The following is a 57,671-nucleotide window of genomic DNA, read 5'->3' as shown; positions in this document are numbered from 1 at the left end:
CGATTGATCCGAACTTCCGTGAGTTCGCGATCGCGGGGTCGCGGTCGGCAGGCAGGTACTCAAGAGTGCACGAACCGACGCTCTACTTGAGTTCATCGGTCGACGGGGTCGAGGTCGCGATGATCGCTCACAGGGACGCCCGGCCGGTGGCGCTGGAGATCGTCGAGCTCGACGTCGAGGCATCTGGCATCGTCGATCTGCGCGATGCGAACGCGCTGCAGGCGGCTGGCGTCGACCTCGCTGACGCGGTCGCTCCCTGGCAAGACATCGCCGACGCCGGAGGAACGCCGTCGTCGTGGGCGGTGCGCGATCGTCTCGTCGAGGTCGGCGCCAACGGCCTGATCGACCCATCGCGCAAGCGCCCGGGGCTCTGGCACTTGGTGCTTTTCCGCTGGAACGCGGTCGACGCGCCGACCATCCGGCTGGGCGGACAACTGGGAGGCGCCGCAGATTAGCGCGGCGCCACGAGGTTCGTCTTGAACCAGATCAGTGTCGCGGCGAGGCAGATCGCGGCCCGGTCGGGCAGGTCCGTGGCCTGCCTTCCCGTCGCGGGGCAGCCGGATGTCGTCGAGCAGGAGGGTCATCATTGTGGTGTCGTTGGTGTTCCCCGTGCGATCAACATCCCCAACGGACGGCCACGGCGGTCGCAGGCTAGGTGCAGTTTGGTCGTCAGTCCGCAGGGGGACCGTCCGATCCCGCAATCAGGCGGCTCGAACATAGGAGCCCGACGGACTAGCTCCGACACTCACAGTGAGGTCGGAAGATCTCAGTTGATGCGACGAGAACCGTCTCCTCGACCACAGGAACGGAGCCGGCCAAAGTTCATGCCGATGCTCGCCAACGCATTTGCGTACCGCGCCGTCGCGCAGGACTGTCTGCGCTCTCTGAGAGCGCTCAGTGCGCGGCGAGCGACGCGGCGCCGATGATGCCCGAGGCGTTGCGGTGCACGGCCGCGACGATGGGGGTGCGCAGGTCGAGCAACGGCAGGAACCTCTCGGGGTGCTTCGAGACGCCGCCGCCGACGACGAACAGATCGGGGCTGAACAGGAACTCGACGTGGCGGTAGAACTCCTGCAGGCGAGCGGACCAGGCCTCCCACGACAGGTTCTCGCGCTCCATCGCGGAGTAGGCCGTCCAGCGCTCGATCGATTCGCCCTCGCGGTTGAGGTGTCCGAGCTCGGTGTTCGGGATGAGCACGCCGTCGTAGAGGAAAGCTGAGCCGATGCCGGTGCCGAGCGTGGTCATGATCGTCAGGCCACGGGCATCCCGTGCCGCGCCGTGGCGCGCCTCTGCAACGCCGGCTGCGTCGGCGTCGTTGACGAAGGTGATGTCGCGCCCCAGCCCCTGCTCGAAGAAGCGTTCGGCCTCGAAGTCCACCCATTCCTTGGCGATGTTCGCCGCGGACAGTGTCTTGCCGTACTTCACGATGGCGGGGAACGCGACGCCGAGCGGCAGGGTCGACTGGGCGACACCGAGCGTGTCCAGCACACCGCGGACGGTCTCGAGAACGTCCTGCGGGCGCGCGCCCTCAGGCGTGGGTACACGGACGCGGTCGGAATCGAGCGTGCCGGTCTGCAGGTTGACGATTCCCGCCTTGATGCCGGTGCCGCCGATGTCTACGCCGATTGCCTGTGCCATGGGGAATAGCCTAGCGATGCGCGGGTCTGCGATTAGGATCGTGACAGGATCCCGAACAAGGAGCTGAGATGTCCGACGGTGACGAGAAGTACTGGTACAACCTCAGAACCGGCGAGGTCGAGTTCGGCATGCAGTCGGCGTCGGTCGACCGAGTGGGCCCCTTCGACACCGCCGACGAAGCCGCGCACGCACCGGAACTCCTGCGTGAGCGCTCGAACGCCTGGGCCGAGGACGACGCCGCCGAGAGCGGCTGGGACGCGACGGGACCGGTGGGCGGGGCGTGAGCGTCGACAAGCAGCGCGACTTCGTTCTGCGCACCATCGAGGAACGCGGCGTCAAGTTCGTACGGTTGTGGTTCACCGACGTGATCGGCACGCTGAAGTCGGTGGCGATCGCACCGGCCGAGGTCGAGGGTGCGTTCGCCGAGGGGATCGGTTTCGACGGCTCCGCGATCGAGGGTCTTACCCGTACCTTCGAGTCCGACCTGCTCGCCCAGCCAGACCCGACCACGTTCCAGACGCTGCCCTGGCGCGGGGACATCGACCCCACCGCGCGGATGTTCTGCGATCTGACCACTCCCGATGGGCGACCAGCGGTGTCGGACCCGCGCAATGTGCTGCGCCGGGCGCTCGCGAAGGCGGCCGACGCGGGCTTCACCTTCTACACCCACCCCGAGATCGAGTTCTATCTGCTGAAGTCGTCGCAGCTGGGGCCGGACGGCCCCATCCCGGCAGACAACGCCGGCTACTTCGACAACGTCCCCGGGGGGACGGCGCACGACTTCCGTCGCAGCGCGGTGCGGATGCTGGAAGACCTGGGCATCTCGGTCGAGTACAGCCATCACGAGGGTGGACCGGGGCAGAACGAGATCGATCTGCGCTACGCCGACGCCCTGACGACCGCCGACAACATCATGACCTTCCGCACTGTGGTCAAGGAGGTGGCGATCGAGCAGGGCGTCTACGCGACGTTCATGCCCAAGCCGCTGAACGATCAGCCCGGTAGCGGCATGCACACGCACCTGTCGCTGTTCGAGGGTGATGCGAACGCGTTCTACGAGCCCGGCGCCGAGTACCAGCTCTCGCTGGTCGGACGCCGGTTCGTCGCCGGTCTGCTGCGGCACGCGAACGAGATCGCCGCGGTCACGAATCAGTTCGTCAACTCGTACAAACGTCTCTGGGGTGGCGCTGAGGCGCCCAGTTTCGTCACGTGGGGGCACGCCAACCGTTCGGCACTCGTGCGGGTGCCGATGTACAAGCCCAACAAGTCGCAGTCCACGCGCGTGGAGTATCGCGGCCTGGACTCGGCGGCAAACCCGTACCTCGCGTTCGCGCTGATGCTTGCGGCGGGGTTGAAGGGCATCGAGAACGAGTATGAGCTGCCGCCCGAGGCGGAGGACAACGTCTGGTCGCTGAGCGATGCCGAACGGCGTGCCCTCGGCTACGAGCCGTTGCCCGCGAGTCTCGACCACGCACTGGAGTACATGCAGGACTCCGAGCTCGTCGCCGAGACGCTCGGTGAGCAGGTGTTCAACTACGTGCTGCTGAACAAGCGCAAGGAGTGGGAGGCGTACCGCGGTCAGGTCACGCCGTTCGAGCTCAAGAGCAACCTCGGGCTGCTCTGAGTGCGGTCATGACGCGTCCTGATGCGTCGGTCTCGCTGTCCGCCCTGGCGAGACTGGGCTTTGTCGAGCTCGCGGCGGCGTCGGCGGAACTCACCGAGCTGTCCGAGCTGACGGGGCTGGAACGCACCGAGCTGGCCGACGGAATGTCCGCGGCCGATCCGGATGCCGCCGTGCACGGTCTGGTGGGGATCGCCCGCCGTGAACCGGATCGGGTGCGTGCAGTGCTGTCCGACTCGGAGGCGCGGACCGCGGCCTGGCGATTGTTCGGTGTTTCACGGGCTCTGGCAGAGTTCTTCGCCCGCCATCCGGAGCACCTCGACGGTAAAGCCCTGCGGCGCAGCGCGTTGCCCACCGCGGATGAGATGCGCGAGCGGATGCTGGCGGCTGTCGACGCCGGCGATGGTTTCGCCGCGGCGGTCGATCCAACGACGGCACTGCGGGTCGAATATCGACGCTGCGTCGCCGAGATCGCAGCGGTCGATGCAGCATCCGAAGATCCGCTGTCGGTGATCGCGGACGTTTCGGCCGCCCTCGCGGATGCTGCCGGCGCGGCGCTCGAGGCCGCCCTCGCCGTCGCACGCACCCTCGTGCTCGACGCCGGTCGTTCCGGCGACCGTGGGGAGATCGCTGCCACACGCCTGGCGGTCATCGGCATGGGCAAGACCGGTGCGCTGGAACTGAACTACTGCAGCGACGTGGATGTGATCTTCGTCGCCGGGACCGCTGACGACTCGGTCATCTCAGAAGGGCGTGCGATCGACATCGCCACGCGGCTGGCGCAGGAAGCGATGCGCGTGCTCTCGGCGTACGGCATCGAACCGCCGCTGTGGGAGGTCGATGCAGCACTGCGTCCGGAGGGCAAGCAGGGGGCGCTGGTGCGCTCGCTGGCCTCGCACCTGGCGTACTACGACCGATGGGCCAAGAGCTGGGAGTTCCAGGCGCTGCTGAAGGCACGGGCGATCGCGGGCGACACCGAGCTGGGGGCCGAGTACATCGCTGCCGTGCAGCCGAAGGTGTGGTCGAGCGCCGAGCGCGAGGACTTCGTCGAGAGCGTGCAGGGCATGCGCGAACGTGTCACCGACAACATCCCGCACGACCAGCTGCCGTATCAGCTCAAGCTCGGCCCGGGCGGTCTGCGCGACATCGAGTTCACGGTGCAGCTGCTGCAGCTCGTACACGGGTTGACCGATGAGACGCTGCGAACCAGGGGCACACTGGAGTCGCTGGATGCCCTGGTCGAGGGCGGGTACATCGGTCGCACGGAGGCGGCGTCGTTCGGTCATGAGTACCGGGTGCTGCGCCTGCTGGAGCACCGCCTGCAGCTGCGAGATCTGACGCGCACGCACCTGCTGCCCGACGACGACGAGGGCATGCGACGGCTGGCGCGAGCGACCGGGCTCGCAGATAGTGCCTCGGGACTGCGCCGGGCGTGGGAAGACCTGCGCCGCGAGGTGCGCGACCAGCACACCCGGTTGTTCTACCGCCCCTTGCTGGCGGCGGTCGCCTCGTTGCCGGCTGAGGAGCGGATGCTGTCCGAGCAGCAGGCCGGAAAGCGCCTGGCGGCCATCGGATTCCGCGACCCCGCCGGGGCGTTGCGCCACATCGCTGCGTTGACCTCCGGCCTCAGCCGCAAGGCCACGATTCAGAAGCATCTGATGCCGGTGATGCTGCGCTGGTTCGCCGAGGGAACCGATCCGGACTACGGTCTGATCGCGTTCCGCAGGATCAGCGAGAGATTGGGCGACACCCACTGGTTCCTGCGCATGCTGCGTGATTCGTCGGGGGCCGCGCAGCGACTCACCCGTGTGCTGTCCAGCTCGCGCTACGTGGGCGAGCTCATGGAGTGGATCCCCGAATCGGTGGCCTGGCTGGATGCACCCGCCGCCCTGCGCCCACGGGGAGGCACTGCTCTTGACGATGAGGCCAGGGCGATCCAGACCCGGCACGCCACGACCAAGGACGCCCTGCGCGCCGTGCGTGCGCTGCGCCGACGTGAGCTGCTGCGCACCGCCATGGGCGCCGTCCTGGAACAGGTCGGCGTCGACGAGATGGCCAGGGCACTCACCGAGATCACCGAGGCGACGATTCAGGCGGCGCTGCGTGCCGTACGACGCGAGGTCGTCCCCGCTGAAGACGACGCGATGGACTTCTCGATCATCGCGATGGGCCGTTTCGGGGGAGCGGAACTGGGGTTCGGCTCGGATGCTGACGTGCTGTTCATATACGACGCGAACGGCATCGACCCGCAACGTGCGCAGCAGCACGCCGCGAAGATCGTCGCCGGGCTGCGCGAGCACCTCACCGACCACCGGCTCCCGCTCGATCTCGACGCCGACCTGCGACCCGAGGGACGCAACGGTCCGATCGTCCGCAGCATCGAGGCGTACACCCAGTACTACCGGCGGTGGTCGCTGTCGTGGGAGGCGCAGGCACTGCTGCGCGCCCGCGGTATCGCGGGCAGCCTCAAGCTGATCGCGAAGTTCACCGAGCTCGCCGACAGCATCCGCTATCCCGAGGCCATCTCGGAACAGGGTGTTCGTGAGATCAAACGGATCAAGGCTCGGGTGGAGGGGGAGCGGCTACCGCAGGGCGCCGACCCGCGTCGGCATCTCAAGCTGGGCCCGGGGACCCTCAGCGACGTCGAATGGATGGTGCAGGTGCTGCAGTTGCAGCACGGCCACCGCGTGCCGGATCTGCGCACCACGTCGACCATGCAGGCGCTGGACGCCGCCGTGCTGGCGGATCTGCTGCCGGTATCGGATGCAGAGCGACTGCGTGAGGCGTGGGTGCTGGCCAGTAGGCTCCGCTCGGCGATGACCCTGCTCACCGGACAGACCAGGGACGTGCTGCCGAGCGAGATCCGCGAGCTCGACGGCGTCGGGCGGCTGCTGGGATATCCTGATCGCGCCGCGACCCTGCTGGACGAGGACTACCTGCGCGTCACGCGCCGGGCGCGGCGCGTCTTCGAGAAGCAGTTCTACGGCTGAACACCGCACGAGGGGGCAGCGCATGACACAGCAGTGGGGCATCGTCTGGAATCCGACGAAGATCGACGGGCACGACCTGCGCGCTGCTGTGGATGCCGCGGCGCCGGCGGAGACCGAGATCCTCTGGTGGCAGACGACCGCCGATGATCCCGGTCGCGAGATGGCATCCGAGGCCGTCGATGCGGGGTGCGACGTCGTGATCGCCGTCGGTGGCGACGGCACGGTGCGCACGATCGCCGAAGTACTTGCCCAGGCGGGCGACGACGCACCGGCTCTCGGGATCGTGCCGCAGGGCACCGGCAACCTGCTCGCCCGCAATCTTGGGGTGCCGCTGGGCAGCGTGCCGAAGGCGCTCGACGTTGTCGCCGCCGGACGCGAGCGTCGCATCGACATGGGGTGGAGCACGACCGACGAAGAGGAGACGGCCACGGGTTTCCTGGTGATGGTGGGTTTCGGGCTCGACGCCCACATGCTCTCAGAGACCGACGATGAGCTGAAAGACAAGGCCGGATGGCTCGCCTACGTCGAGGCGATGGGGCGCGCGGTCGCGGCCGCGCAGACCGTCGACTTCACCATCGCGATCGACGGTGGCGATGAGCAGACGCTTATCGGGCACACGCTGCTCATCGGCAACTGCGGCGCGATTCAGGGCGGCGTCACGCTGCTGCCGGACGCGGAGCCCGATGACGGCCGACTGGACCTCCTGCTGGTGAGCGCCGACAACGTCGCCCAGTGGGCGCAGACCCTGCGCACGGTCGTCTGGGATAACGGCATCCGACGTCTGCTGGGCGGTGGCGAAGATACCGTCAGCACCGACTCCGCCCAGCACCTCACCGGCGAGAGCATCGAGGTCACGCTGCCGGCCCCGGTTGCGTTCGAGATCGACGGGGAGGAAGCCGGCGAGGTGTCGCGTCTGCACGTGCGGGTGCAGTCCGCTGCCCTCCGCGTGCACTGCTGACCCTCTGCAGTCCTTCTGCGCCCTCTGAACGCGAGAAACCACTTCCCGATTGAGAAACACCGTGGTGCGTGGTTTCTCGGACGGGAAGTGGTTTCTCAGCGGGTGAGGTCAGACTCCGTAGTAGAGCTCGAACTCGTACGGGTGCGGACGCTGCGCCATCGGCAGGATCTCGTTGTTGTACTTGTAGTCGATCCAGGTCTCGATGAGGTCCTTGGTGAACACGCCACCCTCAAGCAGGAAGTCGTGATCGTTGCGCAGTGCCTCGAGCGAATCGAGCAGCGAGTTGGGCACCTGCGGGATGTTGGCAGCCTCCTCAGGCGGCAACTCGTACAGGTCCTTGTCGATCGGCTCCATCGGCTCGATGCGGTTCTTGATGCCGTCCAGGCCCGCCATCATCTGCGCGGCGAACGCCAGGTACGGGTTGCTCGACGCGTCGGGAACACGGAACTCGATGCGCTTGGCCTTCGGGTTCGACCCGGTGAGCGGGATGCGCACGGCTGCCGAGCGGTTGCCCGCCGAGTATGCGAGGTTCACCGGTGCCTCGAAGTGCTTGACGAGACGGTGGTAGCTGTTCAGCGTCGGGTTGGTGAACGCGAGCACAGCGTCGGCGTGCTTGAGCAGCCCGCCGATGTACCAGCGTGCGATGTCACTGAGCTGCCCGTAGCCGGCCTCGTCGAAGAACAGCGGCTTTCCGTCGAGCCACAGCGACTGGTGGGTGTGCATGCCCGAGCCGTTGTCGCCGTACAGTGGCTTCGGCATGAACGTGACCGTCTTGCCCCACTCCTCGGCCGTGTTCTTGACGATGTACTTGAACTTCAGCACGTCGTCCGCGGCACGCACCATCGTGTCGAAGCGGTAGTTGATCTCGGCCTGGCCGGCCGTGCCGACCTCGTGGTGCGAGCGCTCCAGGATCAGGCCGGCCGCGCCGAGACGCAGGCACATGTCGTCGCGGATGTCGGCCTGCTTGTCGACGGGGGATACGGGGAAGTACCCGCCCTTGAACGGCGTCTTGTTGCCGAGGTTGCCGCCCTCTTCCTTGCGGCCCGAGTTCCAGGCTGCCTCGTCCGAGTCGACCGAGTAGAAGCTGCGGCCTGCGCTGACCTCGTAGCGCACCTCGTCGAAGATGTAGAACTCGGCTTCGGGGGCGAAGAACGCGGTGTCGGCGATGCCGGTGGATGCCAGGTACTGCTCGGCCTTCTTCGCGACCTGACGCGGGTCCTTCGCGTAGATGTCACCGGTGCGCGGGTTGTAGATGTCGAACACCATGATCAGCGTCTTCTCGGCCCGGAAGGGGTCGAGGTAGGCGGTGGTGACATCGGGGATCAGCTGCATGTCCGACTCGTGGATGCTCGCGAATCCGCGGATCGACGATCCATCGAACAGCTGGCCGTCACGGAAGAAGTCCTCGTCGACGGTTGAGGCGGGGATGTTGAAGTGCTGCTGCACTCCCGGAAGGTCGGTGAATCGGATGTCGAGGAACTTGACGTCGTTCTCCTCGATATAGCGGATGACCTCTGCGGGTTCTGTGAACATTGGCGACTCCTCATCGGGTTTGGTCCCTTGCAACCTTACGCAGATTATGCGGGCGGCGTTTCCCGGTCGTGTCTGTCGTGTTTCGAGCATGTTACGAGCGCTCGGTAGGCTGGAGGGGTGAATGAGTACCCCGGTGAACGACTCGGCCTGCCATCTACGGGGTCGGGCAGCATCGCCCGGCCGGGGCGTCGCATCGGTGCTCTGGCCATCGACTACTTCGCCGCGACGATCATCGCTGTCGGCTTCTTCGGGTACGACCAGTTCGCGCTTCCGGCGGAAGCGGGGCTCACTCAGTTCGCTCCGATGATGGTCTTCGCGGCGCTGCAGGTGCTGTTCATCCCCACAGCGGGCGGAAGCCCCGGGCACCGCATCCTCGGCATGCGCATCGTGCGTCTTGACGGTGCGTGGGTGGGGCTGTGGCGCCCGATTGTGCGCACCGTGCTGCTGGTGCTCGTGATCCCGGCGGTGATCTGGGACGCGGATCAGCGCGGCCTGCACGACAAGCTCGCCGGCACGGTGCTCATCCGGGCGTGACCGCCTAGGAGCGCCCCCGGTTGCGCCGGCGCGTCTCACGCGGAGCGCGTCCGCCGGCGAACGACCGCGCCGGATCGACGACGAAGCCACGGCGCAGCGCCTCGCGCCCGATCAGCATCCGGAAGCCCATCTCATCGCGGTTGGTCAGCGTGACCTCCGCGTCGACGTCGATGCCGACCAGCCGCACCCGGAGTACGACGACGATGCGGTTCTCGGTGTGACCCGACGAACTGCGTACCGCGCGGCGATCGTGCACCGGGCACTCGTGCACGACGGCATCCGCATCGCTCTGCTGCCAGGGATGCACGCTGAACCGCACCCAGGCGGCGTCGTCGCGCGTGAACTCGTGCACGTCGAACGCGTGGAGAGACGAGGTGCGCGCACCGGTGTCGATCTTCGCCTTGATCCACTCGACACCGAGATCCGGCAGCGCAACCCACTCGCGCCAGCCGGTCGTCGTGTTTGAATGAGAAGACCGTTTCACCCCTACATCCTGGCAGGAATTCATCTGTGAAGATCGCCGTACTCTCGCGCGCACCGCACTCGTACTCGACACAGCGCCTGCGGGCGGCCGCTCAGCAGCGCGGTCACAACGTCAAGGTGCTGAACACCCTGCGCTTCGCGATCGATCTCACCGGCGGCGCACCCGATCTGTTCTTCCGTGGCAAGCAGCTCAGTGAGTACGATGCGATCCTGCCGCGTATCGGCAACTCGATCACCTACTTCGGCACCGCCGTCGTGCGCCAGTTCGAGCAGATGGACGTGTACACCCCGAACACCGCCAACGGCATCTCCAGCGCGCGCGACAAGCTGCGGGCGAACCAGATCCTCTCCCGGCACAACATCGCCATGCCGCCGACGGCGTTCGTGCGCAACCGGGCCGATGTGCGACCCGCGATCGAGCGCGTCGGCGGCGCACCTGTCGTGATCAAGCTGCTCGAGGGCACGCAGGGCATCGGTGTGATCCTGGCGCCTCAGGTCAAGGTGGCTGAGGCGATCATCGAGACGCTGCACTCCACCAAGCAGAACGTGCTGATCCAGAAGTTCATCGCCGAGAGTCGCGGGCGCGATATCCGCGCCCTGGTCGTCGGCGACCGAGTCGTGGCGGCCATGCGTCGGGTTGCGGACGGCGACGAGTTCCGCTCGAACGTCCATCGTGGCGGTCGTGTCGAGCCCGTCACGCTCGATCCCGCGTATGAGCAGACGGCCGTGCGCTCTGCGCAGATCATGGGTCTGCGCGTCGCCGGTGTTGACATGCTCGAAAGCGACGACGGCCCCCTGGTCATGGAGGTCAATTCCTCACCCGGCCTGCAGGGCATCGAGGCGGCGACCAACCTCGACGTCGCCGGCGCGATCATCGACTACATCGCGAATCAGGTCGCCTTCCCCGATATCGATGTCCGCCAGCGCCTGAGCGTGTCGACCGGCTATGGCGTCGCAGAACTGCTGATCCACTCCGGTGCCGAGCAGGTCGGCAAGGAACTGGGTGAGCTGCGTCTGTGGGACCGTGACATCACGGTGCTGACGCTGCACCGCGGCGTCAGCGTGATCCCGAACCCACGTGAGCACCAGGTACTCGAAGCGGAGGACCGTCTGCTGTGCTTCGGCAAGCTGGAAGAGATGCGCTCGATGATCCCAGCCAAGAAGCGGCGGCGCCCCCGGGTGCGGCGTCTTCCGAAGGAACCGCTCGGCGAGTGAACGACGACGGCCCCGCGCACATCGCGCGGGGCCGTCGCCGTGAAGTGGGTTGCTGAATGCTCAGCGCGGACGCTGGGCGCGCACGCGGGTGGGGTCGATGCCCTTCGGGATCGGCAGCGAGGTCAGCGACTGCGACACGGACTCGATACGGCGGATCACCGTGGCCATCGTGGCCTTATCGATCGACTTGGGGATCTTCTTGATCCGCTTGGCGAGGTCGGCGATCGCCACCTCGTCCTCGGCATCGCCGTGGCCAACGTACAGAACGGTGATCGGCACGCCGTGGGCGACGCGCTGCGACTTCTGTCGCTCATCGTTGATCAGACGGGTGAGGCGACCACGAGTGCCCTCACCGATGATGACGATGCCGCCGCGGCCGATCACGCGGTAGACGGCTTCCTGCGTCTTCGGGTTGATCCCGACGGGAGTGTCGGATGCCTGCCAGCGCCGCCCGAGGCTCGTGCTGATGACGTGGCCGGTGGCACCGGGCATGCCATCGATCTTCTCGTACATGGCCGTGGTCGACAGCTTGGTCATCAGGATCATGGCGCCCAAGATGCCGAGCATCAGGCCGGTGATGCCCCACAGCACGAGCGAGAGGACCGTTCCGCCGCCGATGAGGAAGCCGAGGATGAGACCGACGAGCACACCGGCGATGAGGATGGCGATCTGCGCCCACGGCAACCAGCCGTACACTTCCCGGGTGAATCGGAACAGTGAGCGGATCTGGGAGAAGAAACCCGGACGCTTCTCGGTCGCGGGAGCACGCTTTGCCATGCGTACCAGCCTACCGAGTGTTCGTGCGGACAGTATCCCTGCACAGGTCATCGATCGAATCGAGTTGTGCACAGCCTGCGGCAAGCAGCATCCGGAGGGAGGCGGATTGCGCTCTGATGGAGCGCATGCACAGCACGGATGACACGGCCGCACTGGTTCCGGGCACGCACCGCTGGGTGCGGCGGCTCGACACCCCGGACGCCGCCGTCGTCGGCGCTCTGGTCGCCGACGGCGATGCGCTGCGGGTCCAGGTTGCTGCCGATCTGGTGCCCGATGCCGTCTGGCTTTCTGCGGGCGCACAGCACGTCGCCGGCGTCGTCGACGTCGTCCGCCGTCGAGATGGACACGATGCGCTGCTGCCCTGGTGCATCGAGACGGTCGACGCGTTGCTCGCCCGCCGAGCGGTCGCCGAGCGCGGTTTGACGCCGGGTGAGACCGTCACGCTGGTCGGGAGTCTGTTGCGCGGCGTCGTCGAAGCCGAGCGTCTTGGCGAGCCGCTCGTCGGACGTTGGTGGCTCACGCAGGACGCCCGCCCCGTGTTCAGCCCGGGCGAAGGCGCGCACTGCGCCGCAGCGAGCGGCGAGATCATCGCACGCGTGCGCGACGCGTGCACCGACCGCGCCGTAGAGCGGACCCTGACCGAGATCCTCTCCGGGATCGAGGACCCCCGTATCGTCGCGCGCAACCTTGATCGCTGGGAGGGTGAGCTTGTCGAGCTGGCCGCGCCGCGTCCGCTGCAGCTCGAGGTGCATCCGCCCGAGCGCGCGAGTGAGATCCCCGTGCACCGTGCGCATCTTCCTGAGGACGCCGGGCACGTGCTCGCACAGCGCACGGCCGGCACGTTCGTGCAACAGCGATGGGAGCAACTGCTCGAGCAGCTGCGCGCCACGCGCACACGATTGCGCCCGCCATCGCCCCGGCAGCAGAGTGGCGGGCGGCGTCGGATGCTGCTGATCGGCGCCGCGGCCGGAGCTGTGGTGCTGCTCGGCGGCCTCTTGTGGCCGACGGGCGGCGATGACACCGCTGCCGTGGAAGGGGGCCCGAGTGTCGCGCAGACGCCTGCGGACGGCGGGTCGGACAAGGAGCCCGGGGCGGGTGGGGCGCTGACACCCGAGCCGGAAGGCACTGCGGAGGGGAGCGTTGACGATGAGGCTCTCGCTCAGGACGAGCAGCAGAGCGCCGATGAGGGCGCTGTCGGGGACGAACCCGTCAAGGCGGGTGGAGGAGAATCTGACACGGCGCCCGGCGGGGACGAGAGCCTCGAGCAGGTCGCGGCCCGCCTGCTCAGCGATGTCGCCGGGTGCGCAGCCGACAACGATTCGGTGTGCGAACGTGCGATCGTCGGTGGTGCCGCCGAACTGGTACTGCAACGGCTGAGCCCGGTCGACCCGGACCGCGCGATCGTTCCCGTCGAGGACTATGGCGACATCGGCGTCGTGCGACTGGCTGCGAGCGGGGAGCACGGCGAGCAGATGCTCGTCATCGTTCGCCAGAACGACCGATGGCTGGTCCGCGACGTGTACGACGTCGCCGACCAGCCATCGGAAGCGGGGTGAGCGGTGGCTCAGACCCCCAGGTTCGCGCTGAAGTCCGCAGCCTCGAGACGCGACTTCATCGCGCCGAGGAAGCGGGCCGCGTCGGCACCATCGATGATGCGGTGATCGTACGAGATCGCCAGGTACACGTACGAGCGCACGGCGATGGCGTCGACACCGTCGACCGTCACGACGCCCGGGCGCTTGAACACGACACCGGTACCCAGGATCGCCGACTGCGGCAGGAACACCAGCGGGGTGTCGAACAGCGCACCGCGGGAGCCGGTGTTCGTCACGGTGAAGGTGCCACCGGCAAGCTCGTCGGGCTTGAGCTTGTTGTCGCGGGTGCGGGCGGCGAGATCGGCGATCTCAGAGGCCAGCTCGGCGATGTTCTTCGTGCCGGCGTCGCGGACGACCGGCGTCAGCAGGCCACGCTCGGTGTCGACCGCGATCGAGACGTTCTCGGTCTCGGGGTACACGATCTTGTCGCCGTCCACCGTCGCGTTGATGATCGGGAAGGCCTGGAGAGCCTCGGCCGCCGCGAGCGTGAAGAACGGCAGGAACGACAGCTTGTCGCCGGTCTTCTGCAGGAACTCGTCCTTCTTCGCCGTGCGGAACGCTGCCAGCGCGGTGACATCCACCTCGACGAACGTGGTCAGCTGGGCGGTCTGCTGCATCGAGGCGACAGCACGCTCGGCGACGACCTTGCGCAGGCGCGACATCGGCTGGGTCGTGCCGCGAAGCGGCGAGACCTCGAGCGGTGCGGGTGCCGGTGCAGCGGATGCTGCCGGAGCCTGCGACTTGGCCTCGGCGGCCTTGAGGACGTCTTCCTTGCGGATGCGTCCGCCGACGCCAGTGCCCGTGACGGTGGCCAGGTCAATACCCTGCTGCGTCGCCAGGCGGCGCACAAGCGGGGTCACGTACAGCGAGTCCGAACCCGAGTCCGCGGCGGGAGCCGCGGGGGCCGCCGGAGCCGCGGGGGCTGCCGGGGCAGGCGTTGCGGGCGCCGGAGCTGCCGCGGGGGCCGGGGCAGGTGCTGCAGGTGCCGGAGCGGCAGCCGGGGCGGGTGCCGGAGCCGCGGCCGGAGCCTCGGCCGGTGCTGCGGGAGCGGCTGCCGCGGGCGCGGCACCCGAACCGATGCGGGCCAGTACGGCGCCGACCTCGATGGTCTCGTCTTCGGCCGCGAGGATCTCCTGCAGCGTACCGGCGACGGGCGACGGGATCTCGGTGTCGACCTTGTCGGTCGAGATCTCCAGCAGCGCCTCATCGACGGCGACGTCGTCGCCGACCTGCTTCAGCCAGCGGGTGACGGTGCCCTCGGTGACGCTCTCGCCCAGTTCGGGAAGCACGACGTCCACGGCGTCGGACGACGCCGCGGCCGGTGCCGGAGCAGCCGGAGCTTCAGCAGCCGGAGCCGGTGCCTCAGGGGCCGGTGCTTCGGCGGCCTGGGCCTCCTCGGCGGGCGCTGCAGCCTCGGGGGCCGCGTCGGCCTGACCGGCGCCGCTACCGTCACCGATGTGTGCGAGGACCGCACCCACCTCGACGGTGTCGTCCTCGGCGACCAGGATCTGCTCGATCACGCCGCTGACCGGAGAGGGAATCTCGGTGTCGACCTTGTCGGTCGAGATCTCGAGCAGGCCCTCATCCGCCTGCACGGTGTCGCCCACCTGCTTCAGCCATCGAGTGACCGTACCCTCGGTGACGCTCTCCCCGAGTGCGGGAAGGACCACGGGTGTGCTCATGACGGAGTCTCCTTCGGAAAAATCTGTGACGCGGTCAAGCTTAGTGACCTCAACGTCGGGATGTGTGGTTCAGAGCGCGTGCAGTGGCTTCCCGGCCAGAGCCAGGAATGCCTCACCGAGCGCTTCGCTCTGAGTCGGGTGCGCATGGATGAGGGGTGCGATGTCTTCGGGGTGCGCCTCCCACGCGACGGCCAACTGGCCCTCGCTGATCAGCTCGCCGACGCGGTCACCGAGCAGGTGCACGCCCAGGACGGGGCCGTCCTTCTGTCGGACGACCTTGACGGTGCCGCCGGTGCCGATGATCTCGCTCTTGCCGTTGCCGGCGAGGTTGTAGTCGTACGCGACGACATCATCCGCGCCGTACTGCGCGATCGCGGCCTCCTCGGTGATCCCCACCGACGCCACCTCGGGGCTGCAGTAGGTCACGCGGGGGATCTGCGACTCGGGCAGCGCGGGCACCTGCATGCCGGCGATGCGCTCGGCGACGGCGATGCCCTGCAGGAAACCCCGATGCGCGAGCTGAAGGCCGGGGACGATGTCTCCAACGGCCCAGACGCCCGGCACGCCGGTGCGCAGCTGGTCGTCTACCGTCACGAATCCGCGGTCGAGCGAGATGCCGGCCTCTTCGAAGCCGAGCCCGGCCGTGGCCGGGCCGCGCCCGACGGCGACCAGCAGGTAGTCGGCCGTGAACGTCTTGCCGTCCTCCAGCGTCACCGTCACCTGATCGTCGGTCTGCTCAGCGCGCTCGAATCGCGTGCCCAGCGAGTACTTGATGCCGCGGCGACGGAAGGCGCGCTCTAGCCCCTTGCTCAGGGCGATGTCCTCGTTGGGCACCAGGTGCGGCAGGGCCTCGATGATGGTCACCTCGGCGCCGAACGAGCGCCAGACGCTCGCGAACTCGACACCGATGACGCCGCCGCCGAGGATCACCACGCTGGCGGGCACCTCGTCGAGAGTCAGCGCCTGCTCGCTGGCGATGATGCGCCCGCCGATCTCGAGGCCCGGCAGTGTGCGGCTGTACGAGCCGGTGGCGAGCACGACGTCGGTGCCGACGTAGCGGTCGTCGCCGACCAGCACCGAACGGTCGGCATCGAGGCGTCCCTCACCCGGGACGACGGTGATGCCGCGTGCCTTGATGAGTCCTTCGAGACCTTTGAACTTCTTGGCCACGATGCCCTCGCGGTAGGCGCGCACACCGGCCGCATCGATCGACTCGAACGTGGCCGTCACACCGACCTTCGCGGCAGAGCGCACATGATCGGCGACCTCGGCTGAGTGCAGCAGAGCCTTGGTGGGGATGCAACCGCGGTGCAGGCAGGTTCCGCCGACCTTCTCCTTCTCGATCAGCGCCACCTTCTTTCCCAACTCGCTTGCGCGCAGGGCCGCGGCGTATCCGCCGCTGCCGCCGCCGAGGATGACGAGGTCGTACTCGTGGACAGTCATCAGGACTCCTTGGCAGATGCCTCGGCGAAGGCGATCAGTGCGCGTACCGCGGCGCCGGTCGGCCCCTTCTCGGTGAAGCCGTAGGCCGAGCCCTTGTGCTCGCCCGAGCCGGCGATGTCGAGGTGCACCCACGGGATGCGCGGGGCGTCCTCGGCGTCGGACACGCGTCCGATGAAGCGCTGCAGGAACAGGCCTGCGAACATCGAGCCACCCGAGCGGTCATTCATGTTCGCGTTGACCATGTCGGCGATCTGCGAGTCGAGCGACTCTTCCATGAACTCCGGCAGGGGCAGCGCCCAGGCCGGCTCACCGACGGCATCCGATGCGGCGAGGTACTCGGCGACCGTGTCGTCGGCGCCCATCACGCCGGTGTGGCGCATGCCCAGGGCGACGATGATCGCCCCCGTGAGGGTGGCGACGTCGATGATCACATCGGGGTTCTCACGGCTTGCGGCGACAAGACCGTCAGCAAGCACCAGGCGGCCTTCGGCGTCGGTGTTCATCACCTCGACGGTCTGGCCGTCCAGCATCCGCAGCACGTCGCCGGGGCGCGTCGCGCGGCCCGAGGGCATGTTGTCGGCGATGCACATCCACGCGGTCACCCGCACCGGCAGCTTCAGCGCCGCGATCGCACGGATGGCCGCGAGCACGCTCGCGGCGCCGGCCATGTCGAACTTCATGCCGACCATGGCTGCTGCCGGCTTGAGCGAGAGGCCACCGGTGTCGAACGTGATTCCCTTGCCGACCAGCGCGATGTGGCGCTCGGCGCCTGCGGGGGAGTAGTCCAGGCGTACCAGGCGCGGCGGGCGGTCCGAGCCGCGGCCGACTCCGAGGATTCCGCCGTAGCCGCCCTCGGCGAGCTGCTCCTCATCGAGCACCTGCACGTCGACCGGCAGGTCGGCGACCGCGTCGATCGCGGACTGCGCCAGCTGCGCGGGGCTCTGCCACTCGGCGGGCGTGTTGACCAGATCCTTGACGAGCGCGACCGACTCGGCCGCGGCGCGGGCCCGGTCCAGAGCGCCATCCGAGAGCTGCGCGGCGTGCAGCACGAGGGTCTCGGCGCGGGCCGGCTTCTTCTCGGAGCGGTAGTCGTCGAAGCGGTAGCCGCCCAGCAGGGCGCCCTCGGCGGCAGCATCCGCGAATGGCTCGATGTCGGACGCGAGTCCGATCGAGACCGTCGCGAAACCGGTCAGGTTGCGCACCGCGGTCGCGACGGCGTCGCGCACGGATGCGGCGTCAGGGGCCTTTCCGGCGCTGACGACCGCGAGCGGAAGCGTCGTGACGGCGGGCAGGTGCACGCGCGTGTAGGCGGATGCGGTGCCCTTGTAACCGATGGCGGAAAGCGTCTCCACGAGTCCCTCGTACCCGGTCAGCGCATCGGTGGTGGCTGCCGGATCGGAGATGACGAGCACTGCGGCATCTGCAGCGCTTCCGGGGAACGGATCGGACGTGTGCGAGATCACGGGAAGCGTCATGCCTCCATCCTAGGGATGCCCGTGGCCCGGTGGTCGAGGCGTGATGCGTGTTCGCTGTCAGCATCCGCATCGCCGACACCCTCGGCGTCCCGCCTCGTAGCATTGAGGCATGCCCTCTTCCGCTGATCTGTACGAGTCGATCGCCGGTGCACCCGATGTGCCGACGGGCCTTCCGCTGGTCATCCTGCTCACCGGATTCACCGATGCCGGTAGTGCTGTGTCCGGGCTGATCGAGCACCTCGATGCGACGGCCGAGCCTCGTCCGGTGATCCGCTTCGACAACGATGAGTTGCTCGACTACCGCGCCCGACGCCCCGTGATCGTGTTCGATCAGGACCACTTGACCGAGTACCGCCCGGCGAAGCTCGAACTCTCGCTCGCGCACGACGCGCTCGGACAGCCGTTCCTGCTGCTATCGGGGTACGAGCCCGATTTCGCGTGGAACGCTTTCACCGAGGCGGTCATCGACTTCGTCGATGCTTTCCAGGTGTCCACGGTGAGCTGGGTGCACTCGATCGCGATGCCCGTGCCGCACACGCGACCGCTGGGAGCGACCGTGAGCGGCAACCGTCACGACCTGATCGCCGCGCATTCTGTCTGGCGTCCGCGTACGCAGGTGCCGGGAACGGCCGGGCACCTGCTGGAGTACCGTCTGATCGAGCACGAGCACCGGGTCGCCGGCTTCGTGCTGCTCGTGCCGCATTACCTGGCCGATACCGAGTACCCCGACACCGTGCTGGCCGCGGCCGACAAGGTGATGATCGGTGCCGGACTCGTGCTGCGCATGGACGACGTGCAGCAGCAGCGCGAGGAGTTCCTCGCGCGTGTGGGGGAGCAGGTCGAGGGCAGCGAGGAGTTGACGCAGATGGTGCACACTCTCGAGGGGCGCTATGACGCGTACATGGCGGGGCGTGAGGATGAGGCTGAGGAATCGTTCAACGAGCGCGACCTGCCCAGCGCCGACGAGCTGGCGGCCGAGCTGGAGCGCTATCTCGCCGATCGCCGACCCGGCGATGACGACAAACGATGAGTCGGATGTCGTCACCGGCGCGCGCCAGCCGTTGGTGTGTGTGATAATGGATAGCCGACCCGTTGTCAATGGCCGTTCTTATGAATCGGCTTGACAAGGGTCTTACTAGTGTCCGAAATGGCTCGGAGCGTGTGCACCGCTCCGTGAAAGGCGAAACGTGACTGCTGCCACGAGCAAGAAGACCCGGACGACCACGAAGAAGCCCGTCGCCGCTGAGGCGGAGACCCCCGAGGTCGACGGGGCCGCCAGCGAATCCGCCGAGGCGCCCAAGCCCGCAACGAAGCGCGCTCCCGCAAAGAAGGCCCCGGCGAAGAAGGCGCCCGCAAAGCGCGCCAAGAAGGCCGACGAGCCCGAGGTCGACGACGAGGCCGCCGAGGTCGACGAGCCCGAAGAGGAGGAGGGCGACAAGAAGCCCGCCTTCACCGAGCCGCTGCCCACCGGCGCGATCGTGATCTCGTCCAAGGACGAGGACGACGCACCCGTCTACTCGACGCAGATCACGGGTGCGACCGCCGACCCGGTCAAGGATTACCTGAAGCAGATCGGAAAGGTCGCGCTGCTGAACGCGGCCGAAGAGGTCGAGCTGGCGATGCGGATCGAGGCCGGTCTGTTCGCCGAAGAGAAGCTGTCGACGATGTCGGCGAAGGAGAAGACCAGTCAGCTGGGCCTTGACCTGCAGTGGGTCGCCCGCGACGGTCAGCGCGCCAAGAGCCACCTGCTCGGCGCCAACCTGCGTCTGGTCGTCTCGCTCGCCAAGCGGTACACAGGTCGAGGCATGCAGTTCCTCGACCTGATCCAGGAGGGAAACCTGGGTCTCATCCGCGCCGTCGAGAAGTTCGACTACACCAAGGGCTTCAAGTTCTCCACCTACGCCACGTGGTGGATCCGCCAGGCGATCACGCGCGCGATGGCCGACCAGGCCCGCACGATCCGCATCCCCGTGCACATGGTCGAGGTCATCAACAAGCTGGCCCGCGTGCAGCGGCAGATGCTGCAGGACCTGGGCCGTGAGCCCACGCCCGAAGAGCTCTCCCGTGAGCTCGACATGACCCCCGAGAAGGTCGTGGAGGTGCAGAAGTACGGTCGCGAGCCGATCTCGCTGCACACCCCGCTCGGTGAGGACGGCGACAGCGAGTTCGGTGACCTGATCGAAGACACCGAGGCCGTCGTCCCGGCCGACGCCGTGGGCTTCACCATGCTGCAGCGCCAGCTCGAGCAGCTGCTCGACTCGCTGTCGGAGCGCGAGGCCGGTGTCATCCGCATGCGTTTCGGTCTCGGTGACGGTCAGCCCAAGACGCTCGACCAGATCGGCGACACGTTCGGCGTGACGCGTGAGCGCATCCGCCAGATCGAGTCGAAGACGATGGCCAAGCTGCGGCACCCGAGCCGCTCGCAGTCGCTGCGGGACTACCTCGAATGAGCTCGGCGGCTCCCCAGGCGCGCTCAGCGGGTCTGCGGTACGTCTTTCCCGTGCTCGCCGGCAAGCTCGCGCGCTTCGCGACCCGGCTGCGCGGGGGTGGCTCCGCCTTCCCGGGTTACCTGACGAACCGGCTGGCTCCGACGCTTCTGCCCACGCTGGCGGATCAGTTCGCGTACGGCGTCGTCTTCGTACTCGGTTCGAACGGTAAGACGACCACCACGCACATGATCAGCGAGGTGTTGCGTGCGCACGGGCTGACCGTGTTCACCAATCCCACCGGGGCGAACCTGCCGCAGGGTGTCACGAGTGCGTTGCTCGCGGATGCCACGCTCACCGGCCGGATCAAGGCCGATGTCGCGGTGCTCGAGATCGACGAGGGCTTCGCGGCCGACCTGGCCGACCGCCTCTCGCCGTCGGTGATCCTGTCGCTGAACGTGCAGGTCGATCAGCTGTACCGCTTCTACGAGACCGAGCGCGTCGCCGACATGATGCTCGACGCCTCCACGCGAGCTTCGGCGCACGTGGTGGTCAACCGTGACGACCCTTATCTGTCGAAGATCGACGTCGACGCCATGCGCGCGCCGGTCACGTTCTTCGGTGTTGCGCCCGAGATCGTCGCCGCATCGGCGCACGGCCTCGCCAACGCCGTCGACACGCGCAGCGGCACGTCGGGCACCCTCGAACGCGATGCGTTCTCGGAGGTGCGCGAGGTATCGGGCCGCGACATCGTCGTACGTGTGGGCGATGCGGATGCCCGCGTCACGCTTCCGGCACGGGGCCTGCACTATGCGGCGGATGCTGCCGCGGCTCTCGCCGTGGCATCTGGGGTTCTGGGCGATCGCTTCGACGGTGACCGCGCGGCGGCCGGCTTTGCCACCATGGCCCCGGCCTATGGGCGTGGAGAGGTCATCCCGCTGCGGCGCGACCCGAATGGCGAGCAGGTCGAGTTCGTGATGTTCAAGAACGGCCCGAGCATTCAGATGAACCTCGACGCGCTTGAGGGCACCCCCGAGCGCGCCCTGATCGCGATCGACGAGGGAACCCCCGACGTCTCGTGGCTCTACGACGTCGATTTCGCCGCCCTGCCTCGCGTGGATGTCGTCACTGGTGACAAGGCGTACCAGTTGGCTCTCGCGCTGGCCTACGCCGGCGTCGAGATCGGCACGGTTGAGCCCGACATGGAGAAGGCGGTCGAGATCATGCGCTCCTTCCCCGAGACCGAGGCCGGCAAGCAGATGTGGTTCGTCAACTACGAACTCATGATGATCGGTCGTCGCCTTCTCGGCCACGGCGATCAGGAGGTGGCGCGCCGATGACGCAGTTCACGATCGCACAGCTCTATCCCGCAGAGCTCGGTATCACGGGCGACCGGGGCAACGTGCGCGCCGTCGAGCGCAGCGCCGCCGCCCGCGGGCTCGACCCGGTCACGGTGCTCGTCGGCCCGGGCGAGAGTCTGCCGGTCGACGTCGACGTCATCGTGATCGGCAACGGTCCGCTCTCCGCACTGCGCGGCGTGCACGCCGACTTCGTCTCGCGTGTCGATGCACTGCGCGACTACGTGGCAGCGGAGGGAGTGCTCTTCGCTGTCGGCGGTTCGGCCGAGCTGCTCGGCTCGGGGATCGACCTCACCGACGGTGGCACACTCGACGTGCTGGGCATCCTGCCGTACCGTGTCGCACGCACCCGCGACCGTCGCGTCGGGTACATCACGGTGCAGACCCCGGGCGTGCGCGTGGTCGGTTTCGAGGATCACGCCTCGGAGTGGATCCTGAGCGACCCCTCGCTCGCGTACGGAACCGTCACCGCGGGTCGTGGCAGCTTCGCGTCCGGCGAGGGTCGCGGCGAGATCGTCCGTCACCGCAACGCATTCGCCGGCAACGTGCAGGGGCCGGTGCTGCCGCTCAACCCCGGTCTGGCCGATGTGCTCGTCAGCGCCGCGGCGGAGCGCCGTGGCTTGGCACTGACGGATCCGCAGTCGGGTCCGCTCGACGATTACGCGCACGAGGCGCGTGCCGCCATCGACCGCTTCATCCACGACAAGGGCTTCAAGACCATCCAGCTCTGACGCGCCACCGGAGGACGACATGGCCAGTAGCAGTGCTCCGCGCGTGATTCTCGATCGCCGAGCCCTGATGCGCAACGCCGGCGAATCCGTGCGCGACGCCGTCATCGACTTGCGCCATGACGCATACGGGCACGGACTCGTCGAGGCCGCCCGCATCGTGATGGATGCCGGTGCCGCGAGTGTGTTGGTGGACGGCGACGACGACATCGCCATGCTGGCGGGGTACGGCATCTCGGCGAGAGCAGAGGGCTCAGCGGACATCGGCCCGCACGAGCTGTTCGGCATCCCTGAGGGCTCAACGGTTGCGACGTCGTCGCCGGTGATGCGGCTGGAAGGGCACGTGCTCTCGACCAAACCGCTGCACGCGGGAGAGGCCGTGTCATACGGCTACACGCATCGGGCGGATCGCGACACCCGCGTGGCGCTCGTCACGGGCGGATATGCGCAGGGCGTGCTTCGCGCGCTCGGCAATCGCGTCTCGGTGCAGATCGGCACGGATGTGCACCCGGTCGTCGGGCGGATCGCCATGGACGTGTGCGTCGTCGACCTCGAAGGCGGAGACGTTCCTGACGGAACACCGGTCACCTTCTTCGGCGGAGACGGCCGGATGCGGGATGCCCTGTCGCACTGGGCTGCGGTGACGGGGCTCACAGCGTTGGAGATCGCCGTCGTGATCGGCCGACACGCACCCAGGGAGTGGAGCGCATGAGCAATCCCGTCCTCGAGATCTCACGCGACCGGTTCCGGCGCAACATCGCGGCGGTGCGCGCACGACTGCAGCCCACCGAGCTGATGCTCGTCATGAAGGACGACGCCTACGGACACGGCCTGGACTGGTCGGTACCCGAGGCGGCGTCGGCGGGCGTGACATGGTTCGGCGGATACGACATCGATACCGCGCTGCGGATCAGGGCGCTCACCGATCGCCACGTCTACGCCTGGGCGACATCCGTGCCCGCTGAGATCGAAGCCGCCATCGTGGCGGGCATCCAGCTGGGAATCGGGTCGGCCGCGTACCTGAGCGACGTCATCGCGGCGGCGCGGCGCACCGGCATCCGCGCCGACGTGCACCTCAAGATCGACACGGGTCTGCACCGCAATGGTTTCCGGCCGGATGAATGGCCGCAGGCCGTGGCCATCGCCCGCGACGCAGAACACGACGGCGCCCTGCGCGTCGTCGGCGTGTGGAGCCACCTGGCAGAGGCGAGCGACGCCGAGGACGACGCAGCGCAGCGCGTGTTCGACGAAGCGGTGCGCCACCTCACCGAGGCGGGCGGTCGACCCGAGGTGCTGCATCTGACGGCGTCGGCCGCGTCGTGGTGGCGCCCTGAGCTGCGCGGATCGCTGAGCCGTATCGGCGCGTTCTGCTACGGCGTCCGCTCCGCCGACGGGCCTGTTCTCGACGGGATCTCACCCATCGCGAGGCTGGTGGCGACGGTCGACGCGGTGACGCCGGATGCCGTCATCGTGGGTGCCGGTGCCTTCCACGGACTGCCGTCGACGTTGCGGGGCACATTCGCGGCGACGTCGGGCGGGCCGCGGCGAATTCTGCGCATCGATGGCGGAAGCATGCACCTCGACCCGTGGGGTGGTGCCGAGGTCGGTCAGCGCGTGGTGGTCTTCGGACCCGGCGACGACGGAGAACAGGATGCTACGGCCCTCGCCGAGCACATCGACACGGTGGGCGAAGAGATCATCACCCGGCTGACGCCGGCCGTGCGTCGGATCATCACGGACTGATCCGTTCCGCCGGGGCGCCGCGTGATGTTCGGCGCCCGCGAGGGGCGCCGAACGGTTCAGGCCTCGATCAGTCGAGCGGTCTCGTCATGCCAGGTCGTGGCGACCGCGCGCAGCTTCTCCTCGTACTTGCGTCCGTGGTGCGCGCAGAACAGCAGCTCGGATCCGTTGACCTCCGCAGCGATGTACGCCTGTGCACCGCACGAGTCGCAACGGTCCGACGCGGTGAGGCGGTACTCGACGGTCTCTCGCTCAGTCGTAGCGTTCATCTCGTTGCCTCCTCGGGTATGGCGGGTAATCGTGCTCAATACAACCACGAGTCGCCTGGGGGAATGCCCGCCGACCGGCGTGTTTCGCTCAGCGCGTACGCCGTGATCGCGCGTGCGGAGTCCGGGGGAGTGTCGCGGTCCGCGGGTGTCGCCGCGCGAAATACAATTGAACATTGTGACCGCCGAGTATTCCGCCCATCATCTTCAGGTACTCGAGGGGCTCGAGGCCGTCCGCAAGCGCCCCGGAATGTACATCGGGTCGAACGGTTCGCCCGGCTTGATGCACTGCCTGTGGGAGATCATCGACAACTCCGTCGACGAGGCCGTCGCCGGCAACGGCGCGCGGATCGACGTGGTGCTGCACGATGACGGCAGCGTCGAGGTGCGTGACCGCGGACGTGGCGTGCCGACCGACATCGAGCCGCGTACGGGACTGACCGGCGTCGAGGTGGTCTACACGAAGCTGCACGCCGGTGGAAAGTTCGGCGGTGGTTCGTACGCCGCCTCGGGAGGTCTGCACGGTGTCGGCGCCTCGGTCGTCAACGCGCTCTCGGAGCGGCTCGACGTCGAGGTCGACCGGGGCGGCAAGACCTACGCGATGTCGTTCCACCGCGGCGAGCCCGGGGTGTTCGCCGACGACGGCGAGCCGCGCCCCGATGCCCCGTTCACGCCGTTCGAGGAGCGCAGCGAACTGCGCGTGATCGGCAAGGCGCCGCGCGGCGTCACCGGCACGCGGGTGCGCTACTGGGCCGATCGGCAGATCTTCACCAAGGACGCCACCTTCCAGCTGGGTGACCTCGAGACTCGAGCGCGTCAGACGGCGTTCCTCGTGCCGGGGCTGGAGATCGTCGTGCGCGACGAACGCCCCACGGCGCGTCCGAGCGGGCAGGCTGCTGACGGCGCTGAGATCGACGCAGGGCCGGTCGAGACGTCGTACCTCTACGAGGGCGGCATCTCGGAGTTCGTCGACTACCTGGCATCCGACGCCCCCGTCACCGATACGTGGCGCATTCAGGGCAGCGGAACCTTCACCGAGACGGTGCCCGTGCTTCAGGCCGATGGGCACATGAAGGCGACCGAGGTCGATCGCGAGTGCCAGGTCGACATCGCACTGCGCTGGGGCACCGGCTACGAGACCACCGTCCGCTCGTTCGTGAACATCATCGCCACGCCCAAGGGCGGCACGCATCAGCAGGGTTTCGAGCAGGAGCTGCTGAAGACCCTGCGCGCGCAGGTCGAGCAGAACGCACGACGGCTCAAGGCGGGCAACGACAAGCTTGAGAAGGACGACGTGCTGGCGGGCCTCACGGCCGTGCTGACGGTCACTGTGCCCGAACCGCAGTTCGAGGGCCAGACGAAAGAGGTGCTCGGCACCCCGGCGGTGCGCGCGATCGTCGCGAAGGTGGTGCGCACAGAGCTCGCGCAGCGCTTCACATCGACCAAGCGCGACGACAAGAACCAGGCGTCGATGTTGCTCGACAAGATCGTCTCCGAGATGAAGGCACGCGTCTCGGCGCGCGCGCACAAAGAGACCCAGCGGCGCAAGACGGCGCTGGAGTCTTCGTCGCTACCCGCCAAGCTGGTCGACTGCCGCTCCAACGATGTCGCCCACAGCGAGCTGTTCATCGTGGAGGGTGATTCGGCGCTCGGCACCGCGCGTCACGCCCGAAACAGCGAGTTCCAGGCACTGCTACCGATCCGGGGCAAGATCCTCAACGTCCAGAAGGCCTCGGTCAGCGACATGCTGAGCAACGCCGAGTGTGCGGCGATCATCACCACGATCGGTGCGGGTTCGGGACGCTCGTTCGACATCGCCGGGGCCCGCTACGGCAAGATCATCCTGATGAGCGACGCGGATGTCGACGGCGCGCACATCCGTACGCTCCTGCTGACGCTCTTCTTCCGCTACATGCGTCCGCTGGTCGAGGCCGGCCGCGTCTACTCGGCCGTGCCGCCGCTGCACCGGGTGATCGTGATGAACCCCGGCTCGAAGCCGAACGAGACGATCTACACGTACTCCGAGGCCGAGCTGCAAGCGCTGCTGACCAAGCTCCGCAAGGCGGGCAAGCGCTGGCAGGACCCGATCCAGCGCTACAAGGGTCTGGGTGAGATGGACGCCGACCAGCTGGCCAACACCACGATGGACCGCGAAGGGCGCCTGTTGCGCCGCGTCACCATCGAGGACGCCGAGTCCGCGGATGCCGCGGTGCGTACCTTCGAACTGCTCATGGGCAGTGAAGTGGCTCCGCGACGCGAGTTCATCATGAGCTCCAGCGACCGTCTCAGCCGGGAAGCCATCGACGCGTGACCTGTGGCGCCGGTGGTACCGGCGCCTCATTCCGCCCGATGCGAGGTGGCGGGTCAGCCGATCGCGGTTCCCACGGCGCTGACGACAGCATCCAACGGCTGTCCGGATCCGTCGCGCTTCGCACCCGACGCGGGCAGCTGGCGCACGGCGCCGTCGGCCCCGATCGCACGGGGCTCGACGCCCACCCAGGCCAGCCGCAGACGATCCTCACCCTTCAAGAAGGCGTGTGCGCGCACACCACCGGTCGCGCGACCCTTGGCGGGGAACTCCGCGAACGCCGAGACCTTCGCACGCCCGGCATCCGCACCGGCGAGGGTGCCCTCGGCGCCCGACACGGTGACGACGACCGCTTCGTCGGGCGAGGAGACGACGCTGAACGAGAGCACTTCGGCGCCGGCACCGAGCTTGACACCGGCCATTCCGCCGGCCGCGGCGCCCTGCGGGCGCACGTTCGCGGCTGAGAAGTGCAACAACTGGGCATCAGAGGTGACGAACACGACCTCGGCGTCGTCGGATGCCGAGGCTGCGCCGACGACCGTGTCCTTCGGCTTGAGGCCGATGACCTCCAGCTCAGGGCGCACCGGCAGCGCCGACGGGACGAAGCGCTTGACCACGCCGTCCTTGGTGCCGAGCGCCACGGGGGTGTCATCATCGAAGCGGATGAGCGCGAGCACGCGCTCAGTGCGATCGGTGAGTCCGAGGTAGTCCGAGATGCGAACGCCTGCGCCGAGCCCCACCGATGTGGCCGGGACGGCAGGGATGTCCACCGGAGTGAACCGGACGACGCGCCCGGTGCTCATGATGGCGCCGATCTCGCTGCGTGTGGTCGTCTCGACGCGGGCGATGATCGCGTCGTGCTTGCTGCGGCGCGCGGGTGTCGTGATCACGGCGCCCGGCTCGAGGTCGACGCGCACCGCGCGTCCGGTGGCGGACAGCAGCACGGTGGTGGGCGCGTCAGCGAACTGCAGCTCGGTGGCGGACTTGCTCGAGCGCGCCTTCGGCGGAGCGGCGTTCAGCAGCAGAGTGCGGCGAGGGGTGCCGAAAGTCTCGGCGACGGCATCCAGCTCGTGCGCGACCTGTGCGCGCACCAGCGCCGGGTCGGCGAGCAGGGTCTCCAGCTCGGCGATCTCGGCAAGAAGCTTGTCGCGCTCAGCTTCGAGTTCGAGCCGCGAGAACTTGGTCAGGCGGCGCAGGCGCAGCTCGAGGATGTACTCGGCCTGCACCTCGTCGAGCTCGAACACCTGCTGCAGGCGGGCGCGCGCCGTCTCGGAGTCCTCGGACGAGCGGATCACCTGGATGACCTCGTCGATGTCGAGGATCGCCAGCAGCAGGCCACGCACCAGATGCAGGCGCTCGTTGCGCCGGGCCAGACGATAGCGGCTGCGCCGGGTGACGACCTCGATGCGGTGCTGCAGGTAGACGCGCAACAGCTCCTTGAGTCCGAGCGTGCGCGGCTGCCCCTCGACCAGGGCGACGTTGTTGATCGAGAACGAGTCCTCGAGCGGCGTGAAGCGGAAGAGCTGCTCCAGGACCGCAGCCGGATCGAAGCCCGTCTTGATGGTGATCACCAGGCGCAGGCCGTGCTTGCGGTCGGTGAGGTCCTGCACGTCGCTGATGCCCTGGAGCTTCTTCGCGTTGACGGCATCCTTGAGCTTCTCGATCACCCGCTCCGGACCCACCTGGTAGGGCAACTCGGTGACGACGATGCCGGTGCGGCGCGGTCCGAGGGATTCGATCGACGTCTTCGCCCGCAGCTTGAACGCACCGCGTCCGTTCTCGTACGCGTCTTTGACGCCGTCGAGCCCCATCAGGATGCCGCCCGACGGGAAGTCCGGTCCCGGCACGAACTCCATCAGGTCGGCCGTGGTGGCGTCCGGGTTATCGAGCAGATGGGTGGCCGCTGCGACGACCTCGATGAGGTTGTGCGGCGCCATGTTCGTGGCCATGCCGACGGCGATGCCGCTGGCGCCGTTGACGAGCAGGTTCGGGAAGGCGGCCGAGAGCACGGCCGGCTGCTGGAACTGCCCGTCGTAGTTGGGCACGAAGTCGACGACGTCCTCGTCGAGGCTCTCGGTCATCGCGAGAGCGGATGCTGCCAGACGCGCTTCGGTGTATCGGGATGCCGCCGGACCGTCATCCAGCGAACCGAAGTTGCCGTGCCCGTCGACGAGCGGCACGCGCAGCGCGAAGGACTGCGCGAGGCGGACCAGTGCGTCGTAGATCGCCGAGTCGCCGTGCGGGTGCAGCTTTCCCATCACCTCGCCGACGACGCGGGCGCTCTTGACATGCCCGCGCTCGGGGCGCAGCCCCATCTCGGCCATCTGGTACAGGATGCGCCGCTGCACGGGCTTCAGGCCATCTCGTGCGTCGGGGAGCGCACGGGAGTAGATCACCGAGTAGGCGTATTCGAGGAACGAGCCCTGCATCTCCTGTGACAGATCGATGTCCTGGATGCGCTCCTGGACGGGCTCGGACGGCGGGGTCTTGGGCATGGGGTTCCTGCTGGTCGCTCGGGGCGGGGCTCGCGGCCATTGCGGCGGCGCGCGTCGGGAGGCCTGTGAAAGACTGGCCCGGATGTCTCTCATGCTACCGTCCGCCCTGGAAACACCGCGAAGCATCACCGGGGTGGCGCCGGGCCTCCTGGCCGCATTGCGCGGAGAGGGTGACGCGCTGCGGCCGGTGCGCTCGGCTGTGCTCGTCGTCGTCGATGGCCTCGGGGCGATCCCGCTGCGGGCCCACGCCGGGCACGCGCGCACGCTCAGCGCGGCAATGACGAAGAAGAGCGTCGGCGGCGCGGTCTTCCCCACCACCACCGCAGCGGCGCTGACCAGTCTGCTCACCGGGGTGGCTCCCGGCGAGCACGGCGTGGTCGGTTACCGCGTGCGGCATCCCGACCGTGACGTGCTCGTCAACCAACTGACCGAGTGGGAGGCGGCGGGTATCGATCCGCTGACCTGGCAGAGTGCGCCGACGGTATTCGAGCGCGCTTCTGCGGCCGGGCATGCGGCATTCGCCGTGGGGCTCGCCGGTCACATGCACAGCGGGTTCTCGCGCGCCACGTTGCGTGGCGGACGTTTCGTGCCCGCCGGCGCGGCGGCCGATCGTGTCGCGCAGGCGTTCGAGCTGGCTGATACGCACGACGGCGCGTTCGTCTACTGCTATCTGCCCGATGTCGACAAGGCCGGGCACAAGTACGGCATCGACTCTGCCGAGTGGGTGGCCGCGCTCGAAGACGTCGACGCCGCTCTCTCGCAGCGCGTGCCGGACGGCGTTGGCGTGCTGGTGACCGCCGACCACGGCATGGTCGATGTGCCGGCACATCGGCACCTGCTGCTCGATGCCGCGGGGGGCTGGCGCGATGGCATCCGCCACATCGGCGGTGAGCCGCGCATGCTGCACGTGTACACCGAACCGGATGCCGATCAGGCCGCTATTCTCGCGCGCTGGCGACGCGACCTGGAGGGCCTTGCCGACGTCGTCAGCAGGGCGGAGGCGATCGACGCGGGGTTGTTCGGACCCCGCGTGACGGATGCTGCGCGTGCACGCATCGGCGATCTACTGGCGATCGCACGCGCGAACTACGCGCTGTACGACGCCGATGCCGAGGACCAGCGCGGTCGAGGCATGATCGGACAGCACGGCGCACTCACGCCGGAGGAGTGGCGTGTGCCGTCGATTCGGCTCGGCGCGTTCGCGAGCTGATTCGCACCCCGGCGGGCGCGGCGTTCTAGTCGTCGGTGCGTGCGCCGAAGACGATCTCATCCCAGCTCGGCATCGCGTTTCGACGCTTGCGTCGACCGCCACCGGCATCACCGCTGTCGCCACGGGGCGCCGGCTTTCCCGACGTCGAGGGCTGCTCGGTGGGAGTCTCATCAGCCGGTTCCGGCTCGTTTTCGGCGCTGTCGAACAGCGCAATCGGCGCGGCTTCATCGCCGTCGTTGTCGTCGAGCAGCGGCGCGGACTCGCGCTGGCCACGGCGGCGCCGAAGCGCCTCGAGCAGATCTGCGGTCTCGGCGCTGGGCTGATGATCCTCGGGGGCACGTCGGGCAGCGGCCGCCTGGGCAGCGGCGCTGGAGTGCTCCGCCTCGACCGAAGCGTCGTCGGTGTGCTCGTCGGGCTTCGGCAGCAGGCGTGGACCGAATGCGCCGGAGTCGAATCGGCTGTCGTCCTTGTACGGCGAGACGCGCTCGTCATCGACCGCGCGCAGGCGCGGGATCAGACCGTCCGGAAGCGATCCCTGTCGAGACAGCTGCACGGCTTCAGCATTCGAGGGCGACAATGTGCTGCGGCGGGGGTCGAACGCCCAACGGGCGTCGTGCGCGACCTCGTTCGCGGTGAACTCGAGTTTGACGGTCCAGCCGGACTCGTCCTTCCAGCTCACCCAGCGCTCGTCGGTCGCAGCGAGGTCGGCGAGCTTGTCGCGCACGGCAGTGCCGAACGTCGGCTGGGCGTCGGGCTCGACATCGCTGCCGATGAGCACGGGCACGGCGAGTGCCTGGCCGACGATGTGCTCGCGCTCGGCGAGCACGGGGCCCTCGAAGCGGGCCACATCCGATTCGCTGACGCCGAGCAGCGCCGCGACCTCTGCGGCGGACAGGCCGGCGCGGATATGCGCCTGGATATCGCGCGGACTCGCCGCGAGACGCGCGGCCGTGGGCTCGGCCTGGCGGGTGGCGCGACGTACTTCACGATGCAGCACGTCGTCGATGGGCAGCGCGAAGCGCTGTCCGGACTCAGTAGCAAGGACGAGGACCCCTGCTTCTGTTCCGACGATGGTGACGTTTTCCATGCCAATGCCCCTCTGGTGGGTAGGGGTTCATCGTGTCATGCGTGCCTGTGCGCACCCGGGAATAGCGCGGGCGCGCCGCGAGTTTGCCCGGGAGAGTGCACGAGCATTTGCGAAACGCTCCGCATTCGTGCAAACTATGGCCGCCGTACACCCGAAACGGCACCTCCCAACCCACCCCTCTTGTACCACGGAAGTGGAGACCCACCGCATGGCAACCGACTACGACGCACCCCGAAAGAGCGAAGACGACTCCGAGTCGATCGAAGCACTCAAGGAGCGTGTGCCGAACACCCAGCCCGGCGCTGGCGATGTCGAGGACTCGGACAACCCCACGGGGTTCGAGCTCCCCGGTGCGGACCTTTCAGATGTGGAGCTCGACGTCGTCGTGCTCCCGGCCCAGCAGGACGAGTTCACCTGCATGAGCTGCTTCCTCGTGAAGCACCGCTCGCAGCTCGACCATGAGGGCCCGGAAGGTCCCATCTGCAAGGAATGCGCCGCCTGAGGCACTTTCCTTCGACCGACCGCGCCCCGGCCTGACTGGCCCAGGGGCGCGTTCTGTTTCCCGGGGTCTGCGGTCCGACCGCTGCCGAGACCGCCGGGCTCAGGCTGCGGCGCGCGCGTCGCGGATCGCCGCCGCGAGGCGGTCGGGAGTGCGCGTCGAGAGAGTCCAGCTGCGCATCGGGTCGGCCGGGTCGGTCACCGGCACCACGATGACGCCATCGATGCCGCCACGCAACAGGTGCCAGCCGTCGCGAGCGATGTCACGGGTGCGACGATCGCGCGCGTCATCGCCGACGAACTCCTCGGGCTCACCCAACCAACGGGCGTCGATGTGCGCCCGCCCGGCGTGCAGAACAGTGCCGACCACCCGGAGCTTCGGCGAGAGCACGATGCTCAGTGAGACCAGGACCAGCGAGACTGCGGCGCCCAGCAGGAGTGCGAACTCTGCACCGACCGGCACGAATACCAGTGACACCATGGGGCCGGCCAGGGCGATCGTCACCAGCATCCACAGGCTCGGCGTCAGCCGTTCGCGGTAGGTCTCGCTCGTGGCACGTTCGGTGTTCTGCATTAGCCTCATGGGGTGACTCATTCCGTTACTGTTCCCATTATCGCCGCGAACGTCCCGGCTTACGCCCACCCGGGGGATGCCGGCGCCGATCTCGTCTCGACCGAGGCCGTGCGGCTCGAACCGGGGGAGCGGGCGCTGGTGCCCACTGGCGTCCGCGTCGCCCTGCCCGAAGGCTACGCGGCCTTCGTCGTGCCGCGCAGCGGACTTGCGGTGAAGCACGGCATCACGGTGGTCAACACTCCGGGCACCGTTGATGCTGGATACCGCGGCGAGATCAAGGTGACCCTGCTGAATACCGACAGCAAGCAGGCGTACGATGTGGCCGTCGGTGATCGGATCGCACAGCTGATCATCATGCCTGTCGTCCAGGCACGGTTCGAACCCGTCGAAGCCCTGCCGGACAGCGTCCGCGGCGACGGAGGTTTCGGATCCACCGGCTATACCCAGGGAAAGAGCGAATGACTGAAGAGATCGAACCCACGCTGAAGTCTGCGCCGGCCGATCGTGCCGAGGCGGGTCCTTTTGACGACTCCGAGGCGAACCCCGTACGCCCGTACATCGACCTCGGCGGCATCAAGGTGCTTCCGCGTGAGGGACTGAACCTGCGTCTCGAGGTCGAGGAGCAGAGCAAGCGCATCGTGGCCGTCGGGCTGGACTACGCGGGATCCACGTTGCAGGTGCAGCCCTTCGCCGCACCGCGCACCCGCGGACTGTGGGATGAGACCCGCGTGCAGCTGCGCGACCAGATCCGCAACCAGGGTGGACGCGTCGAGGAGCGTGAGGGGCCGCTGGGCAAAGAACTGCTCGCCGAGGTTCCGGCGACGGCGGCCGAGGGGGCCGGTATGCGTCTGGCGCGCTTTGTCGGCGTCGACGGACCGCGGTGGTTCCTGCGCGGCGTGATTGGTGGGGACGCGGCATCCGACCCCGCGGCCGCCGAGCAGGCCGAGGATCTCTTCCGATCCATCGTCGTGGTGCGCGGTGGCTCGCCGATGCCGCCGCGTGATCTCATCCCGCTGAAGATGCCGTCGACGCCGGGCGCCGCGTGACCGATCCGGGGCGCGACTCGAGCGATCCGCCGGCATCGAGCCGAGACGCCGAAGAGGCGGCCGCCGGCCTGACGCCTCCGGAGCCGTCCGCGGCCGAGATGATCGGCACGGCGCTGGGCTCGGCCGCGCGCCGCGCGGGCATCGACCCGGATACCGAGCAGACCACCGGCCACATGGTCTGGCAGGTCATCGGCGGCTGGCGCGGCGTCATGGAATCGGTGCTGCCTCTGCTGATCTTCGTCGTGACCTACACCACGACTCAGCAGCTGCTGCTGGCACTCGGACTCTCGGTGGGTATCGCGGCGGTTTTCGCTATCGTGCGCCTCGCGATGAAGTCACCGCCGGTGGCCGCCTTCTCGGGGCTGATCGCCGCCGTGATCGCCGCCGGGCTCCCGCTGTTCACCGGTCGGGCCGAGGACCAGTTCGTCATCGGGTTCATCACCAACATCGTGTATGGTCTGGCGTTCCTGGTGTCTGCGCTCGTGCGCTGGCCGATCATCGGAATCATCGTCGGTTTCCTCGTCGGCGAGGGCGTGGCCTGGCGACAGGACGCCCGCAAGCGCCGCACCTTCGCGTGGCTCTCCGCGGCGTGGGCGGGGCTCTTCCTGTTGCGTCTCGGATTTCAGCTGCCGTTCTATTTCGAAGGGGACGTGGCGACACTCGGCACCGTGAAGCTCATCATGGGGCTGCCGCTGTTCGCCGCGCTGCTTGCGACGACGTGGCTGGTGACACGCCGGCTCTACGTCGATCGCGGCTAGCGGCTATCGGGCTCATGGTCTGCTAGATTTATCTTGATATCAAGATAAAATTCGGGCTTTCGGCGAGGGCTCCTGCGGCGCACACTGGTAAGGCACACCTTGCTAGCCGCGGCGCGTCCTTGGCGAGCAAGATGGAACCGCCTGTCGCTTCCATCAGATTCAGAAGGAGACGTATTCGTGTCCACGGTGAACAGCTTCGGTGCCAAGAGCACCCTGACGGTCGGCAGCACCGACTACGAGATCTTCCGCGTCGACACGGTCGCCGGTCACGAGAGACTCCCGTTCAGCCTGAAGGTTCTGCTCGAGAACCTGCTGCGCACCGAGGACGGCGCGAACGTCACCAAGGCGCAGATCGAGGCGCTCGGATCGTGGGACGCCGCCGCTGAGCCGAACACCGAGATCCAGTTCTCGCCGGCCCGCGTGGTCATGCAGGACTTCACCGGTGTGCCCTGCATCGTCGACCTCGCCACCATGCGTGAGGCCGTCACCGCCCTGGGTGGCGACGCCAACAAGATCAACCCGCTCTCGCCCGCCGAGATGGTCATCGACCACTCGGTCATCGCCGACCTCTTCGGTAGCGAGAACGCCCTCGAGCGCAACGTTGAGATCGAGTACGAGCGCAACGGTGAGCGCTACCAGTTCCTGCGCTGGGGCCAGACGGCCTTCCAGGACTTCAAGGTCGTGCCCCCGGGCACCGGCATCGTCCACCAGGTCAACATCGAGCACCTCGCCAAGGTCATCTACGACCGCACCAACGGCGGCGTTCTGCAGGCCTACCCCGACACCTGCGTCGGCACCGACTCGCACACCACCATGGTCAACGGCCTCGGCGTGCTCGGTTGGGGCGTCGGCGGCATCGAGGCAGAGGCGGCCATGCTCGGCCAGCCCGTGTCGATGCTCATCCCGCGCGTGGTCGGCTTCAAGCTCACGGGCGAGATCCCCGCGGGCGTCACCGCCACCGACGTCGTCCTCACGATCACCGACATGCTGCGCCAGCACGGCGTGGTCGGCAAGTTCGTCGAGTTCTACGGCGCCGGTGTGGCGTCCGTTCCGCTGGCCAACCGCGCCACGATCGGAAACATGTCGCCCGAGTTCGGCTCGACGGCGGCCATCTTCCCGATCGACGACGTCACGCTCGACTACCTGCGCCTGACCGGTCGTACCGACGAGGCCGTCGCGCTCGTCGAGACCTACGCCAAGGAGCAGGGCCTCTGGCACGACGCGGCCAACGAGCCGGTCTACAGCGAGTACATGGAGCTCGACCTCAGCACCGTGGTGCCCTCGATCGCCGGCCCCAAGCGCCCGCAGGACCGCATTCTGCTGTCCGAGGCGAAGGAGCAGTTCGAGAAGGACATCCTGAACTACGCCACGCCGTCGACCAGCGAGGACATCGTCGACCTCGAGTCGAAGCACTCGTTCCCGGCATCCGACCCGGGTCAGGTCCCCGGCGAAGAGGAGCCCACCACGCGTCCGGTGCACATCAACAGCGGTGCACCCGCGCACGCGTCGAAGCCCGTGCCGGTCACGACGCCCGCCGGTGAGCAGTACATCCTCGACAACGGTGCCGTCACCCTGGCCGCGATCACCTCGTGCACCAACACGTCGAACCCCTCGGTGATGATCGCCGCGGGTTTGATCGCCCGCAAGGCGCTGCAGAAGGGCCTCAAGCAGAAGCCCTGGGTCAAGACCACGCTCGGCCCCGGCTCGAAGGTCGTCACCGACTACTACGAGAAGTCGGGCCTGAACAAGGACCTCGAGGGCCTCGGCTTCTACACGGTGGGCTACGGCTGCACGATCTGCATCGGAAACTCCGGTCCGCTGATCGATGAGGTCTCGGCCGCGATCAACGACCACGACCTCGCCGTCACCGCCGTGCTCTCGGGTAACCGCAACTTCGAGGGTCGAATCAGCCCCGACGTGAAGATGAACTACCTGGCCTCGCCGCCGCTCGTCGTGGCCTACGCGCTGGCCGGCTCGATGCACTTCGACTTCGACAACGACGCCCTCGGCCAGGACGCCGACGGCAACGACGTCTTCCTCAAGGACATCTGGCCCGCGCCCGAAGAGGTGCAGGAGATCATCGACTCGTCGATCTCGCGCGACCAGTTCATCAAGCAGTACGCGACCGTCTTCGACGGCGACGAGCGCTGGACGAGCCTGCCCACCCCGACCGGCCCGGTCTTCGAGTGGGACGCCGACTCGACCTACGTGCGCAAGGCGCCGTACTTCGATGGCATGACGATGGAGCTGACCCCGGTCACCGACATCGATGGCGCACGCGTGATGGCGACGCTGGGTGACTCGGTCACGACCGACCACATCTCGCCCGCCGGTGCGATCAAACCGGGAACGCCGGCTGCGCAGTACCTCACCGAGCACGGCGTCGACCGCAAGGACTTCAACTCCTTCGGTTCGCGTCGCGGAAACCACGAGGTGATGATCCGCGGTACGTTCGCGAACATCCGCCTGAAGAACGCCATGGTCAAGGCGGTCAACGACGGCCAGCAGATCGAAGGTGGCTTCACGCGCGACTTCACCCAGGCCGGTGGCCCGCAGGCGTACATCTACGACGCCAGCATGAACTACCAGGCGCAGGGCACCCCGCTCGTCGTGTTCGGTGGCAAGGAGTACGGCTCGGGCTCGTCGCGTGACTGGGCCGCCAAGGGCACCACGCTGCTGGGCGTCAAGGCCGTCATCACCGAGAGCTTCGAGCGCATCCACCGCTCGAACCTGATCGGCATGGGCGTCGTCCCGCTGCAGTTCCCCGCCGGTGAGTCGTGGGAGTCGCTGGGCCTGGACGGTACCGAGATCATCTCGATCAGCGGTCTGACCGAGCTCAACGAGGGCAGGACCCCGAAGACCGTCAAGGTCACGGCCGTTCCGAGCGAGTTCTCGCCCGAGGGCAAGCAGCCGGTCGAGTTCGATGCGGTCGTTCGCATCGACACCCCCGGTGAGGCCGACTACTACCGCAACGGCGGAATCCTGCAGTACGTGCTGCGTTCGCTGGTCTGATCCAGCGTCCACGACGAGGGCTCGGATGCTTCGGCATCCGAGCCCTCCGTCGTCCCGCGATAGACTGGAGCGATGCGCACGCCCACTGGTGTCGCGTGAAATCGAGTCGCGGAGGCGCCTACATGCCGATCCTGCCGGGCATCACCGGTCCTCGGGACCTCGACGGTCTCTCCACCGAAGAACTTGCCGAGCTCGCTGACGAGATCCGGGCATTCCTGGTCGAGAACGTCGCCCGAACGGGCGGTCATCTGGGGCCGAACCTCGGCGTCGTCGAACTGACGATCGCGCTGCACCGCGTGTTCTCGTCGCCCGATGACCCGTTCATCTTCGACACCGGGCACCAGTCGTACGTGCACAAGCTGCTCACCGGGCGGCAGGACTTCTCGCAGCTGCGCTCGCGCGGCGGACTGGCCGGCTACCCGCAGCGCTCCGAGAGCGCCCACGACGTCGTCGAGTCCTCGCACGCCTCCAGCTCGCTCAGCTGGGCCGACGGTATCTCGCGCGCCCTCACCGCGACGGGCCGCGCGGATCGGCACGTCGTGGCCGTCGTCGGCGACGGAGCCCTCACCGGTGGCATGACGTGGGAGGCACTGAACAACATCAGCGACGACAACGATCGCAACCTCGTGATCGTCGTCAATGACAACGGGCGCTCGTATGCGCCCACCATCGGCGGCATGTCGCGGTACCTGAACCGAGTGCGCACCGCCAGCACGTACCGTGATCTGCACAAGCGCTCCGACCGGTTGTTCCGGGCGTTCGGGCCCTTCGGGCGTGCGATGTTCCGCGGTGTGCGCGGTGGTACCCATGGTTTCCTCTCGCGGTTCACCAACAATGCCGCGCTCTACTCGAACCTCGACATCAAGTACCTGGGGCCCGTGAATGGGCACGACATCCCCGCGCTGCTGGAGACGCTGCAGCTGGCCAAGGACTTCGGCGCACCGGTGATCGTGCACGCCATCACCGAGAAGGGGCGCGGCTACCAGCCGGCCCGTGACGACGACGCCGACCAGTTCCACGCGGTCGGGCGGATCGACCCGAAGACGGGCGGATCGCTGTCGTCGTCATCGGGGACGTCCTGGACGTCGGTGTTCGCCGATGCGCTGGTCGACGCGGGCGCACGCGATGACAAGGTGATCGCGATGACCGCGGCGATGCTGCGACCGACGGGACTGGCACGCTTTGCCGAGCGGTTCCCAGACCGGGTGTACGACGTCGGTATCGCCGAACAGCACGCGGTCGCCTCGGCCGCCGGGCTGGCCTTCGGTGGTCTGCACCCAGTGGTCGCCATCTACGCCACATTCATGAACCGGGCGTTCGACCAGGTGCTGATGGATGTCGCCCTGCACCGCGCGGGCGTCACGTTCGTGCTCGACCGGGCCGGAGTGACGGGGCCGGACGGCCCCAGCCACCACGGCGTCTGGGATCTCGCCATGTTGCAGATGGTCCCCGGCATCCGCATCGCCGCACCGCGTGACGGTGAGCGTCTGCGTGAAGCGCTCGACGAGGCTGTCGCCGTCGACGATGCGCCCACGGTCATCCGCTACCCCAAGGGTGACACGCCGCATGAGATCGTCGCGGTGGAGCGCCGCGCGGACGGCACCGATGTGCTCTTCCGCGGCAGCACCGAGGACGTGCTCATCGTCGCCACCGGTGCGTTCGCTGAGCTGGGGCTGAAAGCCGCGCAGAGCCTCGAGACGCACGGAATCGGCGTCACGGTCATCGACCCGCGGTGGGTGATCCCGGTGCAGCAGTCGGTGATCGACCTCTCGGCGCGGCACCGTCTGGTGATCACGCTCGAAGACGGTATCCGCGCTGGAGGTATCGGCACACGCGTGCGGCAGGTGCTGCGCGAGTCCGGCGTCGACACCGCCGTGGATGAGCTGGGGCTCCCCGATGAGTTCATCGACCACGCGACGCGTGACGAGATCCTCGCCGATGCCGGTCTGACGGTCGAGAAGATCACGGCGGACGTCATCGCGCAGATCGGTGGTACGCGTCTTCCCGTGGCGAAGGCCGCCGAGCAGACCGACGCGATCGACGTTCCACTGAGCGATCGTCGCTGAGCGAACCGCGCCGTCAGGCGTCGAGTTCGGCGAGTGTTTCCGAGACGATCCGCTCGACCTCGGGCAGGCAGCGGCGACGGTCGTCGTCGACCAGACCGATCCGGGTGCGCCGATCGAGCACGTCGTCCGCGCTGAGCGCGCCCTCCGCGCGCACCGCGAACACGACGTCCTCGACGCTCACGTTGAGGGCGTCGCCGAACGGACGATCGGATGCCGCGGGCGGGCCGGCGACCAGGCGCAGCGTGGAGGTGCATGACGGGCGGATCTCGCCGCCCAGGCGCGTGCGCACGGCGTGGTCGACGGCATCCTGTGCCATGCGGCGGTAGGTCGTCAGCTTTCCGCCGAGTACAGCGATGGCACCCGAGGGAGTGTCTGTCACAAGATGACGCCGTGAGACATCGGCGGTGGAGCCCGAGCCGCTGTCGATCAACGGGCGCAGTCCCGAGAATGCGCCGCGCACACTGTCGCGTCCGATCGGGGTCGCTAGCACGCGGTTGAGTGTGCGGAGCAGAAAGTCGATCTCATGCTCGGCCGGTTCCGCCACCAGAGGGACTGGCCCGGGGGCGTCCTCATCGGTCAGCCCGACGATCACGCGGCCGTGCTGCTGGGGGAGGGCGAACACGTAGCGGCTGATCGAGCCTTCGTGCGGAATAGTGAGTGCGGCAGTCGGGCCGCCGAGGTCGGCCGCATCCAACACGATGTGGGTGCCGCGGCTCGGGCGCACGGTCAGTGTGTCGTCGAGCGTCCCCGCCCAGACGCCTGTGGCGTTGATCACGCTGCGCGCACGAATCTCGAACCGTTCGGCGGTGAGGGCGTCTTCGGCGGTGATGCCGTCGCGTCGCAGCTGCAACGCGCGCACGCGCGTGAGCACCCGGGCGCCATGGGCGGCCGCTGTCCGTGCAACGGTCGTGACCAGTCGGGCATCGTCGACGAGTTGCCCGTCGAACGAGAGCATGCCGCCGCGCAGGCCGTGATCCTCCAATGCGGGGACGAGGCGGCGTGCGGTGTGAGCCGACACCAGACGCGGACGGGGCAGCACCGAGCGGGGTGTGCGGGCGCGCATTCGCAATAGATCACCGATGCCCATGCCGAACGCGCCTGCCGCCCGCTGCCTGGCGGTGATGTCGGTGCTGAAGGGCAGCAACTGGCCGAGGGGACGGATCAGGTGCGGCGCGATGCGGGTCATCAACAGATGGCGCTCCAGGGCGCTCTCCTTGGCCGTGGCCAGGTCGCCGGTGGCGAGATAGCGCAGGCCGCCGTGCACGAGCTTGGAACTGAAGCGACTGGTGCCGAAAGCGAGATCGTGCGCTTCGATCAGGGTGACGCTCAGACCGCGCGAGGCCGCGTCGAGGGCGACGCCGTTGCCGGTGATCCCGCCGCCCACGACGACGACGTCGACGGTCGTCTCGGCGACCTCGGTCAATTCGCGGCGGCGTCGCGCGGCGTTCAGATCGGCGGTGCGGGTGGCGGCTGATGTCATGGGCGCAGGTATCCGTCCAGCGCCGCGCGCAGCTCGTGCTGCCAGGCCGCCTCGTCGATGAGCTCGGCGACGGTGCCGTGCGAGAGCACGGCGGATTGGGCGATCAGCAACAGCATCACAGCCATGTCATCGGGGGAGTCGCCACGTACGTCGTCGCCGTGCTGTGCGCCGCCGATGGCTGCGGCCAGCCATCGCAGGATCCTGCGCTGACTCTGGCCGACGCGCTGCAGCGTGTAGCGCGTGAACGATTCGGGTTCGTCGGCGAGCAGTCGCGCGTACACCGCGTCGGCGCGGAACCGACTGATGAACGTCAGGACGCTGTCGACGAGTTCGGCGCGCGAGCGCACGGGATGGGGAAGATCGTCGAGGATGCCGATCACGCGTCGCAGCAGTGCCGAGCGCACCACGTCGTCGGCGTCGTCCCAGTTGCGGTAGATCGTCGGTCTGCTGAGACCGGCGCGCCGGCTGAGCTCGGCGATGGTCAGGCCGTGCACACCGCGGCGCTGCAGGAGGGCATCCGCGGCATCGAGGATGCGGGTCTGCGTCGCATCCCATTCCGGTGACGAAAGCGCGGCGGATCCGCCCGTTGGTTGACGTTCTTCCATGATCTGTCACACTGTAACGCATGGACGATGTGAAGCCCAGGGAGACCGGACCCGCTCCGAGCGACGCACCTCTGATGCGCTGGAACGGCTGGGGCGATCCCGCCAAGGCGAAAGACCTCTCTTTCGCGGTGCGCAGCCTGATCCCTTTTCTGTTGGGGCGCATTCACCGGCCCGAGCCCGCCGCGACCCTGGCCGAGGTTCGGCTACCCCCATCCGCGCTCGAGCACGATGACCTTGCAGCGCTGCGCGATGTCGTCGGGGCCGAGCACGTCGACACGAGCGCCGAGGCGCGCATCCGGCACGCGGGCGGGCGCTCGACGCCGGACCTGCTGCGTCGTCGCGCGCACGATCAGAATGCCCCGGATGCTGTCGTGCAACCCGCGGATCATGCCGAGGTCAGCGCTGTGCTGACTGTCGCCGTCGAACGCGGCATCGCCGTCATTCCGTACGGCGGCGGTACGAGTGTCGTCGGCGCCCTCGACCCCGAGCGCGGAGCGCAGCGCGCCGCTATCAGCCTCGACCTGCGCCGACTGAGCGGACTGCTGCGGTTCGACGAGGTCAGCAGCGAAGCGGTGCTTGCTGCCGGAACCACCGGGCCCGTCGCCGAAGAGCTGCTGGCCGCCGTGGGGTGCGAACTCGGGCACTTCCCGCAGAGCTTCCGGTACGCGACGATCGGCGGATTCGCGGCGGCCCGGTCGTCGGGCCAGAACTCCGCCGGCAACGGCCGCTTCGACACCATGGTCACCGGACTTCGCGTCGCCACCCCGACCGGCGACATCGAGTTGGGGCGTTCGCCGGGCTCGGCGGCCGGCCCCGACCTCATCCGGGTGTTCCTCGGCTCCGAGGGGATCTTCGGGGTCATCACCGAGGTGCGCGTGCGCGTGCATCCGATCCCGCGCGACCGCGTGTTCGAATCGTGGACGTTCCCCGACTTCGCGTCCGGGGCCGACGCGCTGCGGCGCGTCGCCCAGGGCGGGGGCGGCCCGACGGTGATCCGGCTGTCGGATGAGGCCGAGACCGCCGTCAGCCTCGCCCAGGTCGGCAAGATCGGCCGCGCCTTGGCCAAGGGCGCGAGCGCCGTGACCGTGTACGAGGGCGACGACATCGCTGCCCGGCGTGCGCGGGCGAGCGAGCTGATGCGCGCCGCCGGCGGAACCTCCTCCGGAGAGGGCGCGGCCGAGGACTGGCTGCAGACGCGCTTCGACGGCCCGTACCTGCGTGACTCGCTACTCGATGCCGGCGTGTTCTGCGAGACGCTCGAGACCGCGACGACCTGGTCGAACCTGGCCGGCCTGCGACAGGCTGTCGAGGACGCCCTGCGGCAGGGATTCTCGGATGCCGGTGCCAAGAGCTACGTCATGTGCCACATCTCGCACATCTACCCCACGGGCGCGTCGCTGTACTTCACCGTGCTGGCCGGGGTGCGCGGCGACCAGCTCGCGGTCTGGGACGGCATCAAGGCGAACGTCAACGACGCGATCATCTCGGCCGGCGGGACCATCAGTCACCACCATGCCGTCGGTCGCGATCACGCCCCCTGGCTGGCCGAGGAGATCGGCGAGACCGGCATCCGCATCCTGTCCGCCATCAAACGTGAACTCGACCCGCACGGCATTCTCAACCCCGGTGCCGTGATCGCACCGCGCGGGTCGGCGACGTGATCCCGGTGCGCCGGGTCGCGGTCGTCGCCAACCCGCAATCCGGCAAGGGGCGGGGCCGTCGGGCAGCCGACGAGGCGATCGCGGCGCTGCGCGCCGACGGTGCGCAGGTGCAGGTCTACTCCGGCGGTTCACCGGCCGAGACCCGGCGCCTGGCTGAGGAGGCCGTGGCAGAGAAGCCGGATGCCCTCGTGGTCGTCGGCGGGGATGGCACGCTCTCGGGCATCATCGATGTGCTCGCCGCCGCCGAGGTGCCGATCGCTCTGGTGCCCGCGGGGACCGGCAATGACCTCGCCCGCGCGCTGGGGCTGCCACGCGGCGACGCGACGGCCGCCGTGAGCGTGGCGGTACGCGGCCGCACGCGCCTGATCGACGTCGGCGAGGTGCACAGCGAGGGCAGGACGACACCGTTCCTCTCTGTCGCCGCCCTCGGCTTCGATGCCAAGGTCAGCGACCGCACCAACCGGCTGCGCTGGCCGCGAGGCGCTCTGCGCTACTACCTGGCGCTGCTGATCGAACTGATCAGGCTGCAGCCGATGGACTTCCGCGTCGACGTCGATGGCGGACCTCAGGCGGCTGCGCCCGGCACTCTGATCGCGGTCGGCAACACCGCTAGCTACGGCGGGGGGATGCCGGTGTGCGCCGGTGCCGTTCCGGACGATGGCGCTCTGGACGTCGTGCATGTGGTTCCGCTGACGCGACTGCGTCTACTCAGACTGTTCCCGCTGCTGCTGCAGGGCCGTCACCTCACCCGCCCGGAGGTGATCCACCGGCGCGCCCAGCAGGTGAGCGTGTCGGCGCCGGGTCTGGTGGTCTACGCCGACGGCGAGCGCGTCGGCGCGGGGGAGTGCCGCATCACCGTGCGGCCCGCGGCGCTGCGTATGCTCGTGCCGTTGAGTGAGGGGGAGTCGGATGCCTGATGTGGACGTCGCCGTGATCGGCTCGGGCTTTGGCGGATCGGTCGCGGCGCTGCGACTGAGCGAGAAGGGCTACCGGGTGCGGGTCATCGAGGCCGGCCGCCGGTTCGAGGATGACGACTTCGCGAAGACCTCGTGGGACGTGCGCCGATACCTGTGGGCACCGGGAATCGGATGCCACGGTGTGCAGCGCATCCATCGGCTGCCGCACGTGATGATCCTCGCCGGCGCGGGCGTCGGCGGCGGGTCGCTCAACTACGCCAACACGCTCTACGAGCCCGGGGCGGCGTTCTTCGCCGACCCGCAGTGGCCTGCCGACGTGCGCTGGCAGGACGAGCTGTCGCCGCACTACGCGACCGCGAAGCGGATGCTGGGTGTGGTCGAGCACTACCCGCACACCGGGCCCGTCGAACGCATCATGCGCGGCGCCGCCGCGGATCTCGGCGTCGAGGACAGCTTTCGCAAGGCACCCGTCGGCGTGTTCCTCGGCATGCCGGGCGTCACCGTTCCCGATCCCTATTTCGACGGTGCCGGACCCGCCCGAACCGGGTGCACGCTGTGCGGCAACTGCATGGTGGGGTGCCGCGTCGGGGCCAAGAACACCCTGATGAAGAACTATCTGGCCCTCGCAGAGCGCCAGGGCGCGATCATCGAGCCGATGCGCACCGTGACGGACGTGCGCGAGCACCCGTCGGGCGGCTTTGTCGTCACCACCCAGCGCAGCGGTGCCTGGTTCCGGCGTGACAGGCGAACCCTGCACGCCGAGCAGGTGGTGTTCGCCGCGGGCACGTGGGGCACGCAGCAACTCCTGCACCGGATGCGGGCATCCGATGCACTGCCCGCCCTCTCCGGGGCTCTCGGGCGCCTCACCCGTACCAACTCGGAAGCGCTCGACGGTGCCGTCGCGGCACGCGTGCCCGAGAGCGCCGGCCTCGCCGACGGGGTCGCGATCACCACCTCGTTCCACGTCGATGAGCGCACCCACGTCGAGAACGTGCGCTACGGGCCGGGATCGAACCTGATGGGCGCGCTGGCGACCGTTCTGGTGCCGGGGGACCGGGGCCTGCTGCGACGCTTCGGCGCCGTCGTGGGCCGCGTGCTGCGGCATCCGATCCGGCAACTGCGGCTGGCCTCGCTGCACCGCTGGAGCGAGCGGGGGATCATCGCGCTGGTCATGCAGACCGCCGACAACTCACTCACCCTGTCGCTCAGGCGACGCTTCGGCCGTCGGGTGCTGACCAGCGCACAGGGACACGGCGAGCCGAACCCCACACACCTGCCGCAGGCGCATGCCGCCGTCGAGGCGATCGCCCGGCGGATGCAGGCCGAGACCGGCGTTCGCTCCGAGGCACGGGGGTCGTGGCCCGAAGTCTTCGGCATCCCGCTGACCGCGCACTTCCTCGGCGGCGCTGTGATCTCCGACAGCCCGGAGCAGGGCGTCATCGACGCCTACCACCGGGTCTGGGGGTACCCGGGGCTGCACATCGTCGACGGGTCCGCCGTGCCCGCCAACCCGGGTGTCAACCCGTCGCTGACGATCACGGCCCTCGCCGAACGAGCCCTCGCGCACTGGCCCGAGCGCGGTGACCGCGACACCAGGCCTGCGCAGCGCTGAGTCCGGGAATCCTCGCCGGAACGACGAAGCCCCGCCGACTGCAAAAGTCGACGGGGCTTCGTGCGGTTCAGGCGGTCAGGCCTCGATGCCGCGGATCGGCGGCGTGTGGAACGTTCCGCCGAACACGCGCTCGGAAGCACCCTCGCGGTCAAGGTACGGTGAAGCGCCGCCGTCGATGAACGGCCAACCCGCGCCCAGGATCAGGCACAGGTCGATGTCCTCGACCTCGGGCACGACGCCCTCGTCCAGCATGATGCGGATCTCCTGCGCCAGGCCGTCCTGCACACGCGTCAGGATGGTGTCGGCATCCGCCGGCGACGAGCCGACGGCGCCCTTGAGCACCTTCTCAGCGGCCTTGGTCCAGCCGGTGACGCGTCCGCCCTTGTCCTTCTCGACGATCGCGTCCAGCTCGGCCAGAGCATGGAAGTTCTCGTTGGCGTAGAAACGCTCGGGGAACGCGCGCACCATGGTGTCCTGCACGTGCGCGGCGACCTTCCAGCCGACCAGATCGATCAGCTGGAACGGGCCCATCGGGAGGCCGAGCGGGCCGAAGGCCTTCTCGACCTCGGCGATCGGCGTGCCCTCGTAGACGGCACGTGCTGCCTCGCCCATGACCTTCGCCAGCAGGCGGTTCACCACGAACCCGGGGGCGTCTGCGGTGAGAACGGCGTTCTTGCCGAGGCCCTTCGCGACCACGAACGCGGTCGACAGCGCCGCGTCGCTGGTGTGCGGCGTCTTCACGACCTCGATCAGCGGCATCACCGCGACCGGGTTGAAGAAGTGGAAGCCGACCAGACGCTCGGGGTTGGCGAGTTTCGCGCCGATCTCTTCGACCGACAGCGACGACGTGTTGGTGGCGAGGATGGCGTCCTCGGCGACGATCTTCTCGATCTCACCGAACACCTGCTGCTTGACGCCGACCTCTTCGAACACGGCCTCGATGACGAAGTCGCAGTCCGCGTACAGGCTCTTGTCGGTGGTTCCCGTCACCAGCGAACGCAGCTTGTTCGCGGTGTCGGCGTCGACGCGGCCCTTGGCCTCGAGCTTGCCGATCTCGTCGTGGATGTATGCCACGCCCTTGTCGACGCGGGCCTGATCCAGATCGGTGATGAGCACCGGCACCTGCAGACGGCGCACGAACAGCAGGGCGAACTGGCTGGCCATGAGGCCCGCACCGATGATGCCGACCTTGGTGACCTTCTTCGCCAGCGTCTTGTCGGGTGCGCCGACCGGACGCTTCGCGCGCTTCTGCACCAGATCGAACGCGTACATCGACGCGGCGAACTGGTCGCCGGTCACGAGCTCGGCCAGGGCCTCGTCCTCACGGGCGAAGCCCTCTGCCTTCGTGCCGCTGCGGGCCTTGTCGAGCAGGTCGAGCGCGACGTAGGGCGAGCGCGGCACGGTGCCGATCTTCGACTCGAGCATGGTGCGCGCCATCTTGATGGCGACGGGCCACTTCACGGTGCGCTCGATCTTGCCGGGTGCGTTCTTGCGCTCGACCTTCTTGCCGCCCAGCACAGCGTCAGCCCAGACCAGCGAGTTCTCGAGGAAGTTCGCCGCCGGGAAGATGGCGTCCATGAGGCCCAGCTCGAACGCCTGCTGCGGCTTGAGCATGCGGTTCTGCTTGAGCGGGTTCGAGATGACGACCTCGAGGGCGTTCTCGATGCCGATCAGGTTCGGCACCAGGTAGGCGCCGCCCCAGCCGGGGATGATCCCGAGGAAGACCTCGGGCAGAGCCAAGGCGGCTGCCGAAGCATCGACGGTGCGGTAGGTGGAGTTCAGCGCGATCTCCATGCCGCCGCCCAGCGCCAGTCCGTTGACGAACGCGAAGGACGGCACACCGAGATCGGACAGCGACCCGATCACCTTGTGGCCCAGCTGTGCGATCAGGCGAGCGTTGTCCTTCGAGCCGACCCGGCTGATGTCGGACAGGTCGGCGCCGGCGGCGAGGATGTACTGCTTGCCGGTGATGCCGACGGCCTGGATCTCACCCGATGCGGCGCGTGCCTTGAGGGCGTTGAGCGTCTCGCCGAGCTCCGTGAGCGTCGCCGGACCCAGCGTGTTCGGACGGGTGTGGTCGCGCCCGTTGTCGAGCGTGATCAGCGCGAGCACCTTGCCCGAGGGAAGGCGGATGTCGCGCACGGGGGAGTGCGTGATCACCTCACCCTCGGTGAGGGCCATGATCGGCGAGAAGTCGATGTCCTCGTAGCTCACTTCTTCTTCTTTCCGTCGTAGTGCGGGTTCTCCCAGATGACCGAACCGCCCTGGCCGAGACCGACACACATCGCGGTGAGGCCGTAGCGCACGTCGGGGCGCTCGGCGAACTGCGCCGCGAGCTGGATCATCAGACGCACTCCGGATGCTGCCAGCGGGTGACCCAGCGCGATCGCGCCGCCCCACTGGTTGACCCGCGGGTCGTCATCGGCGATGCCGAAGTGATCGAGCAGCGAGATCACCTGCACGGCGAAGGCTTCGTTCAGCTCGAACAGACCGATGTCATCGATCGTGAGACCGGCCTTCTTCAGCGCCTTCTCGGTCGAGGGGATCGGACCGATGCCCATGATCTCGGGCTGCACACCGGCGAAGGCGAACGAGACCATCCGCATCTTCGGCGCCAGGCCGTGCTCCTTCACCGCACCGCCACCGGCGAGAAGCGACATGGTCGCGCCGTCGGTCAGCGGGGATGACGTGCCGGCGGTGACACGACCGTGCGGCCGGAACGGGGTCTTCAGCGCGGCCAGGTCGTCCATGGTCGTGCCCGGGCGACGCCCCTCGTCCTCGGTCGCCAGACCCCAGGCTCCGTCGGCGCCCTTGATTGCCACAGAGACGAGATCGGGCTGGATCTTGCCGGCGTCGTACGCAGCCTGCACCTTGTGCTGGCTGAGCATGCCGAAACGATCGGAGCGCTCCTTGGTGAGGTGCGGGAAGCGGTCGAACAGGCGCTCGGCCGTGACACCCATGTTCAGTGCGCCCGGGTCGACCATCTTCTCGGCGACGAAACGCGGGTTCGGGTCGGCGTTGCCGCCGATCGGGTGGTGTCCCATGTGCTCGACACCACCGGCGAGCGCGAAGTCGTACATGCCGATGCCGATCGATGCGGCCATGGTCGTCACGCTCGTCATGGCACCCGCGCACATGCGTTCGACGGCGAGGCCGGGAACGGTCTGCGGAAGGCCGGCGAGGATCGCGACCGACCGGCCCAGGGTGAGGCCCTGATCCCCGGTCTGCGACGTCGCGGCGATTGCCACATCGTCGATGCGCTCGGCCGGTACCCCGGCGTTGCGCTCCATCAGGCCGATGGTCGCCTTCACGGCGAGGTCATCTGCGCGGGTGTTCCAGTACATGCCCTTTTCGCCGGCGCGCCCGAAGGGTGTGCGCACTCCATCGACGAAGTAGACGTCCGAGATCTCGGCCACTCTGCCTCCAAAGGTTGGGGATGCGACCAGCCTAGGAGTGCGCGTCGTGGCGGGGGAATCGGTTGGGCGGACTCTACGAATCCGCCGTGTCGGCATCCGTCGTGGATTGCGGGCCTTCTACAAAGGCATCCGCGATCTTCTGTGCTGTATGCGCAACCTGCCAGGGCCGCGCGCCGAGTTCGCTGAGCGCGGCGCCGATGGCATCCGCGGTCAGCGCCGGCGGGTGCCAGGCGACCCGGCGCAGGTGCTCGGGCGTCAGTAGGTTCTCGGTGGGCATGTGCAGCTCTTCGGCGATCGCCTCGACCACCGGTCGGGCGGCCTTCAGCCGCAGATCGGCCTCGGGGTTGCGGTCCACCCACGCCCGAGGCGGTGGGAGGGAGTCGCTGGGCACCCGCTCGCGGGGCAGCTGCTCGGTGGCGCGGCCGCGCGCGATGGCGTCCCACCAGCGATCCAGTTGCGTGCGGCTGGCGCGACCGTTGAACTCCTTCAGGCCGGCGAGCGCCTGCTTCGAGGTGGGGGAGGCGAGCACGGCGGCCAAGAGTGCGCGGTCGGGCACGAGACGGCCCGGTGCGGCGTCGATCTCTCGGGCGTAGTCCTCCCGTGCCGTCCACAGCTCGCGTGCGACGGCGAGTTGGCGGGCACCGCGCACCTTGTGCAGACCGCTGAGGCGTCGCCATGGCTCTTCGCGCGGCGGCTTGGGTGGCCGATGCAGGGTGGCGTCGAACTCCTGCGCCGCGTACTCGGTCTTCTGCGAAGCTGCGAGTTCGTCGACGAGGGCGTCTCGCACGTCGATCAGATGCACGACGTCGAGCGCAGCGTACTCGAGCCACGGCGCCGGCAGCGGCCGGGTGGACCAGTCGGCTGCCGAGTGGGCCTTGGTCAGCGAGATGCCCAGCGTGCGCTCGACGACGGCGGCGAGGCCGAATCCGTCGCTGCCGAGCAGCCGCGATGCCAGTTCGGTGTCGAAGATGCGGGGTGGTTCGAGGTCGAGTTCTCGTAGGGATGGCAGGTCCTGGCTGGCCGCGTGGAACACCCACTCCTCGGCGCCGATGGCCCGCTGGAGTGCGCTGAAGTCGCCGATGGCGGGAGGATCGAAGAGGAAGACCCCGGCGTCGCGGCGAAAGACCTGGATCAGGTATGCGCGCTGCGAGTACCGGAATCCCGATGCTCGCTCAACATCGACGGCGACCGGCCCATCGCCCTCGGCCAGCGCGCGACTGGCCTTCTCGAACTCCGCGCGGTCGCTGATCACGGAGTAGTCAGCCACGTCCGCCCTTTCTTGCGCCGAACACGGCGACATCCTCTGATCCGGGCGGGAGCCCTGCGAGCATTCCCACCAGTTCCTCCCATGCTTCCACATGTGGCCGGAGGGGGGCGTCGGCTGTCCACGACGCGCGCAACTCGATCTGCGCGCCGTCGCCTTCTTCGGCGAGCGCTCCGAATCCCTTCGAGAGCATCTTCGTCGAGGTGCCCGATGCGGAGTGGTATTCGGCTCCGTGGTCGTCAAGTGCGTCGACAAGCCACGACCAGGCCACGTCCGCCAGCAACGGATCTGTGCCGATCTCGGGCTCGAGCGGAGCCTGGGCGTATGCGACGATCCGCCAGGCGCCGCCCCACGACGGCGGTTCGTCTGGATCGTGCAGCAGCACGAACCGCCCGGTGCCGTACAGGGAATCGCCGTGGTCATCGGGTCGCACATCCGCGGCCAGAGCGAAAGCGAACGGAGCGAGGTCGCGCGGGGCGGGGATCTCGCGCACGACGATGTCGGTCCGTGACGACGCCGTGCGCAACTCTGCCACCGCTGCGTCGAACAGGGCGGCGGCCTCCGGGTCTGCGGTCACGTGGACAGGCTAGAGTCAGGAGGCGATGAAGAGTCTCAGGCACGCCGCAGCGTTCGCCCTCCCCGTCGTCGCCGCTACGGCCGCGGCGGCCGCCGTCGCGGTGTTCAGTACCGCCCGCCGCGTGGTGACACCCGCCGTCCGTCAGAAGGATGTGCGCATCCGTTCCGTGGACACCGCGGCGCAGACGATCGAGCTCGACCGCACGGTCGATACCGAGCTCCCCGGCCGCTATGGGCTGTTTACCGCGGGATCACACGACTACGTCAAGCTCGGCGCGGTGCTGAGCGCTGATGCCACCAGTGTGCGCCGCAAGCTGCTCACACAGATCGCACCCGATGCGCACCTCGATCAGGACGCCGCCTTCAGCGGCTGGTACTACGTCGCACCGGATGAGCTGCACCTGCCGTGGAAGAACGTGCTGATCGGCTCGCCGGCCGGGCCCTGCCCGGCGTGGCTGTTTCCGCAGTCCTCCTCTACCTGGGTGATCCAGGTGCACGGCCGGGGCACGACGCGTTCGGAGTGCCTGCGTGCGGTGCCTGTCTTCCACGCGCTCGGGCTGCCCGTGCTCGTGGTCTCATACCGCAACGATGGCGAGGCGCCGCGTTCGCGGCGGGGTTCCTACGCGCTCGGGGCCGCGGAGTGGCGCGACGTCGACGCGGCGATCGGGTACGCGATGCGCCACGGCGCCGAGCGCATCGTGCTGATGGGCTGGTCGATGGGCGGCGCGATCGCGCTGCAGACGGCGGTGTCGTCCGCGCATCGGGAGGCGATCGCGGCACTGGTGCTGGATTCGCCGGTCGTGGACTGGCGCACCGTGCTGCGGTTCCAGGCGCGCGAGGCGGGCCTGCGGGAGCCCTTGCCCGCACTGGCGATGGGAGCGCTCCAGAACTCCGTGATGGCACGACTGAGCGGCGCCGAGGCGCCGATCGCGTTCGACCGCCTCGACATGGTGGCACGGGCATCCGAGCTCGATGCTCCCGTGCTGATCCTGCACAGCGAGGACGACGGTTTCGTCCCTGCCGACGCCTCGCACGCGCTCGCGAAGGCACGCCCGGATCTGGTCACCATGCCCGAGATCTCGGTCGCGCGGCACACCAAGCTGTGGAACTACGACCAGAGCGGGTGGACGGCGACGATCACCGACTGGATCACAGCGCAGGGGTTGGCCGAGGACGGCGCACCGAACTGAGCACTCAGCGCTTCTGTGCGACCTGGTTCTTGGCGCGCATCAGCATCCCGGTCATCCCGCCGATCCGAAGCGGCGAGACCAGTTTGGTCAGCCCGATCGTCTGGGGGTAGTCGCTGGGGATCGCCAGCACCTCGTCAGCGGTCAGCCCGGTGATGCCCTGCCCGAGGATACTGGCGAACCCGCGGGTCGTCGGTGCCTCCGGCGGCGCCGTCGCATGCATGGCGACGATGCCGTCGGAGACCTCGACGATGATGAAAACGGGGGACTGGCACTCCGCGACGCGCTCGTACAGCTCGGGATGGTCGGCGAGACGCTCCGGGACGGCCGGCAGCTCGTTCGCGAACTCCAGCAACAGCTCGAGGCGGTCGCTCTCGGGCAACTCGAGGAACTCGTCGCGGAACTCGGCGAGCGCGGCAGGGACGGGCGTGTCAGTCATCCCTGTGATTCTCCCACGCTCAGAGCGCGCCGGGCTCCGTGCCGGTCACGATCGGCACCCGCACGGCGCTGCCCCATTCGGTCCATGAGCCGTCGTAGTTGCGTACGTTCTCGAAGCCCAGCAGGTGCTGCAGCACGAACCAGCTGTGGCTGGAGCGCTCACCGATACGGCAGTACGCGATCACGTCGTCGCCGGGCGTGAGACCGGCGCCGTCGAGGTAGATCTGCTCCAGTTCGGCGCGCGACTTGAATCCGCCGTCCTCGGCGACCGCGCGCGCCCACGGCACGCTCTGCGCCGTCGGAATGTGACCGCCGCGCAGCGCGCCCTCCTCGGGGTATGCGGGCATGTGGGTGCGCTCACCGGAGTACTCCTCGGGAGAGCGCACGTCGATCAGCGGTCCGTGGCCGATGAAGGCCAGCACGTCGTCCTTGTAGGCGCGCAGCACCGAGTCGTCGCGCTCGACGACCGGGTACTCGGTGGCGGGACGCACGGTCTTCTCAGTGGTGAGGTCACGGCCCTCGGCGATCCATTTGTCGCGGCCGCCGTCGAGCAGGCGCACGTCCTCGTGCCCGAACAGTGAGAACACCCACAGGGCATATGCGGCCCACCAGTTGTTCTTGTCGCCGTAGATCACCACGGTGTCATCGCGCGAGATACCCTTGCGGCTGAGCAGGGCGGCGAAGCCCTCGCCGTCGACGTAGTCGCGCACCACAGGGTCGTTCAGTTCGGTGTGCCAGTCGACCTTCACCGCACCTGGGATGTGGCCGGTCTCGTACAGCAGCACGTCCTCGTCGGACTCGACGACGACGAGGCCGGGGGTGCCAAGGTTCTGTGCGAGCCACTCGGTGGTGACGAGACGACCGGGTTCGGCGTACTCGGCGAACTTGGCGGATGAGGTGTCGTGTGCGACGGTCACTATTGCTCCTCTGGGTGCAGGATGCCTGGGGTGTTGATGGACGGCGTAAAATCGAGCCGTCCCCTTTGACCCTAGATCCCTTCCAGCGTGCCCGCACTCGGATCGCAAGACTATGACTTCAGGAACGTGATGACCCAGCAGATCGGCACGGGTGTCGTGCATCTCACCGAACGCACACCCGTCGTGACCGGAGACGAGATGCTGGCCAGTCTTGTTCCGCCCCCGCAGTTCGACGGTGCGACCTTCGAGAGCTACCGCGCGGACGAGGCCTACCCGTCACAGGACGAGGCGAAGCGCACGCTGATGCGCTTCGCCGGTGGGGGAGAGCCCGTGAAGAAGGCCGGGCTGTTCCGGCGCGCACCGAAGGTCGAGCCCATGAAGCCGGGCGTCTACCTGGACGGCGGGTTCGGCGTCGGCAAGACCCACCTGTTGGCGTCGGTCTATCACGCGATGCCGGCACGGCGGAAGTATTTCGGGTCGTTCATCGAATACACCGCGCTGGTCGGAGCTCTCGGCTACAAGAACACCGTCGATCTGCTGCGCGGGGCCGACCTGCTCTGCATCGACGAGTTCGAGCTCGACGACCCGGGCGACACCATGGTCATGACCCGACTGCTGGGCGAGTTGGTGGCATCCGGAACCCGCCTCGCCGCCACCTCGAACACGCCGCCGAACGCGCTCGGCGAGGGACGCTTCGCGGCGCAGGACTTCCTGCGCGAGATCCACGCGATGTCCGAGGCGTTCCAGACTCTGCGCATCGATGGCGTCGACTACCGGCAGCGCGCTATCGATGGCACTGCCGTCGTGCTCGACGATGCCGGCTACGCCGCGACGATCGCGCGGGGCGCGACCGGGGGGACGGCATCCGACGATGACTTCTCGGATGCCATCCGTCACCTCGCCCAGGTGCATCCTTCGCGCTACATCCGTCTCATCGACAACGTCGACGTGGTCGGTCTGCGCGACGTGCGCGTGCTGAGCGATCAGTCTGAGGCGTTGCGGTTCGTCGCATTCGTCGACCGCGTCTACGACGCGCAGCTGCCGATCGCCGCGACCGGCGTCTCGCTCGACGCCGTGTTCGCCGATGAGATGCTCTCGGGCGGTTACCGCAAGAAGTACCTGCGCGCGATCTCCCGACTCAACGCGCTCACGCACTCATTGCCTGACGCCGCGTAACGCGACGTTCACATTCGGCCACGGCCTGTAACACGGCCGCAACACAGCGCGTCGGTCGTCGAAACACGACCGCCGCAGACTGAGCCTCGTTCACATGATTGAAGGAGGTTGGGATGGATGCTGCGGGCAACATCTCCTGGGCGATCACAGCCACTGCACTGGTGCTGCTGATGACACCGGGAGTGGCATTCTTCTATGGCGGACTGGTCAAGGCCAAGAGCGTCATCAGCATGATGATGATGAGCTTCGGCGCGATCGGTCTGATCGCGGTGCTCTGGGTGCTGTACGGGTTCTCGATGAGCGCGGTGTCAGACCCGATGCAGTTCGCGGGCAATCCTTTCGCCGACTTCGGCTTGGTGGACACCGCCGCGGGGGACGGCGCGAACGTGGCGCTGCTGAGCGTGGCTTACGGCGCCACGTTCGCGATCATCACCGTCGCGCTGATCTCGGGCGCGATCGCGGATCGGGCGAGGTTCGGTCCGTGGTTGATCTTCGTCGGCCTGTTCGGCACACTCGGGTACTTCCCGATCGCCGCATGGGTGTGGGGCGGTGGCTGGATCATGAACCTCGGAACGGCGCTGTTCGGTGAGGAGAGCGGCATCGCCGTGATCGACTACGCCGGTGGCACCGCGGTGCACATCAACGCGGGAGCCGCCGCTCTCGCGCTGGCGCTCGTGCTGGGCAAGCGGATCGGCTTCGCCAAGGGCATCCAGCGTCCGCACAACGTGCCGCTGACGCTGCTGGGGGCGGCGTTGCTGTGGTTCGGCTGGTTCGGGTTCAACGCCGGTGCGGAGTGGCTGGCCGACGACATGGGCAAGGTGGGTCTGATCGGGATCAACACCCTGGGGGCGGCGGCCGCGGGCATCCTCGGCTGGATCCTGATCGAGCGCATCAAGGACGGCAAGCCGACGTCGGTCGGCGCGGTGTCGGGCCTCGTGGCCGGTCTTGTCGCGATCACGCCGGCCTGCGCGAACCTCACGCCCGGTTGGGCGCTGCTGCTGGGAGCACTCGCGGGAGTCGCCTGCGCTCTCGCGGTGGACCTGAAGTACCGCTGGGGCTTCGATGACTCGCTCGACGTCGTGGGTCTGCACCTGGTGGGAGGTCTGCTGGGTACGGTGTACCTCGGCTTCTTCGCGACCGACCAGGGGCTGTTCACCGGTGGGGACTGGCGGTTGCTCGCGGTGCAGGTGATCGCGGCCGGGGGAGTGCTGGTGTACTCGTTCGTGGTGGCCCTCGTGATCGGCTTGGCGATCGAGAAGACGATCGGGTTCCGGGTGACCAGCGAGGATGAGGTCGCGGGCGTCGACCAGGTCGTGCACGGCGAGGCGGGCTACGCGCTGGTCGAGTAGCTGCTGGGTAGGGTAGGCAGGTGAGTTCGACGAACAAGTTCCTGTCTGCCCTCGCCGGCATCGTCAATCGGATGCTGGTGAAGGACGAATCACAGCGACCGCGTCGCCGGCACGCCGGCGACGCGGTGCTTCGTCCGGAGGGGCGGTCGCTTTCGGGTGGGTCGGTCGCACGCGATCACGGTGAGGACGTCGAGCCGGGGCGGATGCCCGGTGCCGAGACCGTGCAGGTCGATCCGGAACGGGTCGATGACGTCGCGGTCGGCTACTCACCGTCCCGCAATGACGCGCCGGACTCGGGTGAGATCATCTGGACCTGGGTGCCGTACGAGGAGAACGACGGCCGCGGCAAGGACCGCCCCGTTCTTGTGATCGGGCGGCACACGGCCGATCGAGTCTACGCCGTGCGGATGACCAGCAAGCCGCATGACCGCGATCGTGACTACCTGCCGATCGGCTCGGGAGCGTGGGATGTGCGCGGGCGTGAGTCCTGGGTGGACATCGAGCAGCTGTACAGCGTGCACCACGACGGCATGCGCCGCGAGGCGGCGGTGCTTGACGCTCAGCGCTACGCGCGTGTGGCGCGTGCGCTGATCGCACGCTATGGCTGGGCGCGTGAGTAGGACTCAGTCGCCCTGACCACCCTCGTCGGACTGCTCGGGCTGCGTCTTCACCGCGGAGATCTCGAACTCGAGCGTGATCTTCTCTGAGACCAGCACGCCACCCGAGTCGAGCGGGGTGTTCCACTCCAGGCCGAAGTCCCTGCGATTCAGACGCCGACTTCCCTCGAAGCCGGCCCGCAACTCGCCGTACGCCCCTGTCTCAATGCCGGTCAGGGCCAGGGGGATCATCACCTGACGCGTGACGTCACGGATGGTGAGCTCTCCCGTGACGCCGAAGGCGCGATCGTCGACCTCTTCGATCTGCGTGCTCACGAACGTGATCTGCGGCCACTTCTCGGCGTCGAAGAAGTCGGCGCTGCGCAGGTGCTCGTCGCGCTGAGCGCTGCGGGTGTCGATGCTGGCGACCTCCATGCTGACCTTCGCCCAGGACTTCTCGGGCTGCTCGGTGTCGACATGCAGGTGACCGGTGATGTCGTTGAACGCCCCGCGAACGGTCGTGACCATCGCGTGCTTGGCCGAGAATCCGATGCGGGTGTGAGCCGGGTCGATCTCCCAATCGCCGTTCACCTTCGCGTGTTCGATCACGTGACGCTCCTGTTTCTTCTCGCTCGGGTAGCGATATGCCGGATCGAGCGTACCGGCATCGGTTGGGTCCGGTCGAACGGTGCCACGGGAGCGCGCGGCGTGCGCCCATCAGCCAGTGTCCCCGTTCCGACGAGGACGCCCGCCAGGATCCAGGCGGACGCCTGCCCGTAGCCCGTTCCCGGAGGTACATCGTGGTGCCCGCCGACGAAGCCCAGCGCGAGTGCGTACTCGGTGATGCTGTTCATGAGCAGCACGAGCACAGCAGCGCTGATGCCGAGAACTCGTGCAGGGCGAGTTCGAAGAACGAAGGCGGCCGTGATGGTGAGAACAAGAGCGAGACCCCAGAGAAGCG

At 68.2% G+C, this 57,671-nt stretch carries 50 protein-coding genes (2 of these 50 only partly in view); 29 read left to right on the top strand and 21 right to left on the bottom strand.

From position 1 onward, the window contains the following. Positions 1-455, top strand: the 3' portion of a protein-coding gene (locus PTQ19_RS08270) for an RES family NAD+ phosphorylase (protein ID WP_274366991.1). Its footprint begins 55 nt before the window's first position; 455 of the gene's 510 nt are visible here — the last part of the coding sequence; its start codon lies off the left edge, out of view; it ends in the stop codon at positions 453-455. A gap of 439 nt (positions 456-894) precedes the next feature. Here PTQ19_RS08270 and ppgK read toward each other — a convergent pair whose 3' ends face one another. After that, the gene (ppgK, locus tag PTQ19_RS08265) at positions 895-1,638 is read right to left on the bottom strand and encodes a polyphosphate--glucose phosphotransferase (protein ID WP_206549786.1); all 744 of its coding nucleotides are present in this window, start codon (positions 1,636-1,638) and stop codon (positions 895-897) included. Positions 1,639-1,706: 68 nt separating this feature from the next. On the opposite strand from ppgK, the gene PTQ19_RS08260 reads away from it, so the two are divergent. The 4 genes from PTQ19_RS08260 to PTQ19_RS08245 are packed head-to-tail and all read left to right on the top strand — an operon-like array spanning position 1,707 to position 7,207. Further along, positions 1,707-1,922, top strand: coding sequence for an SPOR domain-containing protein (locus PTQ19_RS08260; RefSeq protein ID WP_179410722.1), 216 nt, complete (start codon positions 1,707-1,709; stop codon positions 1,920-1,922). After that, on the top strand, positions 1,919-3,262 hold the full coding sequence (locus PTQ19_RS08255; protein ID WP_179410723.1) for a glutamine synthetase family protein: 1,344 nt from the start codon (positions 1,919-1,921) through the stop codon (positions 3,260-3,262). The genes PTQ19_RS08260 and PTQ19_RS08255 overlap by 4 nt, the downstream gene beginning before the upstream one ends. Before the next feature lie 8 nt (positions 3,263-3,270). Then, complete coding sequence (locus PTQ19_RS08250) at positions 3,271-6,249, top strand: bifunctional [glutamine synthetase] adenylyltransferase/[glutamine synthetase]-adenylyl-L-tyrosine phosphorylase (protein WP_274366990.1); 2,979 nt, start codon at positions 3,271-3,273, stop codon at positions 6,247-6,249. A 22-nt stretch (positions 6,250-6,271) separates the two neighbouring features. Continuing rightward, on the top strand, positions 6,272-7,207 hold the full coding sequence (locus tag PTQ19_RS08245; RefSeq protein WP_274366989.1) for a diacylglycerol/lipid kinase family protein: 936 nt from the start codon (positions 6,272-6,274) through the stop codon (positions 7,205-7,207). 108 nt (positions 7,208-7,315) lie between these two features. On the opposite strand, the gene glnA is transcribed toward PTQ19_RS08245, so the two are convergent. Then, entirely contained in the window at positions 7,316-8,740 is a 1,425-nt protein-coding gene (glnA, locus tag PTQ19_RS08240; protein WP_222446036.1) for a type I glutamate--ammonia ligase, read from the bottom strand. A gap of 117 nt (positions 8,741-8,857) precedes the next feature. Here glnA and PTQ19_RS08235 point away from each other — a divergent pair, with 117 nt between their 5' ends. Next, entirely contained in the window at positions 8,858-9,274 is a 417-nt protein-coding gene (locus tag PTQ19_RS08235; RefSeq protein ID WP_179410727.1) for an RDD family protein, read from the top strand. A 4-nt stretch (positions 9,275-9,278) separates the two neighbouring features. Here PTQ19_RS08235 and PTQ19_RS08230 read toward each other — a convergent pair whose 3' ends face one another. Then, positions 9,279-9,758 (bottom strand): ATP-dependent zinc protease family protein, encoded by a 480-nt coding sequence (locus PTQ19_RS08230; protein ID WP_224817890.1) that lies wholly within the window; start codon positions 9,756-9,758, stop codon positions 9,279-9,281. Between the two features lie 26 nt (positions 9,759-9,784). Here PTQ19_RS08230 and PTQ19_RS08225 point away from each other — a divergent pair, with 26 nt between their 5' ends. Beyond that, a complete protein-coding gene (locus PTQ19_RS08225; RefSeq protein ID WP_179410729.1) occupies positions 9,785-10,972 on the top strand; it encodes a RimK family alpha-L-glutamate ligase in 1,188 nt (395 codons plus the stop codon). A 60-nt stretch (positions 10,973-11,032) separates the two neighbouring features. Here PTQ19_RS08225 and PTQ19_RS08220 read toward each other — a convergent pair whose 3' ends face one another. Next, positions 11,033-11,749 carry a DUF4191 family protein gene (locus tag PTQ19_RS08220; RefSeq protein WP_179410730.1) on the bottom strand — a complete coding sequence of 239 codons (717 nt, stop codon included), beginning with the start codon at positions 11,747-11,749 and terminating at the stop codon, positions 11,033-11,035. 125 nt (positions 11,750-11,874) lie between these two features. On the opposite strand from PTQ19_RS08220, the gene PTQ19_RS08215 reads away from it, so the two are divergent. After that, complete coding sequence (locus PTQ19_RS08215) at positions 11,875-13,305, top strand: hypothetical protein (protein ID WP_274366988.1); 1,431 nt, start codon at positions 11,875-11,877, stop codon at positions 13,303-13,305. 8 nt (positions 13,306-13,313) lie between these two features. On the opposite strand, the gene sucB is transcribed toward PTQ19_RS08215, so the two are convergent. From sucB to PTQ19_RS08200, 3 genes are all read right to left on the bottom strand, one after another. After that, the gene (gene sucB / locus PTQ19_RS08210; RefSeq protein ID WP_274366987.1) at positions 13,314-15,026 is read right to left on the bottom strand and encodes a 2-oxoglutarate dehydrogenase, E2 component, dihydrolipoamide succinyltransferase; all 1,713 of its coding nucleotides are present in this window, start codon (positions 15,024-15,026) and stop codon (positions 13,314-13,316) included. A gap of 69 nt (positions 15,027-15,095) precedes the next feature. Then, positions 15,096-16,469: a dihydrolipoyl dehydrogenase gene (gene lpdA, locus PTQ19_RS08205; protein WP_274366986.1), complete on the bottom strand. Its 1,374-nt coding sequence runs from the start codon at positions 16,467-16,469 to the stop codon at positions 15,096-15,098. Continuing rightward, positions 16,469-17,944 carry a leucyl aminopeptidase gene (locus PTQ19_RS08200; RefSeq protein ID WP_179410734.1) on the bottom strand — a complete coding sequence of 492 codons (1,476 nt, stop codon included), beginning with the start codon at positions 17,942-17,944 and terminating at the stop codon, positions 16,469-16,471. Before PTQ19_RS08200 ends, lpdA begins: the two co-directional genes overlap by 1 nt. A gap of 109 nt (positions 17,945-18,053) precedes the next feature. Here PTQ19_RS08200 and PTQ19_RS08195 point away from each other — a divergent pair, with 109 nt between their 5' ends. The 6 genes from PTQ19_RS08195 (at position 18,054) to PTQ19_RS08170 (ending at position 24,199) form a co-directional block, all read left to right on the top strand. Beyond that, positions 18,054-18,974: a proteasome assembly chaperone family protein gene (locus PTQ19_RS08195; protein ID WP_274366985.1), complete on the top strand. Its 921-nt coding sequence runs from the start codon at positions 18,054-18,056 to the stop codon at positions 18,972-18,974. Positions 18,975-19,131: 157 nt separating this feature from the next. After that, positions 19,132-20,394, top strand: a complete 1,263-nt coding sequence (locus PTQ19_RS08190; RefSeq protein ID WP_274366984.1) for an RNA polymerase sigma factor — start codon at positions 19,132-19,134, stop codon at positions 20,392-20,394. Continuing rightward, on the top strand, positions 20,391-21,710 hold the full coding sequence (locus tag PTQ19_RS08185; protein WP_206549795.1) for a MurT ligase domain-containing protein: 1,320 nt from the start codon (positions 20,391-20,393) through the stop codon (positions 21,708-21,710). The genes PTQ19_RS08190 and PTQ19_RS08185 overlap by 4 nt, the downstream gene beginning before the upstream one ends. After that, on the top strand, positions 21,707-22,459 hold the full coding sequence (locus PTQ19_RS08180; RefSeq protein WP_274366983.1) for a glutamine amidotransferase: 753 nt from the start codon (positions 21,707-21,709) through the stop codon (positions 22,457-22,459). The genes PTQ19_RS08185 and PTQ19_RS08180 overlap by 4 nt, the downstream gene beginning before the upstream one ends. A gap of 19 nt (positions 22,460-22,478) precedes the next feature. Further along, positions 22,479-23,168 carry an alanine racemase C-terminal domain-containing protein gene (locus PTQ19_RS08175; RefSeq protein WP_274366982.1) on the top strand — a complete coding sequence of 230 codons (690 nt, stop codon included), beginning with the start codon at positions 22,479-22,481 and terminating at the stop codon, positions 23,166-23,168. Then, positions 23,165-24,199: an alanine racemase gene (locus tag PTQ19_RS08170; RefSeq protein ID WP_274366981.1), complete on the top strand. Its 1,035-nt coding sequence runs from the start codon at positions 23,165-23,167 to the stop codon at positions 24,197-24,199. Before PTQ19_RS08175 ends, PTQ19_RS08170 begins: the two co-directional genes overlap by 4 nt. Positions 24,200-24,255: 56 nt before the next feature. Here the strand turns inward: PTQ19_RS08170 and PTQ19_RS08165 are convergent, their stop codons facing one another. Beyond that, positions 24,256-24,465 carry a DUF7455 domain-containing protein gene (locus PTQ19_RS08165; protein WP_179410740.1) on the bottom strand — a complete coding sequence of 70 codons (210 nt, stop codon included), beginning with the start codon at positions 24,463-24,465 and terminating at the stop codon, positions 24,256-24,258. 175 nt (positions 24,466-24,640) lie between these two features. Between PTQ19_RS08165 and PTQ19_RS08160 the strand changes: the two genes are divergently transcribed. Then, positions 24,641-26,773 carry a DNA gyrase/topoisomerase IV subunit B gene (locus PTQ19_RS08160; protein WP_274366980.1) on the top strand — a complete coding sequence of 711 codons (2,133 nt, stop codon included), beginning with the start codon at positions 24,641-24,643 and terminating at the stop codon, positions 26,771-26,773. A 53-nt stretch (positions 26,774-26,826) separates the two neighbouring features. Here PTQ19_RS08160 and PTQ19_RS08155 read toward each other — a convergent pair whose 3' ends face one another. Continuing rightward, positions 26,827-29,265, bottom strand: a complete 2,439-nt coding sequence (locus PTQ19_RS08155; protein WP_274366979.1) for a DNA gyrase/topoisomerase IV subunit A — start codon at positions 29,263-29,265, stop codon at positions 26,827-26,829. Between the two features lie 82 nt (positions 29,266-29,347). On the opposite strand from PTQ19_RS08155, the gene PTQ19_RS08150 reads away from it, so the two are divergent. Then, positions 29,348-30,475: an alkaline phosphatase family protein gene (locus tag PTQ19_RS08150; RefSeq protein WP_274366978.1), complete on the top strand. Its 1,128-nt coding sequence runs from the start codon at positions 29,348-29,350 to the stop codon at positions 30,473-30,475. 25 nt (positions 30,476-30,500) lie between these two features. Here the strand turns inward: PTQ19_RS08150 and sepH are convergent, their stop codons facing one another. Continuing rightward, the gene (gene sepH / locus PTQ19_RS08145; protein ID WP_274366977.1) at positions 30,501-31,562 is read right to left on the bottom strand and encodes a septation protein SepH; all 1,062 of its coding nucleotides are present in this window, start codon (positions 31,560-31,562) and stop codon (positions 30,501-30,503) included. A gap of 208 nt (positions 31,563-31,770) precedes the next feature. Here sepH and PTQ19_RS08140 point away from each other — a divergent pair, with 208 nt between their 5' ends. Then, positions 31,771-32,064 (top strand): DUF4193 domain-containing protein, encoded by a 294-nt coding sequence (locus PTQ19_RS08140; RefSeq protein ID WP_179410744.1) that lies wholly within the window; start codon positions 31,771-31,773, stop codon positions 32,062-32,064. Between the two features lie 99 nt (positions 32,065-32,163). On the opposite strand, the gene PTQ19_RS08135 is transcribed toward PTQ19_RS08140, so the two are convergent. Next, positions 32,164-32,643, bottom strand: coding sequence for a DUF3093 family protein (locus PTQ19_RS08135; RefSeq protein ID WP_224817878.1), 480 nt, complete (start codon positions 32,641-32,643; stop codon positions 32,164-32,166). 3 nt (positions 32,644-32,646) lie between these two features. Here PTQ19_RS08135 and dut point away from each other — a divergent pair, with 3 nt between their 5' ends. The 5 genes from dut (at position 32,647) to dxs (ending at position 39,516) form a co-directional block, all read left to right on the top strand. After that, positions 32,647-33,096, top strand: a complete 450-nt coding sequence (dut, locus tag PTQ19_RS08130) for a dUTP diphosphatase (RefSeq protein ID WP_274366976.1) — start codon at positions 32,647-32,649, stop codon at positions 33,094-33,096. Next, positions 33,093-33,680 (top strand): DUF3710 domain-containing protein, encoded by a 588-nt coding sequence (locus PTQ19_RS08125; protein WP_274366975.1) that lies wholly within the window; start codon positions 33,093-33,095, stop codon positions 33,678-33,680. Before dut ends, PTQ19_RS08125 begins: the two co-directional genes overlap by 4 nt. Next, positions 33,677-34,438: a DUF3159 domain-containing protein gene (locus tag PTQ19_RS08120; RefSeq protein WP_374222177.1), complete on the top strand. Its 762-nt coding sequence runs from the start codon at positions 33,677-33,679 to the stop codon at positions 34,436-34,438. Before PTQ19_RS08125 ends, PTQ19_RS08120 begins: the two co-directional genes overlap by 4 nt. Before the next feature lie 177 nt (positions 34,439-34,615). After that, positions 34,616-37,450 (top strand): aconitate hydratase AcnA, encoded by a 2,835-nt coding sequence (acnA, locus tag PTQ19_RS08115; RefSeq protein ID WP_206820481.1) that lies wholly within the window; start codon positions 34,616-34,618, stop codon positions 37,448-37,450. A gap of 122 nt (positions 37,451-37,572) precedes the next feature. Then, complete coding sequence (gene dxs, locus PTQ19_RS08110) at positions 37,573-39,516, top strand: 1-deoxy-D-xylulose-5-phosphate synthase (protein WP_274366974.1); 1,944 nt, start codon at positions 37,573-37,575, stop codon at positions 39,514-39,516. Positions 39,517-39,529: 13 nt separating this feature from the next. Here dxs and PTQ19_RS08105 read toward each other — a convergent pair whose 3' ends face one another. Both PTQ19_RS08105 and PTQ19_RS08100 read right to left on the bottom strand, forming a co-directional pair. Next, a complete protein-coding gene (locus tag PTQ19_RS08105) occupies positions 39,530-40,996 on the bottom strand; it encodes a glycerol-3-phosphate dehydrogenase/oxidase (protein ID WP_274366973.1) in 1,467 nt (488 codons plus the stop codon). Next, positions 40,993-41,601, bottom strand: coding sequence for a TetR/AcrR family transcriptional regulator (locus PTQ19_RS08100; RefSeq protein ID WP_274366972.1), 609 nt, complete (start codon positions 41,599-41,601; stop codon positions 40,993-40,995). The genes PTQ19_RS08105 and PTQ19_RS08100 overlap by 4 nt, the downstream gene beginning before the upstream one ends. 20 nt (positions 41,602-41,621) lie before the next feature. On the opposite strand from PTQ19_RS08100, the gene PTQ19_RS08095 reads away from it, so the two are divergent. Genes PTQ19_RS08095 through PTQ19_RS08085 form a run of 3 tightly spaced genes read left to right on the top strand, consistent with a single transcriptional unit; the run spans position 41,622 to position 45,791 of the window. Beyond that, entirely contained in the window at positions 41,622-43,262 is a 1,641-nt protein-coding gene (locus tag PTQ19_RS08095) for an FAD-binding oxidoreductase (RefSeq protein WP_274366971.1), read from the top strand. Further along, positions 43,259-44,179 (top strand): diacylglycerol/lipid kinase family protein, encoded by a 921-nt coding sequence (locus tag PTQ19_RS08090; RefSeq protein ID WP_274366970.1) that lies wholly within the window; start codon positions 43,259-43,261, stop codon positions 44,177-44,179. The genes PTQ19_RS08095 and PTQ19_RS08090 overlap by 4 nt, the downstream gene beginning before the upstream one ends. Further along, positions 44,172-45,791: a GMC oxidoreductase gene (locus tag PTQ19_RS08085; protein WP_274366969.1), complete on the top strand. Its 1,620-nt coding sequence runs from the start codon at positions 44,172-44,174 to the stop codon at positions 45,789-45,791. The genes PTQ19_RS08090 and PTQ19_RS08085 overlap by 8 nt, the downstream gene beginning before the upstream one ends. A gap of 75 nt (positions 45,792-45,866) precedes the next feature. Here the strand turns inward: PTQ19_RS08085 and PTQ19_RS08080 are convergent, their stop codons facing one another. The 4 genes from PTQ19_RS08080 to PTQ19_RS08065 all read right to left on the bottom strand — a co-directional run bounded on the left by PTQ19_RS08080 (position 45,867) and on the right by PTQ19_RS08065 (position 51,048). Further along, positions 45,867-47,972, bottom strand: coding sequence for a 3-hydroxyacyl-CoA dehydrogenase NAD-binding domain-containing protein (locus tag PTQ19_RS08080; protein WP_274369058.1), 2,106 nt, complete (start codon positions 47,970-47,972; stop codon positions 45,867-45,869). 29 nt (positions 47,973-48,001) lie between these two features. Next, positions 48,002-49,207: a thiolase family protein gene (locus tag PTQ19_RS08075; RefSeq protein WP_274366968.1), complete on the bottom strand. Its 1,206-nt coding sequence runs from the start codon at positions 49,205-49,207 to the stop codon at positions 48,002-48,004. A 73-nt stretch (positions 49,208-49,280) separates the two neighbouring features. Then, entirely contained in the window at positions 49,281-50,474 is a 1,194-nt protein-coding gene (locus PTQ19_RS08070; protein ID WP_274366967.1) for an HRDC domain-containing protein, read from the bottom strand. Continuing rightward, positions 50,467-51,048: a DUF3000 family protein gene (locus PTQ19_RS08065; protein WP_274366966.1), complete on the bottom strand. Its 582-nt coding sequence runs from the start codon at positions 51,046-51,048 to the stop codon at positions 50,467-50,469. Before PTQ19_RS08065 ends, PTQ19_RS08070 begins: the two co-directional genes overlap by 8 nt. A 25-nt stretch (positions 51,049-51,073) precedes the next feature. Here PTQ19_RS08065 and PTQ19_RS08060 point away from each other — a divergent pair, with 25 nt between their 5' ends. Further along, positions 51,074-52,237 carry an alpha/beta hydrolase family protein gene (locus PTQ19_RS08060; RefSeq protein ID WP_206823880.1) on the top strand — a complete coding sequence of 388 codons (1,164 nt, stop codon included), beginning with the start codon at positions 51,074-51,076 and terminating at the stop codon, positions 52,235-52,237. A gap of 4 nt (positions 52,238-52,241) precedes the next feature. On the opposite strand, the gene PTQ19_RS08055 is transcribed toward PTQ19_RS08060, so the two are convergent. Together PTQ19_RS08055 and PTQ19_RS08050 are read right to left on the bottom strand one after the other, a co-directional pair. Next, entirely contained in the window at positions 52,242-52,673 is a 432-nt protein-coding gene (locus tag PTQ19_RS08055) for a SufE family protein (RefSeq protein ID WP_274366965.1), read from the bottom strand. 19 nt (positions 52,674-52,692) lie between these two features. Then, the gene (locus tag PTQ19_RS08050; RefSeq protein WP_274366964.1) at positions 52,693-53,589 is read right to left on the bottom strand and encodes a sulfurtransferase; all 897 of its coding nucleotides are present in this window, start codon (positions 53,587-53,589) and stop codon (positions 52,693-52,695) included. A gap of 129 nt (positions 53,590-53,718) precedes the next feature. Between PTQ19_RS08050 and zapE the strand changes: the two genes are divergently transcribed. The 3 genes from zapE (at position 53,719) to PTQ19_RS08035 (ending at position 56,734) form a co-directional block, all read left to right on the top strand. Beyond that, the gene (zapE, locus tag PTQ19_RS08045) at positions 53,719-54,765 is read left to right on the top strand and encodes a cell division protein ZapE (protein ID WP_274366963.1); all 1,047 of its coding nucleotides are present in this window, start codon (positions 53,719-53,721) and stop codon (positions 54,763-54,765) included. Positions 54,766-54,878: 113 nt separating this feature from the next. Further along, the gene (locus PTQ19_RS08040) at positions 54,879-56,114 is read left to right on the top strand and encodes an ammonium transporter (protein WP_206820490.1); all 1,236 of its coding nucleotides are present in this window, start codon (positions 54,879-54,881) and stop codon (positions 56,112-56,114) included. Positions 56,115-56,317: 203 nt separating this feature from the next. Further along, the gene (locus tag PTQ19_RS08035) at positions 56,318-56,734 is read left to right on the top strand and encodes a type II toxin-antitoxin system PemK/MazF family toxin (RefSeq protein ID WP_242519685.1); all 417 of its coding nucleotides are present in this window, start codon (positions 56,318-56,320) and stop codon (positions 56,732-56,734) included. 3 nt (positions 56,735-56,737) lie between these two features. Here PTQ19_RS08035 and PTQ19_RS08030 read toward each other — a convergent pair whose 3' ends face one another. Then, a complete protein-coding gene (locus tag PTQ19_RS08030) occupies positions 56,738-57,319 on the bottom strand; it encodes a YceI family protein (RefSeq protein WP_206549826.1) in 582 nt (193 codons plus the stop codon). Next, positions 57,316-57,671, bottom strand: partial view of a hypothetical protein gene (locus tag PTQ19_RS08025; RefSeq protein ID WP_274366962.1) — the 3' portion only. The gene runs 169 nt beyond the window's last position; 356 of the gene's 525 nt are visible here — the last part of the coding sequence; the start codon falls outside the window, past its right edge; its stop codon occupies positions 57,316-57,318. Before PTQ19_RS08025 ends, PTQ19_RS08030 begins: the two co-directional genes overlap by 4 nt.

It is taken from the genome of Microbacterium esteraromaticum, assembly GCF_028747645.1.
GTDB lineage: Bacteria > Actinomycetota > Actinomycetes > Actinomycetales > Microbacteriaceae > Microbacterium > Microbacterium esteraromaticum_C.
This window is presented reverse-complemented; position numbering and strand designations above follow the sequence as displayed.

Coding starts and splice junctions, on each gene's coding strand:
- PTQ19_RS08170 (WP_274366981.1), top strand. CDS start 23,165: ATGAGCAATCCCGTCCTCGAGATCTCACGCGACCGGTTCCGGCGCAAC.
- PTQ19_RS08125 (WP_274366975.1), top strand. CDS start 33,093: ATGACTGAAGAGATCGAACCCACGCTGAAGTCTGCGCCGGCCGATCGT.
- PTQ19_RS08155 (WP_274366979.1), bottom strand. CDS start 29,265: ATGCCCAAGACCCCGCCGTCCGAGCCCGTCCAGGAGCGCATCCAGGAC.
- zapE (WP_274366963.1), top strand. CDS start 53,719: ATGACCCAGCAGATCGGCACGGGTGTCGTGCATCTCACCGAACGCACA.
- PTQ19_RS08095 (WP_274366971.1), top strand. CDS start 41,622: ATGGACGATGTGAAGCCCAGGGAGACCGGACCCGCTCCGAGCGACGCA.
- PTQ19_RS08040 (WP_206820490.1), top strand. CDS start 54,879: ATGGATGCTGCGGGCAACATCTCCTGGGCGATCACAGCCACTGCACTG.
- lpdA (WP_274366986.1), bottom strand. CDS start 16,469: ATGACTGTCCACGAGTACGACCTCGTCATCCTCGGCGGCGGCAGCGGC.
- PTQ19_RS08180 (WP_274366983.1), top strand. CDS start 21,707: ATGACGCAGTTCACGATCGCACAGCTCTATCCCGCAGAGCTCGGTATC.
- PTQ19_RS08140 (WP_179410744.1), top strand. CDS start 31,771: ATGGCAACCGACTACGACGCACCCCGAAAGAGCGAAGACGACTCCGAG.
- sucB (WP_274366987.1), bottom strand. CDS start 15,026: ATGAGCACACCCGTGGTCCTTCCCGCACTCGGGGAGAGCGTCACCGAG.
- PTQ19_RS08215 (WP_274366988.1), top strand. CDS start 11,875: ATGCACAGCACGGATGACACGGCCGCACTGGTTCCGGGCACGCACCGC.
- PTQ19_RS08195 (WP_274366985.1), top strand. CDS start 18,054: ATGCCCTCTTCCGCTGATCTGTACGAGTCGATCGCCGGTGCACCCGAT.
- PTQ19_RS08105 (WP_274366973.1), bottom strand. CDS start 40,996: ATGACATCAGCCGCCACCCGCACCGCCGATCTGAACGCCGCGCGACGC.
- sepH (WP_274366977.1), bottom strand. CDS start 31,562: ATGGAAAACGTCACCATCGTCGGAACAGAAGCAGGGGTCCTCGTCCTT.
- PTQ19_RS08035 (WP_242519685.1), top strand. CDS start 56,318: ATGCCCGGTGCCGAGACCGTGCAGGTCGATCCGGAACGGGTCGATGAC.
- PTQ19_RS08165 (WP_179410740.1), bottom strand. CDS start 24,465: ATGAACGCTACGACTGAGCGAGAGACCGTCGAGTACCGCCTCACCGCG.
- PTQ19_RS08055 (WP_274366965.1), bottom strand. CDS start 52,673: ATGACTGACACGCCCGTCCCTGCCGCGCTCGCCGAGTTCCGCGACGAG.
- dxs (WP_274366974.1), top strand. CDS start 37,573: ATGCCGATCCTGCCGGGCATCACCGGTCCTCGGGACCTCGACGGTCTC.
- PTQ19_RS08150 (WP_274366978.1), top strand. CDS start 29,348: ATGTCTCTCATGCTACCGTCCGCCCTGGAAACACCGCGAAGCATCACC.
- PTQ19_RS08220 (WP_179410730.1), bottom strand. CDS start 11,749: ATGGCAAAGCGTGCTCCCGCGACCGAGAAGCGTCCGGGTTTCTTCTCC.
- PTQ19_RS08245 (WP_274366989.1), top strand. CDS start 6,272: ATGACACAGCAGTGGGGCATCGTCTGGAATCCGACGAAGATCGACGGG.
- PTQ19_RS08135 (WP_224817878.1), bottom strand. CDS start 32,643: ATGAGGCTAATGCAGAACACCGAACGTGCCACGAGCGAGACCTACCGC.
- PTQ19_RS08200 (WP_179410734.1), bottom strand. CDS start 17,944: ATGACGCTTCCCGTGATCTCGCACACGTCCGATCCGTTCCCCGGAAGC.
- PTQ19_RS08260 (WP_179410722.1), top strand. CDS start 1,707: ATGTCCGACGGTGACGAGAAGTACTGGTACAACCTCAGAACCGGCGAG.
- PTQ19_RS08250 (WP_274366990.1), top strand. CDS start 3,271: ATGACGCGTCCTGATGCGTCGGTCTCGCTGTCCGCCCTGGCGAGACTG.
- PTQ19_RS08185 (WP_206549795.1), top strand. CDS start 20,391: ATGAGCTCGGCGGCTCCCCAGGCGCGCTCAGCGGGTCTGCGGTACGTC.
- PTQ19_RS08100 (WP_274366972.1), bottom strand. CDS start 41,601: ATGGAAGAACGTCAACCAACGGGCGGATCCGCCGCGCTTTCGTCACCG.
- PTQ19_RS08175 (WP_274366982.1), top strand. CDS start 22,479: ATGGCCAGTAGCAGTGCTCCGCGCGTGATTCTCGATCGCCGAGCCCTG.
- ppgK (WP_206549786.1), bottom strand. CDS start 1,638: ATGGCACAGGCAATCGGCGTAGACATCGGCGGCACCGGCATCAAGGCG.
- PTQ19_RS08060 (WP_206823880.1), top strand. CDS start 51,074: ATGAAGAGTCTCAGGCACGCCGCAGCGTTCGCCCTCCCCGTCGTCGCC.
- PTQ19_RS08085 (WP_274366969.1), top strand. CDS start 44,172: ATGCCTGATGTGGACGTCGCCGTGATCGGCTCGGGCTTTGGCGGATCG.
- PTQ19_RS08080 (WP_274369058.1), bottom strand. CDS start 47,972: ATGGCCCTCACCGAGGGTGAGGTGATCACGCACTCCCCCGTGCGCGAC.
- glnA (WP_222446036.1), bottom strand. CDS start 8,740: ATGTTCACAGAACCCGCAGAGGTCATCCGCTATATCGAGGAGAACGAC.